Here is a 43,300-nt window from a genome sequence, read left to right on the forward strand (position 1 = left end):
GCGTGGTCCATGCCCGGCTGCCACAGCACCTCATAACCCTGCATCCGCTTGCGGCGGGTCAGGGCGTCCATCATGGTGTGTTCGAGCGCGTGGCCCATGTGCAGGCTGCCGGTCACATTCGGCGGCGGCAGCACGATCGAGTAGCCGGGCTTGGCGCTGTTCGGGTCCGCCGCGAAGTACCCCGCGTCCACCCATCTCTGGTAGATCGCGCTCTCGGCCGCAGCGGGATCCCACGACTTGGGCAGGTCGGTGGCGGGGCTGCGGCTGGCGGTCACCCGTCAATTCTAGGGAGCGGTGTTTACCCTCGTGTAAGCGCCCAAATGCGTGAGCCGGGTCACTAACCCAGCCGTTCGACCTCCAATGTGACGCCCGCGGCTGGGAAACGGTCCAGCAGTGCGTCGCCCATCGCGGCCGCGGGGGTGAGAACGCCATGCAGATCCGGGAGCTTGTCGCGGTCCAGCGCCAGCGCGAGGCCGCACTCCCCCAGCAGCACCGAGGTCGCCTTGTAGCCAGGGTCGCCGCGCTGCTCCATGCGCGCCACGAACCGCGCGCCGGTGGTCGTGGTGGTGAACGTCTCGATGCGGTAGTAGCCGCGCTCCCGGGCGGCCTCGCTCGGGCCGGTGCCGGGCTTGGGCACGATGCGCTCCACCAGCCGGCGTGGCAGCAGCCGGAAGTAGCGGCTACCCAGCCCGAAGGTCGCGGCGCCCACCCCGCCCACCACGGCCGAGGCCACCGGCGCCAGCGGCGAGGAGCCCAGGCTCATGCTCTCGCTGTACCGCAGCTGGCGGCCGTAGGCCCAGTCCAGCAGGGCGTTGCTGCGCCGCACGATTCGGGTGTTGTAGGGCGCCATCAGGAAACCCGCCGTCCACAACCCGCTCAGCTCCGGCGCGATCCGGCCCCCTCGGCGCAAGGGTAGATCGGGCTGGGGGCCGATCTCGGGCTCGGCGCTGCGGTCGGTGGTCAGCGTGTAGGGATCGGCGAGTTGCCGGCGGGCGTCGGGATCGCGGGAGGCGGTGTCCAGCACTTCCAGCATCGAGGCGACCGTTCCGCCGGATACGCCGCCGGAGAAGGAGCGAACCACCAGGTCGGTATCGACGAGCTCGCCCGCGCCGGCGTCGCGCGCGGCCCGATACAGCGCATACACGCTGAGGTCCGAAGGGACGGAATCGAATCCGCACGCGTGCACGATGCGGGCGCCGGTATCGGCGGCCTGCTTGTGATACTGGTCGATGCTGTCGCGAACGAACATGGCCTCGCCGGTCAGGTCGGCGTAGTCGGTGCCGGCGGCGGCGCAGGCGGCCACCAGCGGCAACCCGTAGCGGGTGTAGGGCCCGACGGTGGTGATGACGACCTGGGTGCGGGCCGCCATCTCATTGAGCGTCGAGGGCGACGACGCGTCGGCGTTGACAATGGGCCACGACTGCGCGGCGTTGCCCAGCGTGTCGCGGATGGTGCGCAGCCGGTCGGCCGATCGGCCGGCCAGCGCGATCCGCTTGTCCGGCGCCGAGCGGGCCAGGTATTCGGCGGTGAGTTTCCCGACGAAGCCCGTCGCCCCATAGAGCACAATGTCGAATTCGCGCGGCGTTGCGGTCACGGGCCCGACGCTACCCGACGCCGGGGTGCAACCCCCTGGAGCGAAGAAGTGCCGGGCACGAGGGCCCGGCACTTCTTCTATGTACGACTACCGTCGCTTGTCGGCTCAGCCGCGGCGTCCGCAGACGGGCCACGCGCCGATGCCCTGCGAGTGCAGCACGTTCTCGGCGACCCGGATCTGCTCCTCGCGGCTCGCGCCGGCCGGGGAGCCACTGCCGCCGTTGGCGTGCCAGGTGCTCGGGGTGAACTGCAGGCCACCGGAGAACCCGTTACCGGTGCTGATGCCCCAGTTGCCACCCGACTCGCACTGCGCGATGGCATCCCAGTTCACGCTGTACGCGCGGTGGGCGGGAGGCGGCGGGACGTCCGGGCCGGGCGGCGGAGCGTCCGGAGCCGGCGGCGGCGGAGCGTCGGGAGCCGGCGGCGGCGGAGCGTCCGGCGCGGGGCCGGCGACCGGCGCGTTCGGGTCGAAGCCCACCGCTTCCGGGTCTGCGTGAGCGGTGGCAGATGGGATGGTCACGAGCGTGCCCGTGACCGCGGCAAGAATGAGCGTCTTTCGGACGTTCTTCAAGTCGTGTCTTCCTTTCGCGGTGCGCGCGCCAAAGCAAGCCCACGGAGGTGGGCTGAAGCTGTTGATTGATGCCTGCTTTGAAACGTGCCGTCTGGGTCAGGCACGGCAGCGGCGGGCCAAGTCTGCCCGGCGGGTGTTACCCACCGACCACGGTCGGGCTTTCGCCGTCCGTAGCGCCGCTCACACGCGGGTCCGTGGATTCAATTATCTGATTACTTTTCCGTAACCCGTTGTGGGCTAACAGGGACCGTAGAAGACGTCGGCGCGTTCGTCATCCTGGGAAATCGGATATCTCGTTTCGGTAACGGGCCGATCACGCCGCGGTACCGGGGTCATTCATGCAGGTCATAAGTGACTTTGGGCGATCGTCACTCGGACGGCACAGGCAAACGAATGGTGAGCCGAATCACCTGCGTTTTGTGAGCTGGCGCACGTTTATTTGCGGGGTTTTGCGCGGATTCGCCAGCGCTATCAGCGGATCCGAACCCCTTCGGCGAGCCGCGCAGCGTACCCCAACATGTGCTCGCTGCATCGATCCCATGCCACGCGGGCGATGAAATTTTTCCCCGCGCCGAATTGCCTTATATACCAACGTGATACGGGAACCGCTCGACGGGGACCGGATGCTGGACCCGTGGATATGCGGGCGTGCGTATTGCGTTGTACCACAATATGTTTCATCTAATTAGGCACAGTGACAACAACTTCCGCGACCAAAGCGACGACGCGCCCGTGGCGTCGACACTGGGTGGGGCGTCGGCGCCCGGGGCGCTACCCCGCCAGGGAGAAACGGCGCGACTTTAACCGCGTGAATTTGCCAGAAATGCCGCGCCCTAATAGCGAAGGCCTAGGCGGCCGCGTCCTCACCGTCGTCACGGCGTTCGCAGGATATCGTCAGATCGCCACTGCCCCAACAGATCACGGGACAGGTTCAAAAAACGGCATTGACGCGCGCCCGATCCCCGGGGTCTCGCCACACGGCAATGCGCGATTGCCATTTCGGATTTCAGAAAATCGCACTCACCCTTTGCGGCATGAGGGATTATTGCCCGCGCCGAATTTCACCGAGAAAAGGCGGAATTCGGCGCGGCCGACGGGCGCCGCGCTCGGCTCAGCCCCGGGATTGCGCCAGAGCGAGCAGGTCGCTCTCGGTGTTGACGTTGGCCAGGAAGCGCGATTCCGGCAACACGATCTGCTGGGCGTCGGAGGCGTCGATCAGCGCACGCATGGAGCGGGCACCGCGCGCCACCAGGCCGCTGATCCGCTCGGCCAGATCGGTGCGGTACACCGCGGCCAGGTAGTGGCTGCGACCGTCCCAGGGCAGCACGATTTCGGCGTTGGTCTCGGCGGCCAACCGCACCAGGTCGTCGATCAAGTCCGCGGATAGCAGCGGCATGTCGACCGCGCTGACAAAGGCATACCGGGCGCCCGCCTCGGCGGCCGCCCGCAGCCCGCGGCCGGTCGCCGGCAGCGGCCCCTGCCCGCGCACCTCGTCGCGGATGACTTGCGCCTGCACCGCGGGCAGCGGTTGCCCCGGCGCGGCCATCACGAAAACCGGGTCGCAACGCTGCGCGAGAACGCCGGCGACGTATTCGAGGAGAGTGGCGGCACCGCCCGGGCCGGGCAAGGTGGCCTTGTCACGGCCCATGCGCCGCGATTCACCACCGGCCAGCACCACACCTGCTAACGACCCGGCCGTAGCCGCTGTGTCGGGCACCTGGTCGCCCACGTCAGTCGACGGTCCAGGTGTCGCGCCCGCGCAGCAGCGATTGCAGCGCGGCGGAGTCGAACGCCTTCGCCGACTGGGCCGCCTGCACCTGGGCGCGTGCCGCGTCGTCGTAGGTGGGCCGGCTGATGTTGCGGAAGATGCCCAGCACGGTGTGATCGAGGTTCTGATCCGACAGCCGGGACAGGGCGAACGCGTAGGCCGAGTTGTCGCTGTGCGCGTCGTGCACCACGATCTCGTCCACCGACACGTCGGCGGTCTTGGCCACCTCCAGCCCGAAGCCCGACTGCACCACGCAGTATTCGCCGTTGGCGCCGAACACAATTGGCTCGCCGTGGCGGACGTTGATGACCCGCTCCTCGGCACCTTCCTTGCGCAGCGCGTCGAAGGAGCCGTCGTTGAAGATCGGGCAGTCCTGCAGGATCTCGACGACGGCGGCGCCGCGATGCCCGGCCGCGGCGCGCAGCACCTCGGTCAGTCCGTTGCGGTCGGAGTCCAGCGCGCGGCCGACGAAGGTCGCCTCGGCACCCAGGGCCAACGAGACCGGGTTGAACGGGTGATCCAGCGACCCCATCGGGGTCGACTTGGTGACCTTGCCGACCTCTGACGTCGGCGAGTACTGCCCCTTGGTCAGGCCGTAGATCCGGTTGTTGAACAGCAGGATCGTGATGTTGACGTTGCGGCGCAGCGCGTGGATCAGGTGGTTACCGCCGATCGACAAGGCGTCGCCGTCACCGGTGACCACCCACACCGACAGATCCTCGCGGGCCAGCGCCAAACCGGTCGCGATGGCCGGCGCCCGGCCGTGGATCGAGTGGAAGCCGTAGGTCTCGAGGTAGTACGGGAACCGGCTCGAGCAGCCGATGCCGCTGATGAACACGATGTTTTCGCGGCGCAGCCCGAGGTCGGGCAGGAAGTTGCGGATGGTGTTGAGGATGACGTAGTCCCCGCAGCCCGGGCACCAACGGACCTCTTGGTCACTGGTGAAGTCCTTGGACTTCTGCGGCTGGTCCTCAGCAGACAGCGTGGGGACCCCGTCGTTTTTGGTCAACTTCGCGGTCACACCGAGGTCTTTGCCCGCCAAGTTGCCGATCAGGTCAGTCACGAGCGTCGCTCCTCCTCATCGCTTCGCTCTGCATTGGCGCCGGCACCATCATGCGCCCGCTCCAACCGTTGCTGCCGCCATTCTGGCGACCATCGTCTTGTCGTTCTCGACTTCGGCCAGCGTCCCGCCCAGCGCGGCGCGGATGACGCGGCCGATCTCGTCGGCCAGGAACGCGACGCCTTGCACCTTGCTGACCGATTGCACGTCGACCAGGTACTTGCCCCGCAGCAGGAACGCGAGCTGCCCCAGGTTCATTTCGGGCGCCACCACCTGCGGATAGCGCCGCAGTACCTCACCCAGGTTGGCCGGGAAGGGGTTCAGGTAGCGCAGGTGGGCGTGGGCGACCTTGATGCCCTTGCGCCGCGCGCGCCGGCAGGCCTCGCCGATCGGGCCGTAGGAACTGCCCCAGCCGATCAGCAGCAGCTCGGCATCGCCGGTCGGGTCGTCGACCTCCAGATCCGGGACGGCGATCCCGTCGATCTTGGCCTGGCGCAACCGGACCATCAGGTCGTGGTTGACTGGCTCGTAGGAGATGTTGCCCGAGCCGTTGGCCGCTTCCAGGCCGCCGATGCGGTGCTCGAGGCCCGGGGTGCCGGGCACGGCGAACTGGCGCGCCAGCGTCTCCGGGTCGCGGGCGTACGGCTGGAACGGCTCGTCGGGCTTGGCGAACGTGTGCGTGATGCGCGGCAGCGCGCCGACGTCCGGAATGCGCCACGGCTCCGACCCGTTGGCGATGGCGCCGTCGGACAACACGATCACCGGCGTGTGGTACGACACCGCGATGCGCGCCGCCTCGAGCGCGGTTTCGAAGCAGTCCGAGGGCGAGCGCGGGGCCAGCACCGCGACCGGTGACTCCCCGTTGCGGCCGAACAACGCCTGCAGCAGGTCGGCCTGTTCGGTCTTGGTGGGCAGTCCGGTCGAGGGGCCGCCGCGCTGCACGTCGACGACGAGCAGGGGCAGCTCGGTCATCACGGCCAGCCCGAGTGCTTCGGACTTCAGCGAGATGCCCGGGCCGGAGGTGGTGGTGACGCCCAGCGCGCCGCCGTAGGAGGCACCGATGGCGGCGCAGATGCCGCCGATCTCGTCCTCGGCCTGGAACGTCATGACGTTGAAGTTCTTGTGCTTGGACAGTTCGTGCAGGATGTCGGACGCCGGGGTGATCGGGTAGCTGCCGAGCATGACCGGGATGTCGGCCAGCTGGCCGGCCGCCACGATGCCGTAGGCCAGGGCGGTGTTGCCCGAGATCTGGCGGTATTCGCCCGACGGCAGCGTCGCCCGGGAGACCTCGTAGGTGGTGCCGAAGGCCTCGGTCGTCTCGCCGTAGTTCCAGCCCGCCTTCAGCGCCAGCACGTTGGTCTCGGCGACCTCGGGCTTGCGGGCGAACTTCTCCCGGATGAACTTCTCGCTGGTTTCGATCGGTCGCCCGTACATCCACGACAACAGGCCCAGCGCGAACATGTTCTTGGCGCGCTGGCCGTCCTTCTTCGTGGCGCCGATCGTCTCGACGGCCCCAAGCGTCAGCGTCGTCATGGCGACGGAATGCACCACGTAGTCCGACAACTCGTCGGTCTCGAGCGGGTTGGTGACGTAGCCGACCTTGGTCAGGTTGCGCTTGGTGAACTCGTCGGAGTTCGCGATCACCATGCCGCCGCGGGGCAGGTCACCGATATTGGCCTTGAGCGCAGCGGGATTCATCGCGACGAGGACGTCGGGCCGGTCACCGGCGGTCAGGATGTCGTAGTCGGCGATCTGAATCTGGAACGACGAGACCCCGGGAAGCGTGCCTGCGGGGGCGCGGATCTCCGCGGGATAGTTGGGCTGGGTCGCCAGGTCGTTGCCGAAAAGCGCTGCCTCGGAAGTGAACCGGTCCCCGGTGAGCTGCATGCCGTCGCCGGAGTCGCCGGCAAAGCGGATGACGACCTGCTCGAGGCGTTGACGGGCAGATCCGTTGGGGGAAGCCCCATGTGAGTCTGATCCGGCTCCGCTGCCGTTCGGATCCACCTCGCTGCCCTCCACTTTGTTCACCGCGCGGACACCGCGCGCAAACTAGATTACGCCCGTGAAAGTGACTTTCCGGCCGTGTCGGTTTGATGTCACTGGAAGTATCAATTATGGCACTGATTTTCGGTCGCCATGGCCGTGTCTGCGCCGTCATCTCAGCCGCGTGCGCGGCCAAAAGGCGACGTCAGCGACATCTACTAACGAGTAGCAGGGCAAACTGTGGCGTTGGTCACGTCTTGCGCGTTATCAACCGTCGTTCATACCGTGTCGGCCACCGGGCGACACATTTTCGGCCGCGATTTTCGTCGCGGCCGTCTCCGGCATCGCGAACAGATACAGCGCGAAGCCGGCACCCGCGAGCACACCGAGGAAAATGAATGCGGCGTCGTAGCCGGCGGCGACCACGATCGAGCCCGCGACCAGGTTCGACACCGCCGCGCCGGCGCCCGACGCCGCCGTCACCGCCCCCAGGCTGACGTTGAAGCGTCCACTCCCGTGGGTCACGTCCTGCACGACCAGGGGAAACAGAGCGCCGAACACGCCGGCGCCGACGCCGTCCAGCAGCTGCACCCCCACCAGCCAGTACGGGTTGTCGGACCAGGTGTAGAGGAAGCCGCGGGCGGCCAGCACCGCGAAACCGGCCAGAAAGATCGGCTTTCGGCCCCACGAATCGGCCTTGGCCCCGGCCAGGTAGGCCACCGGCACCATGACGACCTGCGCGGCCACGATGCAGCCCGCCATCAGGGCGGTCCCCACGTCCTTGTTGTGCAGCGCGAGCAGCTGGCCGACCAGCGGCAGCATCGCCGCGTTGGCGAAGTGAAAGGCGATGACCGTCGCGGCGAAGATCATCAGGCGGCGGTTGCCCAGCAGCACCGTCAGCCTCGACGGCGCCTGGTGTGGCGCCCCGGCCAGATGGTCCATCCCCCGGGCCACGTCGTGGTCGATCGCGTCGCCCGGGATCCACAGCGTCGCAATCACGCTGGCGGCCGCCATGGTGGCCAGCACCCAGAACACGACCACCGGCCCGAAGAAGTAGGCCAGTGCGCCGGTGATCGCCGCGGCGCAGGCGTTCCCGGCGTGGTTGAACGACTCGTTTCGTCCGATCCGCCGGGAGAAGCGCCGGGGCCCGACGACGCCCAGGGTGATCGCGGCCAACGCGGGCGCGAACACGGATCCGGCGATCCCGGTGAGCGCTTGCAGCACGGAGATCGAATAGAAGCCCGGCAACAGCGGCATCGCCAGCGACGCCGTGGCGACGGTCAACGCGCCCCCGACGATCAGCGCCCGCTTGGCCGTGCTCCTGTCCACCAGGGCGCCGGCCGGGGCCTGGGCGACGATCGCCCCGATGCCCCCGACCGCCATGACGAACCCGATCGACCCCTGGTCCCAATGATGGGTCAGCAGCAGATAGATCGACAGGTATGGGCCCAGGCCGTCACGAACGTCGGCCAGGAGAAAGTTCAGCAGGTCCAGGCCATGCCCAAGACGCCGGGAGACGGCGTCGCTGGGGATGGCGTCGCGCTCCGGGACCTAGTTAAGCGCTTTTGTCCCGACGCTCGGAGCGGGAGGGCTTGCGCGGCACGATGGTCGGCAGCACGTTGTCCTGGACGGTCTCCTTGGTCACGACGACCTTGGCGACGTCGTCGCGGCTCGGGATGTCGTACATCACCGGCAGCAGGACCTCTTCCATGATGGCCCGCAGGCCGCGGGCCCCGGTGCCGCGGTGAATCGCCTGGTCGGCGATCGCTTCCAGGGCGTCGTCGGTGAATTCCAGCTCGACGTTGTCCATCTCGAAGAGCCGGGTGTACTGCTTGACCAGCGCGTTCTTCGGCTCGGAGAGGATCTTGACCAGCGACTCGCGGTCCAGGTTGGTCACCGAGGCGACGACCGGGAGCCGGCCGATGAACTCGGGGATCAGGCCGAACTTGATCAGGTCTTCGGGCATCACGTCGGAGAAGTGGTCGGTGGTGTCGATCTCGGCCTTGGAGCGCACCTCGGCGCCGAAGCCCAGGCCGCGCTTGCCGACGCGCTCGTAGATGATCTTCTCCAGGCCCGCGAAGGCCCCGGCGACGATGAACAGCACGTTGGTGGTGTCGATCTGGATGAACTCTTGGTGCGGGTGCTTGCGGCCGCCCTGTGGGGGAACCGAGGCCTGGGTGCCTTCCAGGATCTTCAGCAGCGCCTGTTGGACGCCCTCACCGGAGACGTCGCGGGTGATCGACGGGTTTTCGCTCTTGCGGGCGATCTTGTCGACCTCGTCGATGTAGATGATCCCGGTCTCGGCGCGCTTGACGTCGTAGTCGGCGGCCTGGATCAGCTTGAGCAAGATGTTCTCGACGTCCTCACCGACGTATCCGGCCTCGGTCAGGGCGGTGGCGTCGGCGATGGCGAACGGGACATTGAGCATCTTGGCGAGGGTCTGGGCCAGGTAGGTCTTTCCGCAACCGGTCGGCCCGAGCATCAAGATGTTGGACTTGGTCAGCTCGACCGGCTCGTGCCGCGAGTCCCGGCCCTTTTCACCGGCCTGAATCCGCTTGTAGTGGTTGTAGACGGCGACGGCCAGGGTCCGCTTGGCGGTGTCCTGCCCGATGACGTAGCCCTCGAGGAACTCCCGGATCTCGACCGGCTTGGGGAGCTCATCGAGCTTCACGTCGTCGGCGTCGGCGAGCTCCTCTTCGATGATCTCGTTGCACAGGTCGATGCATTCATCGCAGATGTACACACCGGGGCCCGCAATGAGCTTCTTGACCTGCTTCTGGCTCTTCCCGCAGAACGAGCACTTCAGCAGGTCACCGCCGTCTCCGATCCGTGCCATGGTGCGTCAGCGCCTACTTCCTGTTCGCCGTTGCTGTTGCCTGTCCCCGCATGTATTCACCGACGCTACCCGCTTGATCGGGCCCGCCGCGACCATAAGCGCCGAATCGCGCCGATGGTATTTGCGGGAGTTCATGCCTCTTCCGTATGGATGAAACATATAGCCACACGGTGCCCCTCACTCGCGAAAGGCGCGCTTTGCGTGTCTTTGGCGTGTCGCGGCCGTGATGCGACCGAGGCTGACTGCCCCCCCGATCCCGCTACCGGTGGAGGTGCCAACCCGACGCCGACGATCGCGCGAGGCCTGGGCGGACCCCCGGGAAATCACCCTACAGTGGCGAGGTGGGTTTGGCTGGGGGCTTCGACTGGCCCGGCGGATCCGTGCTGCTCGACGGCGGGTTGGCCACCGAGCTCGAAGTGCGCGGCCACGACCTATCCGATTCCCTGTGGTCGGCCAGGCTGCTCGCGGACGCCCCCCAGGACATCGTCGACGTGCACGCCGCCTACTTTCGCGCCGGAGCGACGATCGCGACGACGGCGAGCTACCAGGCCTCGTTCGAGGGCTTTGCGGCCCGTGGGTTCGATCGCCGGGAGACCGCCGGGTTGTTGCGCCGCAGCGTCGCGCTTGCCCGGGCGGCGCGGGACGACGCCGGCGTCGACGGCCTGCTCGTCGCCGCGTCGATCGGGCCGTACGGCGCGGCGCTGGCCGACGGCTCCGAATACCGGGGCCGCTATGGCCTGTCGGTTGCGGCGTTGGCGCGCTGGCATCGGCCCCGCCTGGAGCTCCTGGCCGCCGCCGGCGCCGACGTGCTCGCGTGCGAAACAGTGCCCGACGTCGACGAGGCGCAGGCGCTGGTGGATTCGGTGCGCGCGGTCGGCGTGCCGGCGTGGCTGAGCTACACCATCGACGGGGACCACACCCGCGCCGGGCAGCCGCTGGCCGAGGCGTTCTCGGTGGCCGCCGGCGTGGACGAGATCGTCGCGATCGGCGTGAACTGCTGCGCGCCCGAGGACGTGTTGCCCGCGATTGCGCGCGCCGCGGCCATAGCCAAACCCGTCATCGTCTACCCGAACAGCGGTGAACGCTGGGATGCCTTGCGGCGCAAATGGATCGGACCGTCGCGGTTCGACGCGAGCCTGGCCGCGCAATGGATCGCGGCAGGTGCCCGCATCGTCGGCGGATGCTGCCGGGTCGGACCCGGCGATATCGCGGCGATTCGCCGAACGTGCAGTCAGGGCGGAAAATCGGACGAAAACTCGCCGTGAGTGCACGTTCGGCGACGGACCGAAAACGTCAGGCGGTCTGCGCCGAGAGCTTCCGGTACTCGAGCACGGTGTCGATGATCCCGTAATCCTTGGCCTCTTCGGCGGTCAGGATCTTGTCCCGGTCGGTGTCCTTGCGGACCGTCGCGGCGTCCTTGCCGGTGTGGCGGGCCAGGGTGGTCTCCATCAGCGTGCGCATCCGCTCGATCTCGGCGGCCTGGATCTCCAGGTCGGAGAACTGCCCCTGGATCACACCCTGCAGCGAAGGCTGGTGGATGAGCACCCGGGCGTTGGGCAGCGCCATCCGCTTGCCCGGCGTCCCGGCGGCCAGCAGCACCGCCGCGGCCGAGGCGGCCTGGCCCAGGCACACCGTCTGGATGTCGGCGCGCACGTACTGCATGGTGTCGTAAATCGCCATCAGCGAGGTGAATCCGCCACCGGGCGAGTTGATGTACATGGTGATGTCACGGTCGGGGTCCAGCGACTCGAGCACCAGCAGCTGGGCCATGATGTCGTTCGCCGACGCGTCGTCGACCTGGACGCCGAGGAAGATGATGCGTTCCTCGAACAGCTTGTTGTAGGGATTGGATTCCTTGATCCCGAAGCTGGAGTGCTCGATGAACGACGGCAGGATGTAGCGCGCCTGGGGCTGGGTTTCGGGGTTCACTGGGCTTCTCCATTGGTGATGTGGGCGGCGCGGGTGATGATGTGGTCGACGAAGCCGTATTCGAGGGCTTCCTGCGCGGTGAACCAACGGTCGCGATCGGAATCCGCCTCGATGCGCTCGATCGACTGGCCGGTGAACTCGGCGTTGAGCCGGAACATCTCCTTCTTGATGACGTGGAACTGCTCGGCCTGGATGGCGATGTCGGCCGCGCTACCGGTCACGCCACCCAGCGGCTGGTGCATCAGGATGCGGGCATGCGGCAACGCGAACCGCTTGCCCTTGGTGCCGGCGGCCAACAGGAACTCCCCCATCGAGGCGGCCATGCCCATCGCGTAGGTGGCGATGTCACACGGCGCCAGCACCATGGTGTCGTAGATCGCCATCCCGGCGCTGATCGATCCGCCCGGGGAGTTGATGTAGAGGCTGATGTCTTTGTCGCTGTCCTCGGCGGCGAGCAGCAGAATCTGCGCGCACAGCCGGTTGGCGACTTCGTCGTTCACCTCTGAACCCAGGAAGATGATGCGCTCGGAGAGCAAGCGCTCATAGACCGAATCTGTGAGGTTGAGACCCACCGAATTCGAACGCATGTCAGTCACGACTGGGTTACCTGCTTTCTTCAGACCTGTATTCACGACACTAACCAACCAAGGCCGCCGTTTCGCGGCACGCACCCCGCGTTCGCTCAGAGCGTCACGGCGCGGTCACTCCCCGGCGTCGGCCTCGTCGGACTCGCCGGCCTCCGAAGTTGAATCGTCGGCCTCCTCAGCCTCGCCCGCCGGCTCGGCATCGTCGGCCTCCGAAGTTGAATCGTCGGCCTCCGAACGCTTGCCGAAGAATTCACTGGTGTCGATGGCGTTTCCGGAGGTATCGGTGACGGTCGCCGCCCGGATCACCTCGGCGATGGCCAGCGCCCGGCGCACATCGGCGAACATCGCCGGCAGCTGGTTGTTCTCCTGGAGGTAGGCCAACAGCTGCTGGGGCTCGATGCCGTATTGCCGCGACGTCGCCACCAGCCGCTCGGTCAGGTCGTCCTGGCCGACCTGGACGTCTAGCTCGTCGGCCAGGGCGTCCAGCAGCAGCTGCCGTTTCACGTCCGTCTCGGCGGCGGTGCGCGTCTCGGTCTCGAACTCTTCGCGCGACTTGCCTTGCTGGGCCAGCACTTCCTCCAGCTTGGATTCGTCGTGGTCGAGGCTGTGCAAGGCGTTGTGCAGGGCGCTGTCCACCTGCGCCTTGACGATCGCTTCGGGCAGCGGCACCTCGACCTGCTCGAGCAGCGCGTCGAGCGCGGCCTCCCGAATGTTTTCGGCCTGCTGGGCGCGCTTGGTCCGGCCGACCTGGTCGCGCAGGTTGGCCTTCAGCTCCTCGATGGTGTCGAACTCGCTGGCCAGTTGGGCGAACTCGTCGTCGGCCTCGGGCAGCTCCCGTTCCTTGATCGACTTGACCGTGACGGTGACCTGCGCGTCCTTGCCCGCGTGCTCGCCGGTCGCCAGCTGCGCGGTGAACTCCTTGGATTCGTCGACGGACAGCCCGACCAGGGCCTCGTCGAGGCCCGCGATCAGCCGGCCCGAACCGACCTCGTGGGACAGGCCCTGCGCGGCGGCCCCCGGGACCTCTTCCCCGTCGATGGTGGCCGACAGGTCGATCGAGACGAAGTCGCCGTCGGCGATGGGGCGGTCCACCCCGGTCAGCGTCCCGAATCGGGCACGCAGAGACTGCAGTTCGGCGTCGACGTCGTCGTCGCTGACCTCGATCGGGTCCACCGAGACCTTGAGCTCACCGGGGTCCGGCAGGGTCAGCTTGGGGCGCACGTCGACCTCGGCGGTGAACGCCAGCTCCTCGCCGTACTCCTTTTTGGTGACCTCGATCTCGGGCTGGCCCAGCGGGTGCACCTCCGACTCGGCGACGGCCTGCCCGTATCGCGCCGGCAGCGCCTCGCTGACGACCTGATCCAGCATGGCCTCGCGACCGAACCGGGCCTCCAGCAACTTCGCCGGCGCTTTGCCCGGCCGGAATCCGGGCAGCCGCACCTGGCGGGCCAGCTCCTTGTACGCGCGCTGGAAGTCGGGTTCGAGTTCTGAGAAGGGGACCTCCACGTTGATGCGCACCCGGGTGGGGCTCAACTGCTCGACGGTGCTCTTCACGGGTGTGCTCCTCAGTGCTCGTTCTTGGTTCGTTCTCGGTGTCGGTGGGCCGTGCGAAAGCACGGGGCCAGTCGTGCTGGTCGGGGTGACAGGATTTGAACCTGCGGCCTTCCGCTCCCAAAGCGGATGCGCTACCAAGCTGCGCTACACCCCGCGCTGACCTCGATGATCCTAAGGCCCCTGAAACACTGGGTTGGTCACGGGCTTCGCAGCGACGTCGCAGACCTTACGGAGCGATCACAAAACCGAGTCGATTAGATTTGATCTTCGTCGCCAGCTACAGTCACGCTCGACTGAACACATGCGGGCGTAGCTCAATGGTAGAGCCCTAGTCTTCCAAACTAGCTACGCGGGTTCGATTCCCGTCGCCCGCTCGGGCTAACTATCTGCTCGATAGAGAGGCGCCATGAGCGACCTGAAGACCGACGTGTCGATTCATGGCTCATGCGCGTCGGACTTCGTCGGGGTTCGCGACGCATTCGAGCGCAATTTCACCCTGGGCGATGAAGTCGGCGCCGCCGTCGCGGTGTGGGTCGACGGGTCGCTGGTCGTCAATCTGTGGGGTGGCTGGGCCGACGCGGCCCGTACCCGGCCGTGGCAGCAGAACACCCTGACCACGGTGTTGTCCGGCACGAAGGGCCTGTCGGCCACCTGCGTGCACCAGCTCGCCGACCGCGGCGAGCTGGACCTGCAGGCTCCCGTCGCCCACTACTGGCCCGAGTTCGCCCAGGCGGGCAAACAGGACATCACGCTGGCGATGGTGATGAGCCACCGATCCGGGGTGATCGGCCCCCGCACCCGCATGCGGTGGGAGCAGGTCGCCGACTGGGACTACGTCTGCGAACAGCTGGCCGCCGCCGAGCCGTGGTGGGAGCCGGGCACCGCGCAGGGCTACCACATGACCACCTTCGGTTTCATCACCGGCGAGGTGTTCCGGCGGGTGACGGGCCGGACCATCGGCCAGTACCTGCGCACCGAGATCGCCGAACCGTTCGGCGCCGACGTGCACATCGGGCTGCCGCTGAGCGAGCAACACCGGTGCGCCGAGCGGGTCAACAAGCCGCATGCCCGCGACCTGCTGGCCGACGCGAACGCCCCCGGCTATCCCACCAGCCTCGCGGAGCATCCCAAGGCGGGGCTGTCGATCTCGATGGGGTTCGCCCCCGACGACGAACTCGGCTCGCACGACCTGAACCTGTGGCGCGAGCTCGAGTTCCCGGGCACCAATGGTCAGGTCTCGGCGCTGGGACTGGCGACGTTCTACAACGCGCTCGCCCAGGAAAAGGTGCTCAGCCGCGAGCACATGGATTTGGTGCGGGTCTGCCAGGGCGGCCTAGAGACCGATCTGGTGCTGGGGCCGCGGGTGGCCGACCACGGCTGGGGTTTGGGCTACATGCTCAATCAGCGCTGCGTCAACGGGCCGAATCCGCGCATCTTCGGCCACGGCGGGCTGGGCGGCTCGTTCGGGTTCGTCGACCTAGAGCACCGCATCGGCTACGCCTATGTCGCCAACCATTTCGACCCGACCAAGGCCAACGCCGATCCGCGCAGCCTGGTGCTGTCCAACGAGGTCTACTCCGTGCTGGGAGTCATCTGACAACACAAATGCGCCCCGCCGGTATCGGCAGGGCGCATTTGGTTGCGTGACCTATCGGATCACGGGTGCCAGCCGGGAGGCGGCGGCCCGCCCGGGCCCCACGGGCCACCCGGGTGCGGCGGCGGTCCCTCGGGACCCCAGCCCGGGCCGCCGGCCGGACCGGGCGGATTCCAGCCGCCGGGTCCGCCCCGCCAGTCGTGGCAGTTGTTCCAGTCCCAGTTGTTGCCCCAGCCCGGGTCCCACCACTCACCCGGACACCATTGCGGGAAGGGGCCTGGGTGGGCCTGCGCCTCGGTTGCGACGCCCAAGCCCGCCAAACCCAGCCCACCGATTGCGAGAGCCGTTGCGGCCAAACGTGGAAGAGTTTTCACGTGGTCTCTGGTACCCGTTTTGGTGCTTTGGCTAAACAATTGGCGCCGGCGGTTCGAGCCGAGAGTTCCCACCCACCGGGCCGACCCCGGTCGGCCCGCTAGCTCATTGCTGGCATGCCGGGCACCAGAAGACGTTTCGGCCCTCGAGCACCGTCGTGCGGATCGGATCGCCGGACACCCGGCAGGGCTCGCCGGCCCGCCGGTAAACGTAGGTCCGGGGTCGATCGGGTCGGTACGACGGCGCGCCGTGGTCGTGTTCGGGCCGCACCACGATGATCTTGCCGCGGCGCAGTCCGACCTTCATCAGGGCGACCAGATCGATCCAGGCCGCGTCGAACTCGTCCTCTCCGACGTCGCGGCCGGGCCGGAACGGGTCGATCCGGTGGCGGAAGAGCAACTCGCTGCGATAGACATTGCCCACCCCGGCCATCACGGTCTGGTCCATCAACAGTGCCCCAATAGGCCTGCGCGACTTGGCGATTCGCTTCCACGCCCACGATGGGTCGGCGTCGCTGCGCAACGGATCGGGGCCGAGCCTGGCCAGGACGTCGCTGACCTGGCCCTCGTCGATGACTTCGCACACCGTCGGCCCGCGCAGGTCGGTGCCGTAGCCCGCGCCGATCATGCGCATCCGCACCTGCCCGACCGCTTCGGGAAACAGTCCGTCGTCGGGCCGTTCCCATTCGGTGAAGGCGCCGTACAGCCCGAGATGCACGTGCACGATCGGCCCGCCGGCGTAGTGATGAAACAGGTGCTTGCCCCATGCGCTGGTGCGCTGCAACACTCGCCCGTCGACCACGGCGGCCGAATCAGCGAAGCGACCCTGCGGGCTCGATACCGCGACGGGGGCGCCGGCGTAGCGGCGTTGGTGCAGCCGGGCCAACCGATGCAGGGTATGCCCCTCGGGCACGCGCAGACCCTTCCGGCGTCAGCTCGCCGCGCCGGGTACCGGCGGGGCCTGGTGGGTGCGTTCGTATTCGGCGAGTATGTCGATACGCCGTTGGTGGCGTTCGGCTTTCGCCCAGGGCGTGGTCAAGAAGGCGTCGACGATGGCCAGCGCCTCGGCCACGGTGTGCATGCGGCCGCCGATGCCGATCAGTTGGGCGTTGTTGTGTTCGCGGGCCAGCGCCGCCGTTTCGACGCTCCAGGCCAGCGCGCACCGCGCGCCGGGCACCTTGTTCGCCGCGATCTGCTCGCCGTTGCCCGAGCCGCCCAGGACAATGCCCAGGCTGTCCGGGTCGGCCACCGTCCGCGCCGCGGCCGCGATGCAAAACGCCGGGTAGTCGTCTTCGGCGTCGTAGGTGAAGGCGCCGCAATCGATCGGCTCGTGCCCGGATTTGGTGAGGTGATCGATGATCTGCTGCTTGAGCTCGAATCCGGCGTGGTCAGAGCCGAGGTAGACGCGCATGCCCGCAATCCTTACACAGCCACCCGCGGCCCTGACGTCGGCGATGGAAAGCCGAGCAGCCCCTACCGGTCTAGTCGAATTCGGGCTTCTCGTTGCGGCTGCGCTTGAGCTCGAAGAAGTGCGGGTAGGACGCGAAGGCCACCGAGGCGTCCCACAGCTTGCCCGCTTCCTCGCCGCGCGGGATCTTGGAGAGCACCGGCCCGAAGAACGCCACATTGTTGACGTGGATGGTCGGCGTGCCGACGTCGTCGCCCACCGCGTCCATGCCGGCGTGGTGGCTCTTGCGCAGCGCCTCGTCGTAGGCGTCGCTGTTCGCGGCGTCCGCCAACTCCGACGGCAAGCCCACCTCGTCCAACGACTGCTTGATGACGTCGTCCAGGTCTTTGTTGCCCTTGTTGTGAATCTGGGTGCCCATCGCGGTGTACAGCGGCGCGAGCACCTCGGAGCCGTGGGCCTGCTCGGCGGCGATCGCCACCCGCACCGGGCCGAAGGCCTTCGACAACCGTTCGCGGTACTCGTCGGGCAGGCCCTCGCGGTTTTCGTTGAGCACCGCCAGGCTCATCACGTGAAAGTTCACCTCGATGTCGCGGACCTTCTCCACCTCGAGGATCCAGCGCGAGGTGATCCACGCCCACGGACACAGCGGATCGAACCAGAAATCGGCTTTGTTCTTCGCGGCGGCGGTGTCAGGCATGGCTGATCCTCTCGTTGGTTGAAAGTCCGATGTGCACAACCGTAGGCCTGCGCATCCTGTTCCCGGAGTGCCCGACCCGTAAGTTGGACACGTGGCACTTCCCAATCTCACCCGCGAACAAGCCATCGAGCGCGCGTCGCTGATCACCGTCGCCAGCTATCAGATCGACCTCGATCTCACCGACGGCTCCGGTCCCGGTGGCCCTCCCGGGGAACGGACCTTCCGCTCGATCACCACCGTGGTGTTCGACGCGCTCGCCGGCGCCGACTCGGTCATCGACATCGCCGCCGACACCATCCGCGGCGCCACCCTCAACGGGCGCGACGTGGACGTCTCCGGGTACGACGAGTCGACCGGCATCCCGCTGCGCGGGCTGGCCGACCGCAACGTCGTCGTGGTCGACGCGGAATGCCGCTACTCCAACACCGGCGAGGGTTTGCACCGGTTCGTCGACCCGGTCGACAACGAGACCTACCTGTACTCGCAGTTCGAAACCGCCGACGCCAAGCGGATGTTCGCGTGCTTCGACCAGCCCGATATGAAGGCGACCTTCGACGTGCAGGTGGCCGCGCCTACCCATTGGAAGGTGATCTCCAACGGCGCGCCGGTGTCGGTGAACGACGGCCTGCACACCTTCGCCACCACGCCGCGGATGAGCACCTATCTGGTCGCGTTGATCGCCGGCCCGTACGCCGAGTGGAACGACTCCTACACCGACGAGCACGGCGAGATCCCGCTGGGCATCTACTGCCGCTCGTCGCTGGCGCAATACATGGACGCCGAGCGGCTGTTCACCCAGACCAAGCAGGGATTCGGCTTCTACCACCGCAACTTCGGCATGCCCTATGCATTCGGAAAATACGATCAGCTGTTCGTTCCCGAATTCAACGCCGGCGCAATGGAAAACGCGGGCGCGGTGACCTTTTTGGAGGACTACGTCTTCCGCAGCAAGGTCACCCGGGCTTCCTATGAGCGCCGCGCCGAGACCGTGCTGCACGAGATGGCGCACATGTGGTTCGGGGACCTGGTCACCATGGCGTGGTGGGACGACCTGTGGCTGAACGAGTCGTTCGCGACGTTCGCCTCGGTGCTGTGCCAAAGCGAGGCAACCGAATTCACCGAGGCCTGGACGACGTTCGCCACGGTCGAGAAGTCGTGGGCCTATCGCCAGGACCAGCTGCCCTCGACGCATCCGATCGCCGCCGACATCCCCGACCTGGAAGCGGTCGAGGTGAATTTCGACGGCATCACCTACGCCAAAGGCGCTTCGGTGCTCAAACAGCTGGTCGCCTACGTCGGGTTGGAGCACTTCCTGGCCGGGCTGCGGGATTACTTCCGCGCCCACGCCTTCGGCAACGCCACGTTCGACGATCTGGTCGCCGCGCTGGAGAAGGCGTCGGGACGTGACCTGTCGGACTGGGGTCAGCAGTGGCTGAAAACGACCGGGCTGAACACGCTTCGGCCGGAGTTCGACGTCGACGGCCCGGGCGCTGGGGGCAGGTTCACCCGGTTCGCGGTGACCCAGAGCGGCGCCGCCCCGGGTGCCGGCGAGACCCGGGTGCACCGGCTGGCGGTCGGGATCTACGACTCCGAGAATTCAGACGGAACCGGAAAGCTGGTGCGGGTGCACCGCGAGGAACTCGATGTCGAAGGCCCGGTCACCGAAGTCCCTGCGCTGGTTGGCGTTTCGCGGGGTCAGCTGGTCCTGGTCAACGACGACGACCTGACGTATTGCTCGTTGCGGCTCGACGCCGAGTCGCTGCGCACCGCGCTGGACCGCATCGCCGACATCGCCGAGCCGCTGCCGCGCTCGCTGGTCTGGTCGGCCGCCTGGGAGATGACGCGCGAGGCGGAACTGCGGGCCCGCGACTTCGTGGCCCTGGTCACCGGCGGCGTGCACGCCGAATCCGAGGTCGGGGTGGCGCAGCGGCTGTTGCTGCAGGCGCAGACGGCGCTGACCTCCTACGCCGAGCAGGGCTGGGCGCGCGAGCAGGGCTGGCCGCAGTTCGCCGACCGGCTGCTGGAGTTGGCGCGGGCCGCGCAACCCGGCTCGGATCACCAGCTCGCCTTCGTCAACACGCTGTGCTCGTCGGTGCTGTCGGCCGGCCACGTCGCGACGCTGGCCGAGCTGCTGGACCGCGACCCCGCCGAGTTGGGCCTCGCCGGCCTCGACATCGACACGGATTTGCGGTGGCGGATCGTCACGGCGCTGGCCACCGCCGGCGCGATCGACGCCGACGGGCCCGCGACGCCGGTCATCGACGCCGAGATCGAACGCGACCCGACCGCCGCCGGCAAGCGGCACGGCGCCCAGGCCGCGACGGCACGACCTCAACCGCGGGTCAAGGAGGAAGCCTGGACGAAGGTGGTCGAGGACGACACCCTGGCCAACATCACCGCACGTTCGATCATCGCGGGCATCGCCCCCGCGGGCCAGGCCGAGTTGCTCAAGCCGTTCACCGCGCGCTATTTCGAGGCGATCTCCGGCGTCTGGGCGCGCCGGTCCAGCGAAGTGGCCCAGACGGTGGTGATCGGCCTGTACCCGCACTGGGATATCAGCGACGACGGCATCGCCGCGGCGGACAGGTTCCTGTCCAACCCCGAGGTGCCGGCGGCGCTGCGCCGGTTGGTGCTCGAGGGTCAGGCCGGGGTGAAGCGTTCGTTGCGGGCGCGCCGGTTCGACGCCGGCGCGGGCTCAGCCCCCACCGACGAAGGCTGAGGCTAGGCCGGCGAAATGCCGGCGCTGAGCACGCGGATCGCGCTGACCAGGCCGTCGACCAGGTCGCCGCGCTCGAACGCCGAGGCCGCGGCCGCCACTCCCAGCGGGGCGGCCGACTCGGCACCACGGCCACGAACCTGCGTGCCGTAAACCACCTCGATGACCCTCTGGTCGGGCGAGACGGCCAGCAGTACCGCATTGTCCGGCGTCGGCACGTCGGCCAGGATCTCGCGGGCCCGCGCGGCGGTGTCGCTGCCCAGGTCGCCCAGATAGATCGCGAACCGCGTCTTGGATGCCCGCGAGCCGAATTTCAGCGCGTCATCCACGGCGACGAGATCTTTGGTCGAGAACGGGAACTGCACCGACAGTTCGCCGGGCTCGGTGACGCCGGAGATCCGTCCGCTGGTGGTGATGACCCAGCCGGGGGCCAGCTCGGCGGGTTCTCGCGTCGCTACCTCACCACGTGCCACTGGCGCCACCTCCAACTGAGAATTCCGACGTGCCGTGCCCACCATGTCCGCCGTGCGCGTGGCCGACGTCTTCGCCGGTGGCAGCCCACAGGATCGGCGGATGCGTCCACTTCTCGCCCAGCTTGTAGGACGCCGGGTGCGGACCCTTGCGGGACCAGATCAGCACCGACAGCACGACCACTAGCAACAGCGGTATTCCGACGATGAACAGGTGGAGATGCATCTGACTCACGAGGCAAACCGTATCCCACGAAGCGATCTACCGGCGCGACCGGACACCGGATTGGCGGTCAGGCCGCGCCTTCGCCGAGATAGCGGGCCCAGGCCGGATCCAGTTCCTTGACCGTCGACAGCAGCCGCCAGTGCTGGCCCGTCGGCGGCAGCGGCGGCCGGCGCAGCGCCCAGCCGAGCTCGCTGAGCAGCTTGTCGCCCTTGCGGTGGTTGCACGTCGAGCAGCACGCGACGCAGTTCTCCCAGGAGTGGTCGCCGCCGCGGCTGCGCGGCAGCACATGGTCGACGGTGTCCGCCTTCGCCCCGCAATACGCGCAGCAGAACCTGTCGCGGTGCATCAGCGCGGCGCGGGTCATCGGGACGCGCGCCCGGTAGGGCACGCGGACGTAGGACCGCAGCTGGATCACCGAGGGCACCACGATGGAGCTGGTCGCCGAGTGGATGACTGGGCCGGCCGGGTCGTGGTGCACCACGTCGGCCTTGCCGCAGATCACCATGACGATCGCGCGGCGCATCGGCAGCGCGGTCAGCGGCTCGTAGGTGGAATTCAGCAGCAGGACCCGCCGGCGGCACCAGATCGACGCGCTCTCCGAGCGGGCGGGTGGATGGATTTCAACGCTGTGCAGCGACGACGCGGTTGTGGGTCCGGTTAACCCCGCCGCGGCTACCGGACTGCGGTGGCTGCGGCGTCTCTTGCCCTGCGCCATAGATCCTCCGCGAACAGTCCACCATGATTCGCCGCCAATCGCACCCCTATGGCAGGTGAAACGCCGTGTCCAACCGGTGAACAGCAGGCATGGGGTCGGGCCGCCTGGGCTGCGGACCGCCGCGATGCACCACAATGGACGGCGATGGATCAGGTGAGTTTCTACGACGCGGTCGGCGGTGCCGAGACGTTCCACGCGATCGTGTCGCGGTTTTACGCCCAGGTTCCCGAGGACGAGATCCTGCGCGAGCTGTATCCGCTGGACGACCTCGAGGGCGCCGAAGAACGGTTACGGATGTTCCTCGAGCAGTACTGGGGCGGCCCGCGCACCTACTCCGACCGGCGCGGGCATCCCCGGCTGCGGATGCGTCACGTGCCGTTCCGGATCACTCCCCTGGCGCGTGACGCGTGGCTGCGCTGCATGCACACCGCGGTCGCGTCCATCGATTCGCAGACGCTCGACGACGAACACCGCCGCGAGCTGCTCGACTATCTGGAAATGGCCGCCCACTCGCTCGTCAACGCGCCCTTGTGACGGCGAACCTTGTCGGCCCACGAAACGAAGCGGGGTGGAATGGAATCCAGGCCGTGGTGGTCAAGCGCGGTGTTCTACCAGGTGTACCCGAGGTCCTTCGCCGACAGTGACGGCGACGGCGTCGGCGATCTGGACGGGGTGACGGCCCACCTGGACCACCTGGAGCGACTGGGGGTGGACGCGATCTGGCTCAATCCGGTCACCGTGTCCCCGATGGCCGACCACGGCTATGACGTCGCCGACCCGCGCGACATCGACCCGCTGTTCGGCGGGATGGCCGCCATCGAACGGTTGATCGCCGCGGCGCACGAGCGGGGCATGAAGATCACCATGGACGTGGTGCCCAACCACACCAGTTCGGCCCATCCGTGGTTTGCCGCGGCGCTGGCCGCCGGGCCCGGCACCGAGGCGCGCGAGCGCTACTTCTTTCGCGACGGGCGCGGCGAGACCGGCGAGCTGCCGCCGAACAACTGGGCCTCGGTGTTCGGCGGATCGGCGTGGACGCGCGTGGTCGAACCCGACGGCAATCCCGGCCAGTGGTACCTGCATCTGTTCGACACCGAGCAGCCCGACCTGAACTGGGAGCACCCGGACGTCTTCGACGACTTCGAGAAGACGCTGCGGTTCTGGCTGGAACGCGGGGTGGATGGCTTCCGCATCGACGTGGCGCACGGCATGGCCAAGCCGGCCGGACTGCCCGACTCCCCCGAGGTCGAGTCCAAGGTGCTCAGCCACACCGACGACGACCCGCGCTTCAACCACCCGAGCGTGCATGACATCCACCGCGACATCCGCAGGGTGATCAACGACTATCCCGGGGCGGTGACCGTCGGCGAGGTCTGGGTCACAGACAACGTCCGCTGGGCCGAGTATCTGCGTCCCGACGAACTGCACCTCGGGTTCAATTTCCGGCTGACGAAGATCGACTTCGACGCCGCCGAGATCCGCGACGCGATCCAGAACTCGCTGGCCGCCACCGCCCTGCAGGACGCGGTCCCCACCTGGACGCTGTCCAACCACGACGTCGGCCGAGAGGTCACCCGCTACGGCGACGGCGAGGTCGGGCTGCGGCGCGCCCGCGCGATGGCGCTGGTGATGCTCGCGCTGCCGGGTGCGGTGTTCATCTACAACGGCGAGGAGCTGGGGCTGCCCGATGTCGAGCTGCCCGACGAGGTGTTGCAGGACCCGACGTGGGAGCGCTCCGGACACACCGAGCGGGGCCGGGACAGGTGCCGGGTGCCGATCCCCTGGTCGGGTCAGGAGCCGCCGTTCGGGTTTTCGTTCTCGTCTAAGACGTGGTTGCCGATGCCGAAGGAATGGGCGGCGCTGACCGTCGAGAGGCAGAGCGGCGATCCCGACTCCACCCTGTCGTTTTTCCGCCGGGCGATCGAATTGCGGAAGCGCCGGGTGGAATTCGACGGCGGCGGGGTCGAATGGCTGGATGCGCCCGGCGACGCGGTGATCTTCCGGCGACCCGGTGGGCTGATCTGCGTGCTCAACAGCGGCGAATCGCCGGTGCCGCTGCCGGCGGGCGAGCTGATCCTGGCGAGCGCACCGCTACTGGAGGGCAAACTCCCCGCGGATTCCGCGGCCTGGCTGGCGTAGCCGCCGCGCGAGCCACGGTGAGCATTTCGCGGCCGACTGCTCTATATGTGGTGGATGGCCTCCTACGAGTGGACAGTGATCGGCGCCGGGCCGGCGGGCATCGCCGCGGTGGGAAGGCTGCTGGATCACGGGGTCGCGGCCGAACGGATCGCGTGGGTCGATCCGGCCTTCGCGGGCGGGGACATCGGCCAGAAGTGGCGGTCGGTCTCGAGCAACACCCACGTCGCGCTCTTTCTCGAATACTTCAACGGTTCCAAGGCGTTTCGGTTCTCCGAAGCGCCACCCATGCCGCTCAAGGAGGTCGATCCCCAAGAGACCTGCGCGCTCGGTCTGGTCGCCGAACCCTTGGTGTGGGTCACCGAGCATCTGCGCGAACAGGTCGACGACTTCGCGACGACCGCTACCGCGTTGTCGTTGCAGGACCGCCAGTGGCGGGTCCAGACACAACACCGGGAGATCTTCTCCAGGAATGTGATCCTGGCCGTGGGCGCGGATCCCAAAAAGCTTTGCCACGCCGACCTCGAGGAGATCGAGGTCGAGGTCGCCCTGGACCCCGCGAAGCTCGCCCAGGAGTCACTCGAGAGCGCGACGGTCGCCGTGTTCGGTTCGTCGCACACGGCGATGATCGTGCTGCCGAACCTGCTGCGCCATCCCGTCAAGCGGATCATCAATTTCTATCGAAGCCCACTGAAATACGCTGTCTATCTGGATGATTGGATCCTGTTCGACGACACCGGCTTGAAGGGCCGGGCGGCCGCCTGGGCGCGGGAGAACATCGACGGGGTGCTTCCGGACCGCCTGGAGAGGTGCTGGGTGTCGGGCCCGGAGTTCGCCGACAAGCTGGCGCAGTGCGACCGCGTCGTCTACACCGTCGGCTTCGAGCGCAGGAAGTTGCCCGAGACCCCGCAGTGGGGGCAGCTCGACTACAACCGCACCAACGGCATCCTGGCCCCCGGCCTGTTCGGGGTGGGTATCGCGTTCCCCCAGTACGCCGAAGACCCGTACGGCTACGGGCAGTTTCGGGTGGGCCTGAAGAAATTCATGGACCATCTCGACGCCGTCCTGCCGCTGTGGCTGCTCTACGGGCCCTGATCTTCGCCAGCGGTCCCGGCCCGCGATCGCTTTAAACTCAGCCTGATCCGTTCGGGAAACGTCCACCGCCGGCCGCGTCAGCCCAGCAGCCGCGCCGGATCGCCCCGGCGTCGATACACCGAACCGAACCGGGCGTCGAGCCGCAACCACGTCGGCAATATCCGGACCCGGATCAATTCGTCGGCGGCGACGGCATCGGGCGACTGCGGCAGAAACCCCATCGCGGTCAGCGCGAACACGCAGCGCATCGGCAGCCCGACCTGAACATCGGCCGAGCTCACCTGGATGACCTCCTGGTCGAGCAGTGATACCGGCGGACCGTGAGAACTGCTGTGCTCCTTGGCAAGCTGCGCGCCGCGTTGCGCGAGGTCGAGGATCACCCGGGCCGGGATGTCCTCGAGGTGAGTGAAGCCGGATTCCGGCGGCAACGCGCCCCGCCACGCCGAATCCATCGCGAAGCCGGGATCGACGTACCCCGAGGCGTCCATCGCGGACAGGCCGCGGGCCAGCGCGTCGGCGCCCACCGACAGGTCGCCGGGCCGCACCTCGCCGACCACCACCCTGCTCGCCAGCACGTCGAAACCCGTTGCTACCCAGGCCGTCAACAGCCCTGGGGAGCGAGTCCGGAATCGGATGATCGCGGCGTCGTCGAGCCGCAACGCGCGATCGACGAACGCGGCCAGATCCGCGCGGTGTGCGGCCCTGGCGTCGGCGCCCAGCCACAGTCCGCGGTCGGCTACCTGATCCACCGTTGCAGATACTCCCGATGTTGTGGCGAGAGGCGCACCAGCCGCTCCTCCTCGATGTGCACGGCGGCCAGTTGCGACTCGGCGATGACGGCGGGTTTGGACTCCGGGTCCGCCGAGACCGAGCGCACCTCGTAGCCCAGCGTGAAGTCGACCGCCCGCAGCCGCTTGGTCCACATCGTCACCTGCAGCGGTGAATCCACCAGCCGCAACTGGCCTTTGTAGGTCACCTTGACCTCGGCGATGAGCAAACCGATGGTCAAGATGTCGACCTCGAACGCCTCGCGCAGGAACTGGACGCGCGCCTCCTCAAGGATCGTGACCATCGTGGCGTGGTTGATGTGCTGATACATGTCGATGTCCGACCAGCGCACTAGCACGGGCGCGACGAAGCCGACGCTCAACTTGACGATCCTCTTCCACTGGTGCGGGTCATGCGACGGATTTGTCGCGCGGCGACCGACAGCGTCGCCAGATCCTTTTCTCCGCTTTCCTGGATCTCGATGAGTGTGCGGCGGGCCCGCTCCACCCTGGACGCGCTCAGGTGTTCCCACTCGGCGATCTTCTCTTCACCACTTTCGTCCGGCTCCCCCACGGCCAGGACATCGAAGCACAGCGACCGTAGCGAGGCATAGATGTCGTCACGAATCGCCAACCGGGCCAACGAGTGCCAGCGGTCCCGCCGGGGCAGTTCGGATACCGCGGTCAACAGCCCGTCGGTGCCGAGCCGGTCCATGAGCGCGAAATAGGTGTCCGCGACCTCGGCGGCGTCGATGTCGTTGATGTCCCCGATGTCGATGATGTCGAGCAGGCTGAAGCGGTAGAGGCCGGCGGCCACCAGGTAGGCCAGGTCTTCCGGTGCCCCCTGGGAGGTGAATTCGGCGGCTTCGGATTCCACGATCGCCTTGTCGTCGCCGCGCAGCCACTCCGACATGCGCGGCGTGAGCGCCTGGACCTTGGCGGCGAACCGGTTGATCTCCGCCCCGACCGCCAACGGCTGCGGACGGTAGTTGAGCAGCCAGCGCGCGGCGCGGTCGATCAGCCGCCGGGTGTCCAGCGTGAGCCGATCCGACAGTGCGACCGGCAGATTCGCCGTGCGGATGCGCCGCCAGATCTCTCCGATGCCGAAGATGGCGTCGGTGGCGACGTAGGTGCGCACCGCGTCGACCGACCCGACGCCGACGTCTTCGGCGATCCGGAACGCGTAGCTGATCCCGGCGGCGTCCACCAGGTCGTTGATCAGCATGGTGGTGACGATCTCGCGACGCAGCTGATGCGTGCGGATTTCCGGAGTGAACCGTTCCCGCAACGGCTTTGGGAAGTACAGGGGCAGCCGGGATGCGAATACGTCCTGTTCGGTCAGCTCGGTTTGCAGCATCTCCTCCTTGAGCCCCAGCTTCACGTGCGCCATCAAGGTACACAGCTCCGGTGAGGTGAGCCCGAGGCCGGCCTCGGCGCGGCGATCGATCTCCTTCTCCGTGGGCAGCGCCTCCAGGTCGCGGTGGATGCCGCGCTCGTCCACCAGGTACTGGATCAGCCTTGCGTGCACCGGAAGCAGGCTGGCCGCGTTGGCGCGGCTGGTGCCGATCAGGTCGTTCTGCTCCTCGTTGTCGGCGAGCACCAGCTGCGCGACCTCGTCGGTCATCGATTCCAGCAGCGGCTTGCGCTCCTCCGGCGTGACCTTGCCCGCGGTCACCAGGGCATCGATCAGGATCTTGATGTTGACCTCGTGGTCCGAGCAGTCCACCCCGGCCGAGTTGTCCATGGCATCGGTATTGATCCGGCCACCCGCCAGATCGAACTCCACCCGACCCAACGCCGTCACCCCGAGGTTGCCACCTTCGCCGATCACCTTGGCGCGCACCTGGTTTCCGTTGACCCGTACCGGATCGTTGGCCCGGTCGCCGACGTCGGCGTCGGACTCGGATTCGGCCTTGATGTAGGTGCCGATGCCGCCGTTGAACAGCAGGTCGACCGGCGCCTGCAGGATCGCCTTGATCAGATTGGGTGGCGTCATTTCGGTGACGCCATCCGCCGAGCCGTCGATGCCCAGCGCCTCGCGAACCTGCGGACTGACCGGAATCGCCTTGTGCTCACGGCTGTACACCCCGCCGCCGGCACTGATCAACGACGTGTCGTAGTCCTCCCAGCTGGAGCGCGGCAGGTCGAACATGCGTCGGCGTTCCTCCCAGGACGCCGACGCATCGGGATCGGGGTCCAAAAAGATGTGCCGGTGGTCGAACGCGGCCAGCAGCCTGATGTGCTTGCTCAGCAGCATGCCGTTGCCGAAGACGTCGCCGCTCATGTCGCCGATTCCGACCACGGTGAAATCCTCGGCCTGCGTGTCGATGTCCATCTCCCGGAAGTGCCGTTTGACGGCCTCCCACGCGCCCTTGGCGGTGATGCCCATGGCCTTGTGGTCGTAACCGACCGACCCGCCGGACGCGAACGCGTCACCCAGCCAGAACCCGTAGGACTTCGCGACATCGTTGGCGATGTCGGAGAAGGTGGCGGTGCCCTTGTCGGCCGCGACCACCAGGTACGCGTCGTCGCCGTCGCGCCGGATGACTTCCGGTGGCGGACTGACCTTTCCGGTCGCATGGTCGACGTTGTCGGTGACGTCGAGCAGGCCGGAGATGAACAGCTGATAGCAGGCGACGCCCTCGGCCCGGCTGGCGTCGCGGTCGGCGGCGGCGTCGCCGGTGGGCAGCGGCGGCCGCTTGAGGACGAATCCTCCCTTGGCGCCGACGGGCACGATGACGGCGTTCTTGACCGCCTGCGCTTTGACCAGGCCCAGGATTTCGGTGCGGAAGTCGTCTCGACGGTCCGACCAGCGCAGGCCGCCACGGGCCACCGGGCCGAACCGCAGGTGCACGCCCTCGACCCGGGGTGAGTAGACGAAGATCTCGTATTTCGGGCGCGGCAGCGGCAGCTCGTCGACCAACTGGCCGTCCAGCTTGATTGCCAGCACATTGCGCGCCCGGGCCGAACCCTCGCGTGTCACAAAGTAATTCGTCCGCAACGTGGCCTGCACCAGCGACGCGAAGGCACGCAGGATGCGGTCGGTGTCCAGGCTCACCAGCGCGTCGATGTCGGCCGCGACCGCGGCGGCGGCCGCCTGCGCATCGCGGCCCGACGATGCGTCGGGGCTGGGGTCGAACAGCGCCTCGAAGAGCGCGACCAGCGATCGCGCGGTCGAGGGATGCTCGTTGAGCACCGACTCGATGTAGGACTGACTGTAGGGAAAGTTGGCCTGCCGCAGGTACTTTGCGTAGGCCCGCAACAGCACGACCTGCTGCCAGCGAAGGCCAGCGCGCATCACCAGCTCGTTGAACCGGTCGATCTCGAGGCGGCCCTGCCAGATCGCGGTGACCGCGTCGGCGAACCGCTCGGCCATCTCGTCGCGCTCGGCTTGCGTCGAGGCCAGCCGGACGGTCGGGTGCGGTGAGATCTTGAACTGGTAGATCCACACCGGCAGCCCATCGGACCGCTCGACCGTGAACGGGCGCTCCTCGAGCACCACCACGCCCATGCTCTGCAGCATCGGCAACAGCTGGCTCAGCGAGGCGGTGCGTCCGCCCAGGAACCAGGTCAGCTGGGCGGACCCGTCGTCGTTCTCGGTGAACACCAGCTTGACCGAGTTGTCTTGCAGCGCATTGATGATCGCGATGTGATCGATGGCGTCGGCCGGGGTGACGGCCTGCTTGTAGACCTCGGAGAAGGCGGCCGCGTAGTACTCGGCGTCGGCATGTCCCACCGAACCTTCCGCAGCGGCGGTGATGAGCCGGTCGGCCCACGTCCGCGCCGCTTCGCTGAGCAGCGCCTGAATGCGGATCCGATTGCCTTCGGAGACGTCGACCGGCGCGGCGTCGGGGCCTTCGGACGGCAACCGGACCATGAAATGCATAAGGGCCCATGGCGATTCGCTGACCCGGGCGGTGAATTCCAGCCGGGTGCCGCCGAATTCGTGCACCAGGATGTCCTCGATCTGCAGGCGCACCGCCGTGGTGTAGCGGTCACGCGGCAGATACACCAGGCAGGAAACGAAGTACTGCAGGCGGTCGGCGCGCAGGAACAGCAACGCGTTTCGTTGCGGGCCCAGGTCCACCACCGCCTTGGCCATCGCCAGCAGCCGTTCGGCGCTGAGCGTGAACAGCTCCGAGCGGGGAACGGTCTGGATGACGTCGAGCAGCAGCTGACCCGGGTGGATCGGGTCGCTGTCGGCCATTGCCAGCGCCTCGCGGACCCGGCGGGAGATCGTCGGGATCTCCAGGACGTCGGCGTTCATGGCGGCCACCGTGAACAGCCCGACGAAGCGATGCTCGATCACGGCGCCGTCGACGTATTCGCGGACCGCGATGGCATACGGGTAGGCGCCGTAGCGCAGGTAGCTGCCCACCACGGATTGCGCCAGGACCAGCAGCCTGTTTTCATCGGTCAGCCGGGGGCGCGAGCCGGTGCGGGTCCGCAGGACGCCGAGCCCGGGTGACCCGTCGCCGGAGACCTGGCCGTCGTGCACGTGGCAGCGCTGATAGCCGAGCAGGAGGAAGTTGCCGTTGCCCAGCCAGCGCAGCAGCGCCGCCACGTCGTCGCGGTCGGGGGCCGCGAAGTGCTCGTCGCTGTTGGCCTCGACCCGGCCGGCCAGGTCGTCCAGCGCCGCGATCAGGGTCGCGGCGTCGCTGGCGACCTGTTGGACGTCGGCGAGGACCTTCGGCAGCAGCCGTTCGACCTCGGTGAGCCCCTTGCTGTCCACCGACGGCAGCAGCTGCACGTGGATCCACGCCTCGCCCTCGTATTGCGATGCGCCCTCGGCTTTCGCCTGCACGCGCAGCAGGTCGCCCTCGGGGCTGCGCCGCACGTCGAACACCGGCGTCATGATCGCCGTGTACGGGACGCCGAGCCGGTGCAGCAGCACCGTGACCGAATCCATCAGCATGCCGCCGTGGTCGGTGACCACTTGCAGCGCGGGCCCGAACCCGGCGGGGTCTTCGGCCGGATACACCGCGACGCGGCTTTCGCCGGCGGGCCGGTGCAGGCCGAGGCGATAGTGGGCGCCCAGCATGGCCGGCGTCACGATCGCCGCGGGCACGGTCAGGTCGATGGGCGTGGTTTCCGCGCCGCCGGAGTCGTCGCTATGCGGACCGCGATAGCTCTCTACGTAGGCCCTCGAGATCCACTCGGGAATGTCTCGCTGCTGGGTGAAGGTCGTCCACGGCTCGAGATCCTGTCTGGCTCCGGGATCGATCGTCATGCCGATAGCTCCCAACTGGCGACGGTGGTCAGCGCGCCCTGTCGTCCCGCGGTGTGCCGGGGCGGGGCAGAGCTGACACTAGTCGCGCGTCAGCTTGCGGTGGGTCACTCTGTGCGGCCGTGCCGCATCGGCGCCGAGCCGTTCGATCTTGTTCTCCTCGTATGCACCGAAGTTGCCCTCGAACCAGAACCACTTGGCCTCGTTGTCCTCGTCGCCCTCCCAGGCCAGGATGTGCGTGCAGGTGCGGTCCAGGAACCACCGGTCGTGCGAAATCACCACCGCGCAGCCGGGGAATTGCTCGAGGGCGTTCTCCAGCGAACTCAGGGTCTCGACGTCGAGATCGTTGGTGGGCTCGTCGAGCAGGATCAGGTTGCCGCCCTGCTTGAGCGTCAGCGCGAGGTTGAGCCGGTTGCGCTCGCCGCCGGAGAGCACGCCGGCCGGCTTCTGCTGGTCCGGCCCCTTGAATCCGAACGCCGACACATAGGCCCGCGACGGCACCTCGGTCTGGCCGACCACGATGTGGTCCAGCCCGTCGGAGACCACTTCCCACACGTTCTTCTTGGGATCGATCCCGGCCCGGGTCTGGTCGACGTAGCTGAGCTTGACGGTCTCGCCGACCTTGACCGTGCCGCTGTCCGGCTGCTCGAGGCCGACGATGGTCTTGAACAGCGTGGTCTTACCGACCCCGTTGGGACCGATGACGCCGACGATGCCGTTGCGCGGCAGGGTGAACGACAGGTCCTTGATGAGGGTGCGGCCGTCGTAGCCCTTGTCGAGATGCTCGACCTCGACCACCACATTGCCCAGCCGCGGACCGACCGGGATCTGGATCTCCTCGAAGTCGAGCTTGCGAGTCTTTTCCGCCTCGGCGGCCATCTCCTCGTAGCGCTGCAGCCGGGCCTTGCTCTTGGCCTGACGCGCCTTGGCCCCGGAGCGCACCCACGCCAGCTCCTCGGTCAACCGCTTCTGCAGTTTGGCGTCCTTGCGGCCCTGGACGGCGATCCGCTCGGCCTTCTTCTCCAGGTACGTCGAGTAGTTGCCCTCGTACGGGTAGGCGCGGCCGCGGTCGAGTTCCAGGATCCATTCGGCGACGTTGTCCAGGAAGTACCGGTCGTGGGTGACCGCCAGGATCGCACCCGCGTAGGACGCGAGGTGCTGCTCGAGCCACTGCACGCTCTCGGCGTCCAGGTGGTTGGTCGGTTCGTCGAGGAGCAGCAGGTCGGGCTTGGACAGCAGCAGCTTGCACAGCGCGACGCGGCGGCGCTCACCACCGGACAGGTTGGTCACCGGCTCGTCCGGCGGCGGGCAGCGCAGCGCGTCCATGGCCTGCTCCAGCTGCGAATCGAGGTCCCACGCGTCGGCGTGGTCGAGCTCCTCCTGCAGCCGGCCCATCTCCTCCATCAGCTCATCGGAGTAGTCGGTGGCCATCAACTCGGCGACCTCGTTGAAGCGGTCGAGCTTCACCTTGATCTCGCCCAGGCCTTCTTCGACGTTGCCGCGGACGGTCTTTTCCTCGTTCAGCGGCGGCTCCTGCAGCAGGATGCCGACGGTCGCGTCGTTGGCCAGGAAGGCATCACCGTTGTTCGGCTTGTCCAGGCCCGCCATGATCCGCAAGACGCTCGACTTGCCGGCGCCGTTGGGTCCGACGACACCGATCTTGGCGCCTGGATAGAAGCTCAGTGTGACGTCGTCCAGGATCACCTTGTCGCCGTGCGCCTTGCGGACCTTTTTCATCGTGTAGATGAACTCAGCCATGCCGCGGTTGTGCCTTTCTGGTTTGCGAAGTGATCTCGCGGACCATCCTAGGCATCGCCCGGCGGCGGCAGCGCCGCCGCTAAGCGGTCAGCGGCAGCGGCCCGGTGTCGGCGGGCTCGGCGTCACCGGCGGCGGCGTCCTCACCAGCGGCGTCGGACGCATCCGCCGGCGATGCGGTGGCCTCGGCGGCAGCCGGACCGGTGTAGCCCGGGCGCTCGATGCGCACAATCGCGCGGGACACATCGGGCCCGACCGCGGTGGCGCGCATCTCCAGCGACGACCGGCGGTTGCCGTCGCGGTCCTCGTATTCGCTGGTGTACACGTGGCCCACCACGATCACCGGAGCGCCCTTGCCCAACGCGGCACCCACGCCGGTGACCAACTTGCCCCAGCAGTTGACGTTGATGAACAGCGAATTGCCGGGCTCCCAGCCGCCGTCGGCCGTGCGGCGCCGGGAATTGCTGGCGACGCGGAACTTGATGACTTCCTGGGTGCCGACCTGTCGACGTTCGGGGTTGTTGACGATGTGACCGACGACGGTGAGCGAAGTTTCGAACATGGGCTGATCCCTTCTCGATTGCATTGGGTATGGCTGCCAGTAGGCCCGGCGCCACCGACGAATGCCGCGGGGAACGCCCCGGAGAGGGGCCATCGCTGTGGAAGGACGCGTGACTGTGGATCAATCGGGGTCGGCCGGGCCCGGCCGCTGGGCCGTCTCGCCCCGTGCCAGCTGCGCCAGCATCGCGTTGTAGGCCACCAGCTCGGCATCGTCGTCGCGTTCGGCGGCCCGGTCCAACCGCCTGGCGGTGCGACGATCGCTGCGCGCCCACTGGATGAGCAGCGCGAGCATCACGATCACCAGGGGAAACTCCCCCGCCGCCCAGGCGATGCCCCCGCCGAGCCGCTGATCACCCAGCAGGTCGGTGTGCCAGCTCAGATCGAGCGACCGGTAGTAGTCGGCGCCGAGCACCTTCTTGGTGCCCATCAGCACCACCCCGAAGAAGGCGTGCAGCGGCAGCGAGGCGAACACCACCGCCACCTTGGCCAGCGGCGGGATCGGTCGCGGCGTCGGATCCACCCCGATCACCACCCAATAGAACAGATAGCCGCTCAGCAGGAAGTGCACGTTCATCGCCAGGTGCCCGGCGTGGCTGCTCGCGGTGACGTCGAAGAGGTTCGACAGATACAGCCCGTAGAACCCGGCGACGAACAGCACGGTGGCCACCACCGGGTTGGTGAGGAACCGGGAGACGCGGCTGTGCAGCGCCGCCAGCAGCCATTCCCGCATGCCCGGCGGATCGTCACGGCCGGCCGCGGGCAGCGCCCGCAGCGCCAGCGTGACCGGCGCGCCCAGCACCAGCAGGATCGGGATCAGCATCGACAGGCACATGTGGACCACCATGTGCATGCTGAACATCGCCGGCATGTAGCGTCCGACGCCCGACGACGTCGCGAACAACAACACCAGGCAGCCGAGCAGCCAGGAGACGGTCCGGCCGGGCGGCCAGTTGTCGCCGCGGCGGCGCAGCCGCACCAACGCGGCCGCATACAGTGCGGCGAAGACGACGGCCGCCGACCCGAAGATCAGGTCGAAGCGCCAATCGAACAGGATGCGCGCCAGAGTGGGTGGTCCGTCGAAGTCGTACCCGATCTCGGCTTCGGGGATCGACGGCAACCGGGCCGGGGGCGGTGGCGGCGGGGTGCGGCCCAGCCCGACGGCGATGCCGAACGTGAGGCCGAAGACGGCGGCCTCGATCAGCGTCAACCGCAACAGCGCGCCACGCCCGCGCGCTGGACTCGAATCCGCTTGCAGCGCAGCCACACTCACGCGTCGCTGGCGCCAGCCCAGCACGCCCAGCAGGCACAGCGCGACGAACTTTGCGGTGACCAGCCGCCCATAGTCGGTGCTCAGCAGGTCGGAAGGCTGCACGCGGACCAGCGCGTTGACCAGCCCGCTCACCGCCATCGCCACCCAACACCACAACGCGATCATCGAGAAACGCGGGGCAGCCAGCCCGAGGTGACCGCCGCCCCGCAGGGCGTGGGCGAGCAGGGCGAGCAGGCCACCGGCCCACAGGCTGGCGGCGACCAGGTGGATCAACAGGCCGTTGGTGGCCAGGTCGTGCGAACCCCCGGCCGACGAATGACCGGTCAGCCCAAGGGGAATCAGCGTCGCCACCGACGCGGCGGCCAGCACCGGCGTCCACGACCAGCGCAGCACCGCCAGGCTCGCCACCGTGATCACCGCGGCCAGGATCGCGGTCCAGCGCCAGGCCGAGGCGTTGGTGATCAGGCCCGCCAGCGACCACATCCGCGCCGGGGGGATGTCGGCGACGGCGTGGCCGGACACGTCGGAGATGGTCAACGGGACCAGCAGCGCGGCGCACACCGCCCACACCCCCGACGCCACCGTCCCCAGCCGAAGCGCCCGGTAGCCGTCGGCGTCGAGGACACCGCTGCGCTGCGGGGGCACCAGGAACGCGGCGAACAGGAACGCGCCGACGGCGAGCACCGCGCCGATCTCGCCCGCCGCGCGCACGAACGGCAGCCCCAGCGTGGTTACCGGGCCCGGGTCGGGCAGGCCCGTCACGGTCAGCGCGCTGGCCAGCGAGAGGGCCCCGATGCCGGCGGCGGTGCAGCCCGCAAGCACAGCCACCCCAGCCAGCACCGGCCACACCAGCGTGCGGCGCTGGGCGGGGGCCTCGGCCGAGGCCGTGCCGGCCGGTGGGGCGACGGTCATACGTCCAGGGTATGGGCGGGCCCGACCGGCTACCGAGTCTGGCTGTCCAGAAGGTCCTGACGCGCCTTGGCCTCGCGGGCCACGAACTGATCGCGCGCGATCCGTCCGACGTAGTCGAGGTCCCGCAGGATGTCGCGCAGCTCGTGCAGGAACGCGCGTCGCCTTTCGGCCAGGTCCGGCGCGGGCGCGATCAGGTCCTGATCCTCGACGACCTGGCGTGCGGTGGCGAACAGCAGCGTCGAGACCGATTCGCTGCTGCGGATCCGGGTCTGCGCCACATACTGCCTGCCGACGCCCAACGCCAGGTCCGTCAGTTCCTTGGGTCCGATGTCCGCCGGCGCGTCGCGCAGCACGTCGGCGACGATCTCGTAGGCCTCGAAGAACACCCGCAGCATCGCGTCCGCCATCAGCGGACGCTTGGCGAACAACAGCGCGTCGATCTCGTCGCCCCCGGCGGCGACGTGGGCTTCCCAATTGTTGTGCCAGGCCATCTCTTCGGCGATGTTGTCCCGGAATGTCGCCGAGTCGGCGAAGTAGAAGTCGAACTTCAGCAGATCGCGCAGCCGCATCGCCTGCGCCCAGAACGCGGCCATGCGGTCGCCGTCGGCGTGGCGGGCATGTGCCAGGGCAAGCTCGACGATCGAGGTCTCCAGGAAGGCGTGGATCACCGAGTTGCGGTAGAAGGCCGCGGCGTGCTGTTCTTCGGGCGCGATGCGCCACACCGGTTCGCGGCCGCCGTCGACCCGGGTGATGGGATGTCCGTTGGACAACGCGTCGACGGCCGCGCGCACCCCGTCGTGCGTGCGCAACCGCAACGCGCTGGTGGACATCGGATTGTGTTTGCGTTCCAGGTAATCCAACGAATCCTGCAGGGTGTGGTGCAGCTGGCCGAGGGTCAGCGCCGCCCCGCGCGTGGTGAGCAGCAGCGCGCACACCAGACCCGTCGCCGTCACCGGCGTCGCCTGCAGGATCCGCCAGGCGACCTCGAACGATATCTTTTGCAGCGCAAGGCGTTTGGCATCAGGATCCTGGGCCACCGGGCCGTGGGGGGCGCCCAGGTAGTGGCGCATCGACACGGCTTCGGGGAAGCGGACGTAGATCTTGCCGTAGTTGCGTTCGCCCTGCGCCCGGATGAAGTTGTACAACCAGCCCACGCCCTCGGGTGTCTTCTCACCGCCGCGGGCGTAGGCGGCGTATTCCGCGGTCTCGTGCAGCTGGTCAAAGCTGATCGAGACCGGTTGTAGCAGAATGTCTTCGCTGCGGCCATCCAGGTAGGCGTCGGCGACGTAGGCCAGCAGCCCGAGCTTGGGCGGCAGCATTTTGCCGGTGCGCGAGCGGGTGCCCTCGATGGACCAGCTGAGGTTGAACCGCTTTTCGACGATATAGCCGACGTATTCGCGCAGCACGTACTTGTAGAGCTGGTCGTTGCCGATGTTGCGGCGGATGAAGATGACCCCGGATCGCCGCAACAGCGGCCCCATGGCGCCGAAAGACAGGTTGATACCGGCGAACACGTGCACCGGCGGTAACCGGTTCTCCTGCATGGCCACCGGCACCACCGCACCATCGATGTAGGACCGGTGCGAGAACAACAGCACCGCCGGGTGGGCTTCCAAGCCGGTCCGCATCGCCGCGACCTGATACTCGTCGTAGTCGATTTCGGGATCGAAGCCGCGGCTGATCATCCGGCCCAGAACAGAGACCAGGTCCACCGACGCCCGGCTCCACCCGGTGGCGAGTTCGTCGAGCATCTTTCCGGCTTCCTCGACGGTGGCGCCGGGAATTTTCGCCAGGCCGCCGCGAAACCGGTTGGAGGCCAAGATCTCCGGCTTCACCAGTCGCGGGGACTTGTACTGCGGCCCGAGGATTCGATACTCGACGCGTTCCATCGCCAAGATGGCGCGGCGGATCACGAATTGGGCGAAGTCGTATCGGTCATCTCCGACGGTGGTGTCGCGCCATTGCCGGCGCAGCTCGGAGACCGTCGCGGCCTCGCCGGCCACCACCCGGGCCCGCTGGGGCGCGGTACGCACGATCCGTTCTTGCTGGCGCTGGTTGGGATGGTACGGATCCCGACCGGGCAGCAGTCCGGCCAGCTTGGCCACGCGGCCGCGATCTGGCTCCGGCAGCCAGAACACCCGCACCGGCACGATCGCACGGTCTTCCCGCGATTCGAGCTGTTCGGCCAGCGCCGTCATCACTTCCGGCGGCGCGTCGAGCGCCGGCAGTTTGATCAGGTCGAAATTCGCTCCCGGGTGTCCGGCGCGCTGTTGATCCATCCACGCCGTCACCAGGTCCATCTCGACCGGCGAGGTCATCGACGCCAATATCAGCGAGTCTGTCCCGGCAAGGATGGCGCTGGTATCCGCGGCCGGTTCCGTCACGGATGCCCTCGGTGCGCCGATTCCGGCGACTCGGCGTTGCCGGCCGCCCCCTTGGACGCGGGCCGTTGCACCTCGCCGTCGTTGAGGGCGGCCTGGGATTCATGCGGGGTTGCCTTGGGCGCCTTGGCTTTCGGCGCGGCCTTCTTGGCAGGTTGCTTCTTCGCTGGGGCCTTCTTCGCCGGCGCCTTCTTCGCGGGGGCCTTCTTCGCCGGCGCCTTCTTCGCGGGCGCCTTCTTCGCCGGCGCCTTGGCGGTCCGGTTCTGCGCCTTTTCGGCCGCCTTCTTCTCGGCGTACAGGTCGACCTCGGGCAATTCGTCGACGGGCCAGTTGGCGAGCGTATCCAGGTAGAGCTGGCGGACTTCGGCGATGCGGTCCGACAGCGTGTGAAGCGTCCAGTCCTGCACCGAGATCGGCGGAAACACCGCGACGTCGACGGTGCCCGGATTGATGACCGTCGAGTTCCGGGCGGCAACGAGCTCGGCGTTGCGGATCACGATCGGAACGATCGGGATGCCCGCGGCCATCGCGAGACGAAATGGTCCCTTCTTGAAGGGGCCGACCTCAGTGGTGTCCAGCCGGGTACCCTCCGGCGCCATCACAATGGAAAGCCCGTTCTTGGCTCTATCTTCGACCGTGCGCATCGTCTCCAGCGCCGAGGCCGAATCGTCTCGGTCGATGAACACACCGTCCAGCGCCTTGCCGAGCAGGGCCATGATCGGATTCTTTTGCAATTCCTTCTTGGCGACGGCAACCCAGTTGTCATTCACCAGCGCACCGGCGATGACCGGATCAACCTGGTTGCGATGGTTGTAGATGAAAACCGCCGGCCGTTGGGCGGTCAGATTCTCTTTCCCGACGACACTGAGATGCACTCCCGTGGTCGCCAGCACGGTGTTGGAAAAAATGGAAGTAAAGAAGTTGGCGCCCCGCCGCCGGCTACCGGTCAGCACACCCATTGCCACCGCGCCGGCCCCGACGGGGACAATCGAGCCGAGCCCGGCAAGGGTGCGCACCTGCCGCCGCAGACCGACCGGACCGCGGCTGCTGAATCTCAGGATCGGCCAACCGCGGCGCTTGGCGACCGCCGCCATTTTCCCCTCGGGGTTCGTCGGCCTCGGGTTGCCGACCAGGTACATCAGGGCGACGTCCTCGTCACCGTCGGCGTAGAAGTAGCTGTCCTTGAGATCGATGCCATGCTCGGCGGCAAAGCGTTGCACCGCAGCGGCTTTGCCCGGCCCCCACAGGATCGGCTTCTCGACGCCCCCGGTGAGCATGCCGTCCTCGGTGGTCTCGAACTTGTTGGTCAGCATGTTGGGGATGCCGAGGAACCGCGCGACCGGATTGACCTGGATGGTCAGCGCCGACGAGCTGAGCACGACGGTGTGGCCGCGGGCCATGTGGGCGCGGACCAGATCCCGCATCTCCGGGTAGATCCGGGATTCGATGCGCTGGACGAACATTCGCTCGCCGATCTCTTCCAGGTCGTCGAGCAATCTGCCCGTCAGCGCGGCGGCAGCCTTGCCGATGAGGTCCTCGAACTCGATACGGCCCAGGGTGTGGCTGAGGCCGGCCTGCACCATCCCGAGCAGCTCACCAACGCCCATGTCGCGGCGCAGCAGCCGTTCCTGGGTCAGGATGACCGCGGTGAACCCGGCGACCAGCGTGCCGTCCAGGTCGAAGAAGGCGCCGATCTGCGGTCCCGCGGGGCTGGCCATGATCTCGGCCACCGACCCGGGCAACCGCATGTCCGTTCCGGCCGTTTCGCCCTTGTCCCCCTGCTGCTTCGAGGCGCTCATGAGCCGGCCGCCGATCGAGTGGACACGGCCGACTCGGTGAACGAAGCGGGCACCGCCTGCGGTGGCGGGTCATCGGCCAGCGCCAGGATCTCGTCGAAGCCCTCCAACAGGCATTGGGCGAACAACGCCTCGTTTCGCACGGCGGCCCGATCGTAGCGCACGGTGATGGTGCACCACCCGCCCCGCGAGATCAGCACCACCATCATCGCCACGCCGGGGAGGGGGCCGATACCGTACTGCCGCAACACTTTTGCGCCAGCGATGTAGGTGTCACCGGGATAGACCGGGACGTTGCTGGCCTGCACGTCGGAGCCGATCACCGACCCGGTGATGCCCTCCAGCACCGCGGTCGGCAGGACGCTGAGCACCGGCGCCATGGAACCGATGATGTTCATGGCGGGCTCGTCGCGGCGCTGCGTCATCTGGGCGCGAATCTTTTTCATCCGGGAGACGGGGTCGATGGTGCCGATCGGCGCCGCCAGGTTGACGCCGGTGAACCGGTTGCCGCCGGCCGTATCCGCCTCGGCCCGCAGGTTGACCGGCACGGCCATCGGCAGCGTGCTGATCGGCACGCCGAACGCCTCGTGGTAACGGCGCAGCGCGCCACACAGTCCGGCAAGGTAGGCGTCGTTGATCGACCCGCCGCCGGCATTCGCGGCCTTGTGCAGGTCCGAGAGCGGGATATCGATCGCCTCGCTGCGGGTGGCCAGGCTGCGCCGCCGCAGCAGCGGCGACGGCTCGGCGGCCCGGTTGAGCACCCGCATGCCCGACATGGCGTACCCGACGATCCCCGAAACGGTGGCGGTCGGTTCCAGGACCGCCCGCCCGGCCGCCGATACCGCGCCGGACAGTGCGCTCATGACGCCGCCGACCACGGCGAAGGGCAAGTGGTTAATGCCCTGGCGCATCAAATCATTGGACGTCAGATCCTGCGGGACGGGCAGCGGCAGCGTCGGCTTGGCCGGCGGATTGCGCTCGAGGTCATAGATCTCGGCGAACATCTGCACCCCGCCCACGCCGTCGGTCACGGCGTGGCTGACATGCAGCAGCGTCGCGGCCTTTCCGTCGGCCAGGCCCTCGACGAGGGTGGCCGTCCACAGCGGCCGCGAAATGTCCATCGGCGACTGCAGAATGAGCTCCGCCAGATCGAATACCTCACGCAGCGTGCCCGGTTCGGACACCCGCACCCGGCGCACGTGAAAATCCAGGTTGAAATCGGGGTCGACCACCCAGCGCGGCGACGCCGTCGGCAGGGTCGGCACGACGACCTTTTGGCGTAACCGCAGCACCCGTCGGGAGGCGCTTTCGAATCGGTTCCGGAATTGCTCCCATTCCGGTGTGGTGTCCAGCAGCTCGAGGGCCATGATTCCCGAGCGGGTCCGGGGGTTTGCCTCTCCCCTGTGCAGTAGGTAGTCGACCGGCCCGAGTTCGTCGGACAACGTGATCGTCTTGACGGATTCAGTCATGGTCATCAGCTCGACGCGCCAACGTTGTCACCGTCGCTCAAGCCTCCTGCCTTGGAACACCAACCCCAATGGTCTACCCAACGCTAGTCGGGTTACCACGCTGGTGAAAGCAGCGGCGAGTGCCGGGCCGCGGACTCAGCTGGCCGTCAACTGGCGGAAGTGGCCGACAGCGGCCGCGAATCCAGCAGTGAGCTGACGCGCCGCCCGTACACGACGCCGAGGAAATCGGCGACGGCATCGGCGGCCAGGCGCGATCGGACCGTCGGCGTGATGTCGAAAGCGTGGTGGGCGTTGCCCAGTTCGGCGTGGGCCACCGTGGCCGCACCGGCCGCGCGCAACGCCGCGCAGAAAGCGCGAGCCTGGCCGCTGGGCACCAACTCGTCCTTCTGGCCGTGCAGCACGAAGAAGGGCGGCGCGTCGCGGTGCACGTAGGAAACCGGCGATGCGGCCGTGAAGCGCTCGGGCTCGTCGGCGTAACGGGCCTTCATCACGAACTGTTCGAGGAACGGCAGCATCAGCGGGTGCATGTGCTCGGAGTCGGTGAAGTCGTAGACGCCGTAGTAGGGCGCTACTGCTTGCACCGTGGTGTCGGCCTCTTCGAAGCCGGGCTGGAACGTGGGATCGTTCGGGGTCAGCGCCGCCAGGGAGGCCAGGTGCCCGCCCGCCGAGCCGCCGGTGATCGCGATGAAGTCGGGGTCGCCGCCGTAATCCGCGATGTTCTCCCGGACCCACGCGATCGCCCGCTTGACGTCGATGAGGTGCGCGGGGAACGTGGCGCGCGGGCTCTTGCTGTAGTCGATCGAGACGCAGATCCAGCCGAGTTGGACCATCCGGCTCATCAGCGTGTAGGCCTGCGGCCGCCTGCCGTTGAGCGCCCAGGCCCCGCCCGGCACCTGGATCAGCACCGGCGCCCGGCAGCCGGGAGCCAAATCGTCGCGCCGCCAGATGTCCAGCAGGTTGTCGCGCGGGCTGGGACCGTAGGCGATGTCGGACGTCTGCGCCGCATACCGGCGGTGCGGCCCGGGCCTGCTCAACAGGCGACCGCGCGGGGCGCACAGGGCGCCGACGGCGGCGGGATGACACACCTGTTCGCGAAAGTCGGGGCCGAAGGACTCCTCGAGCGCGGCGGTAAGGGTTCGATCCGCCCGCTGGGCGGCCAGCGTCGTGCCGACCCGGCCGACGGACGGATGCGCGACGCGCGACAGCGCGTGCCCGGTCACCACGTGCGGCGGGAACTCCGTGAACAGCCAGCCGGCGAAGCAGCCCAGCGCGAAGGGCCCGCCGCGCACCACCAGGTTGCCGAGTTGGTAGACGTCCCGCGCTTCGGCCGCCAGCCGTGCCACCTGGGCGCCCGCCCACGAACAGGGCGAAGTCTGCTTACCGGCCACGCTCATGCAACGTCACCTCTCGACGTTATGCACACGCCTCGTTGCGGTTAACGGCCCATGACCGGCCGATGTCGCACGTGTGTCGAGGGTCCCCACGATAACCGATAAACGCGGCGCGGGAAGGCTTTTCGAGCGCGTGGCGGCGGGGAATCGGGTCGACGGCCGCCGTTGGATAGACTGACCTGCACATTGCCTCCGTAGCTCAGGTGGATAGAGCAAGGGCCTTCTAATCCCTAGGTCGCACGTTCGAGTCGTGCCGGGGGCACTCTTTTTGTGTGTGACCTCGGGTGATGCTTGACATTTCAGTTCCGGGTGATGCCTGACAGCGTTTCGGTTGATCCTTGACAGCGGTTTCGGCTGATCCTTGACACTCCCTAGATGAGGGAGTTGAGTGAATCGCCCCGGTGAGTTCGGAGACTTTCTGATTTGAGGACTCAGCCGGCGGCTGGTCTCCGTTGGTGAGCG

General features: G+C 67.8%; 34 protein-coding genes and 3 tRNA genes (1 of these 37 only partly in view). 8 read left to right on the top strand and 29 right to left on the bottom strand.

The annotated features are described in order from the left end of the window. From DQP57_RS00820 to clpX, 8 genes are all read right to left on the bottom strand, one after another. Nucleotides 1–275: the 5' end (the start) of a valine--tRNA ligase gene (locus DQP57_RS00820; RefSeq protein WP_112630800.1), read on the bottom strand. The gene continues 2,386 nt to the left of window position 1, outside the view; 275 of the gene's 2,661 nt are visible here — the first part of the coding sequence; the start codon lies at nucleotides 273–275; its stop codon lies beyond the left edge, outside the window. A gap of 62 nt (nucleotides 276–337) precedes the next feature. Next, nucleotides 338–1,594 (bottom strand): saccharopine dehydrogenase family protein, encoded by a 1,257-nt coding sequence (locus tag DQP57_RS00825; RefSeq protein ID WP_112630802.1) that lies wholly within the window; start codon nucleotides 1,592–1,594, stop codon nucleotides 338–340. Nucleotides 1,595–1,699: 105 nt separating this feature from the next. Further along, entirely contained in the window at nucleotides 1,700–2,164 is a 465-nt protein-coding gene (locus DQP57_RS00830) for a transglycosylase family protein (protein WP_112630804.1), read from the bottom strand. Between the two features lie 1,111 nt (nucleotides 2,165–3,275). Beyond that, nucleotides 3,276–3,893 (bottom strand): molybdenum cofactor guanylyltransferase, encoded by a 618-nt coding sequence (gene mobA / locus DQP57_RS00835; RefSeq protein ID WP_112630806.1) that lies wholly within the window; start codon nucleotides 3,891–3,893, stop codon nucleotides 3,276–3,278. Between the two features lies 1 nt (nucleotide 3,894). Beyond that, nucleotides 3,895–4,995: a 2-oxoacid:ferredoxin oxidoreductase subunit beta gene (locus DQP57_RS00840; protein WP_112630808.1), complete on the bottom strand. Its 1,101-nt coding sequence runs from the start codon at nucleotides 4,993–4,995 to the stop codon at nucleotides 3,895–3,897. A 48-nt stretch (nucleotides 4,996–5,043) separates the two neighbouring features. Continuing rightward, nucleotides 5,044–6,996: a 2-oxoacid:acceptor oxidoreductase subunit alpha gene (locus DQP57_RS00845; protein ID WP_112630884.1), complete on the bottom strand. Its 1,953-nt coding sequence runs from the start codon at nucleotides 6,994–6,996 to the stop codon at nucleotides 5,044–5,046. 246 nt (nucleotides 6,997–7,242) lie between these two features. Next, nucleotides 7,243–8,508: an MFS transporter gene (locus DQP57_RS00850; RefSeq protein ID WP_112630810.1), complete on the bottom strand. Its 1,266-nt coding sequence runs from the start codon at nucleotides 8,506–8,508 to the stop codon at nucleotides 7,243–7,245. Between the two features lie 22 nt (nucleotides 8,509–8,530). Further along, the gene (gene clpX / locus DQP57_RS00855; RefSeq protein ID WP_112630812.1) at nucleotides 8,531–9,811 is read right to left on the bottom strand and encodes an ATP-dependent Clp protease ATP-binding subunit ClpX; all 1,281 of its coding nucleotides are present in this window, start codon (nucleotides 9,809–9,811) and stop codon (nucleotides 8,531–8,533) included. Nucleotides 9,812–10,191: 380 nt separating this feature from the next. Here clpX and mmuM point away from each other — a divergent pair, with 380 nt between their 5' ends. Next, nucleotides 10,192–11,076, top strand: a complete 885-nt coding sequence (mmuM, locus tag DQP57_RS00860; RefSeq protein WP_112630814.1) for a homocysteine S-methyltransferase — start codon at nucleotides 10,192–10,194, stop codon at nucleotides 11,074–11,076. 28 nt (nucleotides 11,077–11,104) lie between these two features. On the opposite strand, the gene clpP2 is transcribed toward mmuM, so the two are convergent. The 4 genes from clpP2 to DQP57_RS00880 all read right to left on the bottom strand — a co-directional run bounded on the left by clpP2 (nucleotide 11,105) and on the right by DQP57_RS00880 (nucleotide 14,035). Next, the gene (clpP2, locus tag DQP57_RS00865) at nucleotides 11,105–11,740 is read right to left on the bottom strand and encodes an ATP-dependent CLP protease proteolytic subunit ClpP2 (protein WP_066860217.1); all 636 of its coding nucleotides are present in this window, start codon (nucleotides 11,738–11,740) and stop codon (nucleotides 11,105–11,107) included. Then, on the bottom strand, nucleotides 11,737–12,327 hold the full coding sequence (locus tag DQP57_RS00870) for an ATP-dependent Clp protease proteolytic subunit (protein WP_112630816.1): 591 nt from the start codon (nucleotides 12,325–12,327) through the stop codon (nucleotides 11,737–11,739). Before DQP57_RS00870 ends, clpP2 begins: the two co-directional genes overlap by 4 nt. Nucleotides 12,328–12,441: 114 nt before the next feature. After that, entirely contained in the window at nucleotides 12,442–13,881 is a 1,440-nt protein-coding gene (gene tig, locus DQP57_RS00875) for a trigger factor (RefSeq protein ID WP_112630818.1), read from the bottom strand. A gap of 77 nt (nucleotides 13,882–13,958) precedes the next feature. Then, nucleotides 13,959–14,035, bottom strand: a tRNA-Pro gene (locus DQP57_RS00880). A 149-nt stretch (nucleotides 14,036–14,184) separates the two neighbouring features. Here DQP57_RS00880 and DQP57_RS00885 point away from each other — a divergent pair. Then, a tRNA-Gly gene (locus DQP57_RS00885) sits at nucleotides 14,185–14,255 on the top strand. A gap of 32 nt (nucleotides 14,256–14,287) precedes the next feature. Continuing rightward, entirely contained in the window at nucleotides 14,288–15,478 is a 1,191-nt protein-coding gene (locus DQP57_RS00890; protein ID WP_112630820.1) for a serine hydrolase domain-containing protein, read from the top strand. A gap of 59 nt (nucleotides 15,479–15,537) precedes the next feature. Here the strand turns inward: DQP57_RS00890 and DQP57_RS00895 are convergent, their stop codons facing one another. From DQP57_RS00895 to DQP57_RS00910, 4 genes are all read right to left on the bottom strand, one after another. After that, nucleotides 15,538–15,786, bottom strand: a complete 249-nt coding sequence (locus tag DQP57_RS00895) for a hypothetical protein (protein WP_240631637.1) — start codon at nucleotides 15,784–15,786, stop codon at nucleotides 15,538–15,540. 166 nt (nucleotides 15,787–15,952) lie between these two features. Then, a complete protein-coding gene (locus DQP57_RS00900; protein ID WP_112630824.1) occupies nucleotides 15,953–16,759 on the bottom strand; it encodes an Fpg/Nei family DNA glycosylase in 807 nt (268 codons plus the stop codon). Nucleotides 16,760–16,777: 18 nt separating this feature from the next. After that, nucleotides 16,778–17,257, bottom strand: coding sequence for a ribose-5-phosphate isomerase (locus tag DQP57_RS00905; RefSeq protein WP_165821722.1), 480 nt, complete (start codon nucleotides 17,255–17,257; stop codon nucleotides 16,778–16,780). A gap of 70 nt (nucleotides 17,258–17,327) precedes the next feature. Next, nucleotides 17,328–17,951, bottom strand: coding sequence for a DsbA family protein (locus DQP57_RS00910; protein WP_112630826.1), 624 nt, complete (start codon nucleotides 17,949–17,951; stop codon nucleotides 17,328–17,330). A gap of 91 nt (nucleotides 17,952–18,042) precedes the next feature. Here DQP57_RS00910 and pepN point away from each other — a divergent pair, with 91 nt between their 5' ends. Next, complete coding sequence (gene pepN, locus DQP57_RS00915; RefSeq protein WP_112630828.1) at nucleotides 18,043–20,670, top strand: aminopeptidase N; 2,628 nt, start codon at nucleotides 18,043–18,045, stop codon at nucleotides 20,668–20,670. Nucleotides 20,671–20,672: 2 nt separating this feature from the next. Here pepN and DQP57_RS00920 read toward each other — a convergent pair whose 3' ends face one another. From DQP57_RS00920 to DQP57_RS00930, 3 genes are all read right to left on the bottom strand, one after another. Next, a complete protein-coding gene (locus tag DQP57_RS00920) occupies nucleotides 20,673–21,140 on the bottom strand; it encodes a DUF5130 family protein (protein WP_205868998.1) in 468 nt (155 codons plus the stop codon). Continuing rightward, complete coding sequence (ctaJ, locus tag DQP57_RS00925; RefSeq protein WP_112630832.1) at nucleotides 21,127–21,363, bottom strand: aa3-type cytochrome oxidase subunit CtaJ; 237 nt, start codon at nucleotides 21,361–21,363, stop codon at nucleotides 21,127–21,129. The genes DQP57_RS00920 and ctaJ overlap by 14 nt, the downstream gene beginning before the upstream one ends. A gap of 67 nt (nucleotides 21,364–21,430) precedes the next feature. Next, on the bottom strand, nucleotides 21,431–22,078 hold the full coding sequence (locus tag DQP57_RS00930; protein ID WP_112630834.1) for an HNH endonuclease: 648 nt from the start codon (nucleotides 22,076–22,078) through the stop codon (nucleotides 21,431–21,433). 144 nt (nucleotides 22,079–22,222) lie between these two features. Between DQP57_RS00930 and DQP57_RS00935 the strand changes: the two genes are divergently transcribed. From DQP57_RS00935 to DQP57_RS00945, 3 genes are all read left to right on the top strand, one after another. Continuing rightward, nucleotides 22,223–22,612 (top strand): globin, encoded by a 390-nt coding sequence (locus tag DQP57_RS00935; RefSeq protein WP_112630836.1) that lies wholly within the window; start codon nucleotides 22,223–22,225, stop codon nucleotides 22,610–22,612. Between the two features lie 39 nt (nucleotides 22,613–22,651). Then, nucleotides 22,652–24,217, top strand: coding sequence for a glycoside hydrolase family 13 protein (locus DQP57_RS00940; RefSeq protein ID WP_112630838.1), 1,566 nt, complete (start codon nucleotides 22,652–22,654; stop codon nucleotides 24,215–24,217). A gap of 75 nt (nucleotides 24,218–24,292) precedes the next feature. After that, complete coding sequence (locus DQP57_RS00945; protein WP_112630888.1) at nucleotides 24,293–25,309, top strand: pyridine nucleotide-disulfide oxidoreductase; 1,017 nt, start codon at nucleotides 24,293–24,295, stop codon at nucleotides 25,307–25,309. Nucleotides 25,310–25,386: 77 nt separating this feature from the next. On the opposite strand, the gene DQP57_RS00950 is transcribed toward DQP57_RS00945, so the two are convergent. From DQP57_RS00950 to DQP57_RS00995, 10 genes are all read right to left on the bottom strand, one after another. Beyond that, the gene (locus DQP57_RS00950; RefSeq protein WP_112630839.1) at nucleotides 25,387–26,058 is read right to left on the bottom strand and encodes a hypothetical protein; all 672 of its coding nucleotides are present in this window, start codon (nucleotides 26,056–26,058) and stop codon (nucleotides 25,387–25,389) included. Next, nucleotides 26,046–26,459, bottom strand: a complete 414-nt coding sequence (locus DQP57_RS00955; RefSeq protein ID WP_112630841.1) for an acyl-CoA thioesterase — start codon at nucleotides 26,457–26,459, stop codon at nucleotides 26,046–26,048. Before DQP57_RS00955 ends, DQP57_RS00950 begins: the two co-directional genes overlap by 13 nt. Continuing rightward, nucleotides 26,456–31,306, bottom strand: a complete 4,851-nt coding sequence (locus tag DQP57_RS00960) for an NAD-glutamate dehydrogenase (RefSeq protein ID WP_112630843.1) — start codon at nucleotides 31,304–31,306, stop codon at nucleotides 26,456–26,458. The genes DQP57_RS00955 and DQP57_RS00960 overlap by 4 nt, the downstream gene beginning before the upstream one ends. Before the next feature lie 78 nt (nucleotides 31,307–31,384). After that, entirely contained in the window at nucleotides 31,385–33,061 is a 1,677-nt protein-coding gene (ettA, locus tag DQP57_RS00965; RefSeq protein WP_112630845.1) for an energy-dependent translational throttle protein EttA, read from the bottom strand. A gap of 79 nt (nucleotides 33,062–33,140) precedes the next feature. After that, nucleotides 33,141–33,620: a single-stranded DNA-binding protein gene (locus DQP57_RS00970; protein ID WP_112630846.1), complete on the bottom strand. Its 480-nt coding sequence runs from the start codon at nucleotides 33,618–33,620 to the stop codon at nucleotides 33,141–33,143. 120 nt (nucleotides 33,621–33,740) lie between these two features. Beyond that, the gene (locus tag DQP57_RS00975; RefSeq protein WP_112630848.1) at nucleotides 33,741–35,801 is read right to left on the bottom strand and encodes a cytochrome c oxidase assembly protein; all 2,061 of its coding nucleotides are present in this window, start codon (nucleotides 35,799–35,801) and stop codon (nucleotides 33,741–33,743) included. Between the two features lie 29 nt (nucleotides 35,802–35,830). Next, nucleotides 35,831–38,185: a glycerol-3-phosphate 1-O-acyltransferase gene (locus tag DQP57_RS00980; protein WP_112630850.1), complete on the bottom strand. Its 2,355-nt coding sequence runs from the start codon at nucleotides 38,183–38,185 to the stop codon at nucleotides 35,831–35,833. After that, a complete protein-coding gene (locus DQP57_RS00985; protein ID WP_112630852.1) occupies nucleotides 38,182–39,981 on the bottom strand; it encodes an HAD-IB family hydrolase/lysophospholipid acyltransferase family protein in 1,800 nt (599 codons plus the stop codon). The genes DQP57_RS00980 and DQP57_RS00985 overlap by 4 nt, the downstream gene beginning before the upstream one ends. Further along, on the bottom strand, nucleotides 39,978–41,447 hold the full coding sequence (locus DQP57_RS00990; protein WP_112630890.1) for a WS/DGAT/MGAT family O-acyltransferase: 1,470 nt from the start codon (nucleotides 41,445–41,447) through the stop codon (nucleotides 39,978–39,980). The genes DQP57_RS00985 and DQP57_RS00990 overlap by 4 nt, the downstream gene beginning before the upstream one ends. A 146-nt stretch (nucleotides 41,448–41,593) precedes the next feature. Beyond that, complete coding sequence (locus DQP57_RS00995) at nucleotides 41,594–42,841, bottom strand: alpha/beta hydrolase (protein WP_112630854.1); 1,248 nt, start codon at nucleotides 42,839–42,841, stop codon at nucleotides 41,594–41,596. Between the two features lie 185 nt (nucleotides 42,842–43,026). Between DQP57_RS00995 and DQP57_RS01000 the strand changes: the two genes are divergently transcribed. Further along, nucleotides 43,027–43,100: transfer RNA gene (locus DQP57_RS01000), tRNA-Arg, on the top strand. The last annotated feature ends 200 nt before the right edge of the window (nucleotides 43,101–43,300 follow it).

Source organism: Mycobacterium colombiense (assembly GCF_003284935.1).
Classification (GTDB): domain Bacteria; phylum Actinomycetota; class Actinomycetes; order Mycobacteriales; family Mycobacteriaceae; genus Mycobacterium; species Mycobacterium arosiense_A.

What these genes read in the sequence shown, in the direction of transcription:
- DQP57_RS00930 (WP_112630834.1), bottom strand. Translation starts at nt 22,078, where the DNA reads ATGGCGCAGGGCAAGAGACGCCGCAGCCACCGCAGTCCGGTAGCCGCG.
- DQP57_RS00910 (WP_112630826.1), bottom strand. Translation starts at nt 17,951, where the DNA reads ATGCCTGACACCGCCGCCGCGAAGAACAAAGCCGATTTCTGGTTCGAT.
- DQP57_RS00995 (WP_112630854.1), bottom strand. Translation starts at nt 42,841, where the DNA reads ATGAGCGTGGCCGGTAAGCAGACTTCGCCCTGTTCGTGGGCGGGCGCC.
- DQP57_RS00990 (WP_112630890.1), bottom strand. Translation starts at nt 41,447, where the DNA reads ATGACTGAATCCGTCAAGACGATCACGTTGTCCGACGAACTCGGGCCG.
- DQP57_RS00960 (WP_112630843.1), bottom strand. Translation starts at nt 31,306, where the DNA reads ATGACGATCGATCCCGGAGCCAGACAGGATCTCGAGCCGTGGACGACC.
- DQP57_RS00985 (WP_112630852.1), bottom strand. Translation starts at nt 39,981, where the DNA reads ATGAGCGCCTCGAAGCAGCAGGGGGACAAGGGCGAAACGGCCGGAACG.
- DQP57_RS00975 (WP_112630848.1), bottom strand. Translation starts at nt 35,801, where the DNA reads ATGACCGTCGCCCCACCGGCCGGCACGGCCTCGGCCGAGGCCCCCGCC.
- DQP57_RS00905 (WP_165821722.1), bottom strand. Translation starts at nt 17,257, where the DNA reads ATGCGCGTCTACCTCGGCTCTGACCACGCCGGATTCGAGCTCAAGCAG.
- ctaJ (WP_112630832.1), bottom strand. Translation starts at nt 21,363, where the DNA reads ATGCATCTCCACCTGTTCATCGTCGGAATACCGCTGTTGCTAGTGGTC.
- DQP57_RS00890 (WP_112630820.1), top strand. Translation starts at nt 14,288, where the DNA reads ATGAGCGACCTGAAGACCGACGTGTCGATTCATGGCTCATGCGCGTCG.
- DQP57_RS00870 (WP_112630816.1), bottom strand. Translation starts at nt 12,327, where the DNA reads ATGCGTTCGAATTCGGTGGGTCTCAACCTCACAGATTCGGTCTATGAG.
- ettA (WP_112630845.1), bottom strand. Translation starts at nt 33,061, where the DNA reads ATGGCTGAGTTCATCTACACGATGAAAAAGGTCCGCAAGGCGCACGGC.
- DQP57_RS00935 (WP_112630836.1), top strand. Translation starts at nt 22,223, where the DNA reads ATGGATCAGGTGAGTTTCTACGACGCGGTCGGCGGTGCCGAGACGTTC.
- DQP57_RS00970 (WP_112630846.1), bottom strand. Translation starts at nt 33,620, where the DNA reads ATGTTCGAAACTTCGCTCACCGTCGTCGGTCACATCGTCAACAACCCC.
- DQP57_RS00940 (WP_112630838.1), top strand. Translation starts at nt 22,652, where the DNA reads ATGGAATCCAGGCCGTGGTGGTCAAGCGCGGTGTTCTACCAGGTGTAC.
- clpX (WP_112630812.1), bottom strand. Translation starts at nt 9,811, where the DNA reads ATGGCACGGATCGGAGACGGCGGTGACCTGCTGAAGTGCTCGTTCTGC.